Source organism: Acidovorax sp. SUPP2825 (assembly GCF_030158995.1).
Lineage (GTDB): Bacteria > Pseudomonadota > Gammaproteobacteria > Burkholderiales > Burkholderiaceae_C > Paracidovorax.
On the sequence record NZ_BQXK01000008.1, the window covers coordinates 57,672 to 112,671 of the forward strand.

A 55,000-nucleotide genomic window follows, 5' to 3' on the forward strand; every position below is an offset into this window, starting at 1 on the left:
CGATCCCGGCACGGCGCGCAGAACGTTTCTTCTGCGCGTGTCCGACTACGTGGGGGTCCTTTTGCTACCGCGCCTGTGCACCGAGCTGTGTTCCGTGGCGCCCGGCATCAGCCTGTCGGTGCAGTCATTCGAGATGCGCCAGCCGTCGGACCGCGTCGAATACGAAGGGGTGGAAATCAGGCTCTCGGTGTCGCGGGGGCACTCCGTTCTCTCGGCCTCGCGGCGCATCCTGGATGACCGCTGGATGGTGCTCATGAGAAAGGACCACCCTGCCGCCTCCACTCCGCTCACGCTGGAAAAGTACCTCGAACTGGGGCACCTCAAGGTGTCAGGGGTGGGCAGCAACATCCTGGACGAACTGCTGGCCGAACGCGGCCTGGCACGCCGGGTCATGGTGCAGGTGCCCACGTGGCAGGGCATGGTGCCGGTGATCGAATCCACCGACCTGATCGCAGCGATGCCGGCGCACTGGATGGACAGCGTGCTTTCCGGATCGAACTGCGTTGCCTTCCCCATGCCGTTGCCGGAGCTGGCGCTGTCCATCGACGCCGTCTGGCATCCCCGCAACGACCACGATCCGGGGCACAAGTGGTTCAGGGAACTGATCCACCGGATCTTCCAGGACGCCCACCGGAAATCCCACGTGCAGGACTGACGGCGCGCCGCGGCGCCCGGCAAAGCCCGTGCGTGGGTGAAGCGGCCGCGCTGGCCCGGGGACGACTCCCGCTCCCAGGCCCTCGCCCGGGCTCTGGGGCCTGCCTTCAGCGCTTGATGCCGAAGGCGCCGAGCATCTGCTCGGTCTGCTTTTGCATCTGCTCCTGCATCTGCGTGAAGATGGCCTGCGACTGGTCCACGTAGCTGCCCATGATGCCTTTGAACATGGGCGACTGCAGGTTCATGAACTGCGACCACATTTCGGGCGTGATGCCCTTGGACTGCTCGGCCATCTTGGCCTGGATGTCGGTGAACACCTGCACGTTCTTTTCCAGGTAGGCGCCCATGAAGCCCTGCATGGCGTGGCCGTAGAAACGGATGATGTTGGCCAGCACGGCCTCGGTGAACATGGGCGCGCCGCCGGCTTCCTCTTCCAGAATGATCTGCAGCAGGATGCTGCGCGTGAGGTCTTCGCTGGTCTTGGCATCGCGCACCACGACCTGCTCGCCCGCCATCACGAGTTGCTTGACCTCGGCCAGGGTGATGTAGGTGGAGGTGGAGGTGTCGTACAGCCGGCGGTTGGGGTACTTCTTGATGATCCTCTGCTGTGCGGTCGAGGGGGTTGGGGGGGACGTGGTTTCTGGCACAGCGGGCTCCTGGGGTGCGGGGCACCCATGATTTTGATCGTTTGCAGTGCAACCGATTTTAGGGAGCGCAGCAACGCGCCCCTTCGCAGGATTACCCTGATGCGGCTTTGCCGCCTTGATCCACGTCAATGCGAGGCGGCGCAGATCGCATAAGATTCGCCGCTGCACCATTTGCACCCCATCCTTGGAGGCCCCGTGTCCCCCCTTCGCCCTGCTCTGTTAGCGGCCCTGCTCCTGACAGCACAGGCACACGCGCAAACCGACGAACAATGGCTCACGATCCAGGGCTTTCCGGAAGACAAGACGGGTGACCTGGTGCAGATCAACCCCACGCAGATTCCCTGGCAGAACCAGTTCACCATGGAAGTGCGCGTATCGCGCAGCACCCAGCGCTCCAGCTACCGCAAGCACCCCTACCGCTCGTTCAAGGGCGTGGCCGTGATCGACTGCGGCACGCAAAAGGGGTGGTACCTGGCCCTGAACTACTACGCCGAGCCCGTGTGGCAAGGCCCCGTGACCGCGCGCGAGGAATTCAAGGAAGACGAGGCGCCGGTGTCCTTCGCCGGCATCCCCGGCGAGCCGGCGCGCAAGCTGATCACCGCGTCCTGCAAGAAGCGCTGAGCCGGCACGGTCAGCCCCGCTCAGGCCAGCCCGAACGCCGTGCGCAGCGCCCGTGCCGCATCCGCATGCGCCTGACGGGCTTCCGGGATCGCGCGGCCCATCTTGATGAACTCGTGCGTCACGCCGCGGTAGATCTCCAGATCGACCGCCACGCCAGCGGCACGCAGCTTGTCGGCATACGCCACGCCCTCGTCCACCAGCGGATCGCATTCGGCCAGCCCGATCCAGGCCGGCGCCACGCCGTCGACGTCGGGCGCGTTCAGCGGGGCGAAGCGCCAGTCGTCGCGGTCCGCGGGCCCGCGCACGTAGTGGCCGAAGAACCAGGTGATGGCGGGCTCCTCCAGCACCAGGCCGTGGGCGAACGCGGCGTGCGAGGGCGTGTCCTGGTGGGCGGTGCACCCGGGGTAGAACAGCAGCTGCAGCGCAAGCGGCAGGCCAGCATCGCGCGCCAGGATGGCATTGACGGCGGACAGCGTGCCGCCCGCGCTGTCGCCTCCGACGGCGATGCGCGCCGGGTCGGCACCCAGCGCTTGGGCCTGCGCCGCGAGCCAGGCCAGCGCATCCCACGCATCGTTGGAGGCCGTGGGAAACCGGTGCTCCGGTGCCAGCCGGTAGTCCAGCGACACCACCATGCAGCCCGCCAGGCGCGAAAGCTCCCGGCACAGCACGTCGTGCGTGGCCACGCTGCCGATGGTGAAGCCGCCGCCGTGCAGGTACAGCAGCACCGGCAGCGGCGCACCGCGCGTGGGGGCGTACAGGCGGGCCGGCAAGGCGTGGCCGTCGCGGGCGGGGATGTGCAGGTCTTCCACGCGTTCGAGGGCGGCCTTGGGCACTTCGAGCACGCCGGCGCCGGCCTCGTAGGCGGCGCGGGCCTCGGCCGGGGGCAGCGTGTGCAGGGGCGGCCTGCCGGCGCGCTCCATGCGGTCGATGACGCTGCGCATCTGCGGGGTGAGCCGGGCGGGGGATGGGGCGGAAGGTGTCACGGTCGCGGGCCACCCCGCGGGGCGGCAAAGAAGGGGCCAAAAGGACAAGTGCCCGATCATCCCGCAACTCGGCCTTGGCCCATGCCGGGCCGGGTTATTCACCCCCCGGCAGCGTTCCCGGCGCTCGCTCAACGGCAGCGCATCAACGGAACGTCACGCGCACCGGCGCTGCACCCGGCAACCCGTCGAACGTGGCGGTGACCTCCAGCCCCGGCCGCGGCGGCAGCAGCGCGGAGAACGACCCCAGGCTCACGAGATCGCCCGGCTGCAGGGTGATGTCCTCCTTGGCCAGCGCCTCGGCCAGCCAGACGACGGCGTTGAGCGGGTGGCCCAGGATGTCGCTGCCCCTGCCGCCGCCCAGCCGAGCGCCCTGGCCATCGGTGAGCGTCACCGCCATGTTCTGGAGCGCGTCCACCATCGCATAGCGCTCCGCGCGCAGGCGCGGCACGGCGATGGGGGCGCCAGCCACGCCCAGCCGCGCCCCCACGTTGATGGCTGCCACGCCGGCCCCGTTGAGTTGGGGCGGCGCCTGCACCAGCAGGTCGGGCAGCTCGATGAAGGGGATGACCTGATCGATGTGCTCCAGCACCTCCATCGGCGTGCGCGCATGGTTGATGGCGGCGCTCTTCACGCGCACCAGCATGTCGGCCTCGAACAGCGGGCGGGCGCCGAACGCCGCATCCACCACGGCGCCGTCGCGCAGCACCATGCCTTCGTACAGCTTGCCCCACACCGGCTTGTCGGTGCCGAAGCGCTTTTGCACCGCAGGGTTGGTCAGCCCCGCCTTGTAGCCCACCACCCGGCCCAGGCGGTGCGCCAGCAAGGCATTGAACTTGGCACGCGTGCAGGCGGCATCGGCATCGCTCAAGGCGGGCAGGTTGGCCGCAGGGGTCCTGCCCGAATAGTGGGCGGCCAGTTCGGCCACCTGGACGTCGCTCAGGCATTCGGCCTGGGCGGTTGTCGCACAGGCGACCGCCAGCACGGCGGCGATGAGGGTTTGCTGCATGGCCATGGAAGGCTCCCGGTTGTAGATTGGCTGGCCGGCATGCTAACCACAACCGCGCCCTGGGCGCATCCTCGCAATCCACCATGGCCTTCATCTACTACGTCACCCAGATCCAGTTCGAATTCGGCGCCATCCAGCTCCTGAAACAGGAGTGCGACCGCGTGGGCATCACGCGCCCGCTCGTGGTGACCGACCCCGGCGTGAAAGCCGCCGGCGTGCTGCAGCACGCGCTGGATGCACTGGCCGGCGTGCCCGTGGCCGTGTTCGACCAGACGCCCTCCAACCCCACCGAAGCGGCCGTGCGCGCCGCCGTGCAGGTGTACCGCGACCACGGTTGCGACGGCCTCATCGCAGTGGGCGGCGGCTCGGCCATCGACTGCGCCAAGGGCATCGCCATCGCGGCCACGCACGAAGGGCCGCTCACGTACTACGCCACCATCGAGGGCGGCTCGCCCCGCATCACCGAGCGCGCCGTGCCGCTGATCGCCGTGCCCACCACCGCCGGCACCGGCAGCGAGGTGGCGCGCGGCGCGATCATCATCGTGGACGACCACCGCAAGCTCGGCTTTCACTCGTGGCACCTGGTGCCCAAGACAGCCATCTGCGACCCGGGCCTGACCCTGGGCCTGCCGCCCGCGCTGACGGCCGCCACCGGCATGGACGCGATCGCGCACTGCATGGAGACCTTCATGTCCTCTGCCTTCAACCCACCGGCCGACGGCATCGCGCTGGAAGGTCTCACGCGCGGCTGGGCACACATCGAACGCGCCACGCGCGACGGCAGCGACCGCGAGGCCCGCCTGAACATGATGAGCGCGAGCATGCAAGGCGCGATGGCGTTCCAGAAAGGGCTGGGCTGCGTGCATTCGCTGAGCCACAGCCTGGGCGGCGTGAACCCGCGGCTGCACCACGGCACGCTGAACGCGGTGTTCCTGCCCGCCGTGGTGCGCTTCAACGCGAAGGACCCCGCCGTGCAGAAAGACCGGCGCCTGGAACGCATGGCCCACGCCATGGGGCTGGCGTCCGCGGGCGACATCCCCGAGGCCATCCGCGACATGAGCGCGCGGCTGGGGCTGCCCACGGGCCTGGCCGCGATGGGCGTGACCGAAGCGCTGTTCGGCGACGTGATCGAAGGCGCCATGGCCGACCACTGCCACAAGACCAACCCGCGCGAGGCCAGCGTGGACGACTACCGGGCGATGCTCGCCGAATCGATGTGAGCGTTGCGGCCGCGGCGGCCCGCCCTCAAAGCGGCAAGACCGCCGCCGGATCGGGCCTGCGCAGCCATTCGGCGAACTCGTCGGCCAACTGGCGGCTGGCCGACGTGGCCGCGCTCCAGGCGCGCACGCGGGCGGCCAGGTCGCTGCCGTAGTGCAGAAAATCGTTGCGATCGGGCAGCTTGGCGTTCGGCAGCGTGCGCACCCAGTCGGGGTGCGGCGACAGCACCACCATGCGGTCCAGCGCGGGCGTGGCGCGGTGGCGCCAGCGCAGGCCCTTGTCCAGCCAGCCGGGCACCACGCTCTGCTGGAAGTGCGGGTACAGCACCAAGGCGCCAGGGGGATCTGAACGTTTTTGGCCTCCAGCACAATCAACACTAGGGCATGTCGCTATATTTTTTATAGCATCCATCCGCTCGATGTCCGCCAGCGGCCGGTAGCGCAGATGCAGGTGGTAGTCGGTCAGGCCACCATCCCAGTAGGCACCGGCCGGCGCGCCCGGAATGTCGTGCACCGCCTGCAGCACGAAGGGGATGGAGCAGCTGGCCTGCAGCGCCGGCAGGAAGTTGGCCCCGGTCAGCGCCACCTGCCGCGTGGGGTAGTCGGCGGTGGCGAACGGCAGCGGCGCCATGGCGGCGCCGGGGGCATCGCCGGCCGGGCTGGAGAACACCACCCGCTCCAGCCACCACCCCAGCGCGCGGCGGTGCACCGCGTTGGCGGCGAACGCGCCCAGGTAGCCGAGCGGTGTGGCCAGCCGGCGTTCACGCGAGAGCAGGTGCCGCCCCCGCGACGTCACGATGTGCAGCCGCCAGCGCGGGTGCGCGAGCAACGGCCCCACCTGCGCACCGTAGAAGTCGCGCAGCCCCTGCCCGAACTGCGCGCTCACCTGCGCAGCCGTGGGGCGCTGGCGGCCGGGCGGCGGCGCGTAGTGCTGGTGGATGTAGGCGTGCTCCAGCCGCTCCAGCGCGGCCACGGGCGAGTCCAGGCAGGCAGAGGCCATGCGCCAGGCGCCGATCGAGGCGCCCACCAGATGCACCGGCTGGGTGGAGCCTTGCAGCCAGTGCCCGAACACGAAGCGGTCCAGCGGCCCGAGGACCAGCCCCTTGGGGCCGCCAGCCGCGGCCGGGATCACGCCGATGTCGGCGGGCTGCAGGCCGTGCCGGGCGATGTGCGCCCGCGCCAGCGGCCCCGCGTGGATGCGCAGCGCCTTCATCGGCCGGGGCACCGGCGCGCCGCGGCGTTCACACGTAGTCGCCCGGGTCGGGGCGCACGGTCCAGTCGATCGGGTCCTGCTGCAGCACCATGTCGATATCGAGTCCCAGCGCCAGTCCGACCTCGCCGGGAAAGGACACTGCCAACTCCTTCTCGCCCAGCGCCGCCTCGCGGGCCCGCACGCGCCAGGCGGCCAGGTGCAGCACGCCGGCGAGCGGCTCGTACACGCTGTTCTCGAACGGCGCGCTCTGGTACTGCAAGGCATCCACCACCACCTGCGGCAACTGCCAGCGGCGCGCCATGCCGGCACTCACCTGCGAATAGCAGTAGCCCAGCAGCCGCTGCTCCAGCTTGGAGCGGCGCGGATCGAAGGGGCCGACCAGCCGGTTGATGGCCTGCACGCGGTCCGGGTTGCCCAGGTGCAGCAGCAACTCGCCCACGCCGTGGAGCAGGCCCGCGGTGTATGCCGCGATCTGGTTGTGGTGCACGCTGCCGGCCAGCGACCGCGCCAGCTTGGCCGTGTGCAGGCTGTAGCGCCAGAACTGCTGCAGGTTGACGCCCGGCACCGACCGCGAGGTCGTGCCCAGCGGCGCGGACGCCACCAGCGTGCGCAGCTGCTGCACACCCAGCAGCGACAGCGCCTCGGGAATGCCGCTGATCTGCTGCTGGGCCTGGAACGTGGGGGAGTTGGCCTCTTCCAGCAGCCGCGCGGCCATGGCCGGGTCGGTGCCGAAGAGCTGGGTGACGCGGCGCAGGTTGGGCTCGGGCGCCGCCAGCTCGTTCATCAGCAGCGCCACCGCGCGGGGCACGCTCGGCAGCGCGACGGGAATCCCCAGCAGGGCGATGAGCTCCATGGAACGGCCGGAAGTAAGGGTCCGGCGATTATCCACGCAACTTTTACCGCTTATTACCTTGCAGCTTGGCGAAGGCCGAGGCCATGGCCGACGGGGGCGCGGGCTCGCTGCTGCGGCGCGGTGCCGCATGCTGGCCCCGCCCCGCCCCTTCGAACCGGTTGTCGCGGGGCGCACCCCGGTCGCCGCCGCTGCGCGGGGGCGCTGCATCGAGCTTCATGGACAGGCCGATGCGCTTGCGCTCCACGTCCACCTCCATGACCTTCACCTTCACGATGTCGCCGGTCTTGACCACCTCGCGCGCATCGTTGACGAACTTGTGGCTCAGCTGGCTCACGTGGACCAGGCCGTCCTGGTGCACGCCCAGGTCGATGAAGGCGCCGAACTGCGCCACGTTGCTCACTGTGCCCTCCAGGACCATGCCTTCCTTGAGGTCCTTGATGTCCTCCACGCCGTCGTTGAAGCGCGCCACCTTGAAGTCCGGGCGCGGGTCGCGGCCGGGCTTTTCCAGCTCGCCCAGGATGTCCTTGACCGTGATGACGCCGAACTTCTCGTTGGCGAACAGCTCGGGCTTGAGCGTCTTGAGCATGTCGGCGCGGCCCATGATCTCGGCCACCGGCTTGCCGGTCTTTTGCATGATCTGCTCGACCACGGGGTACGTCTCGGGGTGCACGCCCGTCATGTCCAGCGGGTTCTCGCCGCCGCGGATGCGCAGGAAGCCCGCGCTCTGCTCGAAGGTCTTGGCGCCCAGGCCCGACACCTCCATGAGCTGGCGGCGGCTCTTGAACGCGCCGTTGGCCTCGCGCCAGCGCACCACGGCCTTGGCCACGCTGCCCGACAGGCCCGACACGCGGCTGAGCAGGGGCACGCTGGCCGTGTTCAGGTCCACGCCCACCGAGTTCACGCAGTCCTCCACCACCGTGCCCAGGGTGCGGGCCAGCTCGCTCTGGTTCACGTCGTGCTGGTACTGGCCCACGCCGATGCTCTTGGGGTCGATCTTGACCAGCTCGGCCAGCGGGTCCTGCAAGCGCCGCGCGATGGAGGCGGCGCCGCGCAGGCTCACGTCCACGTCGGGCATTTCCTGCGAGGCGTATTCGCTGGCGGAATAGACGGAGGCGCCGGCCTCGCTCACCACCACCTTCTCGATGGCGCGCTCGGCCTTGGCGGCCAGCTTGATGAGGTCGGCGGCCAGCTTGTCGGTTTCGCGGCTGGCGGTGCCGTTGCCGATGGCGATCAGGTTCACGCCGTGCTTTTCGACCAGCTTGGCCAGCGTGTGCAGCGAGCCTTCCCAGTCGCGGCGCGGCTCGTGCGGGAACACGGTGGCGGTCTCCACCAGCTTGCCGGTCGCATCCACTACCGCCACCTTCACGCCGGTGCGGATGCCGGGGTCCAGCCCCATCACCACGCGCGGGCCGGCGGGCGCGGCCAGCAGCAGGTCGCGCAGGTTGTCGGCGAAGACCTTGATGGCGACCTTCTCGGCCTCGTCGCGCAGGCGGGCGAACAGGTCGCGCTCGGTGGAAAGGCTCAGCTTCACGCGCCAGGCCCAGCCCACGCATTTGCGCAGCAGGTCGTCGGCCGCGCGGCCGGCATGGCTCCAGCCCAGGTGCAGGGCGATCTTGCCCTCGGCGATGCTGGGCTTTCCGGGCTCTGGCTCGACGGGCAGGACCAGCTTGGCCTCCAGGATTTCGAGCGCCCGGCCGCGGAACACGGCCAGCGCGCGGTGCGAGGGCACGCGGCCGATGGGCTCGTCGTACTCGAAGTAGTCGCGGAATTTCGAGACCTCGGGATCGGCCTCATTCTTGCCCTCGACCTTCTTGCTGCGCAGCAGGCCCTCGGCCCACAGCCATTCGCGCAGCGACTGCACCAGCACGGCGTCTTCGGCCCAGCGCTCGGAAAGGATGTCGCGCACACCGTCGAGCACGGCCGGCACGGTGGAAAAGTCGGCACCCGGCTTGCCATCGTCCAGCACCTCGGGGGGGCGGGTGAACGCGGCGGCCTCGGCGGCCGGGTCCAGCGTGGGGTCGACGAAGAGCTTGTCGGCCAGCGGCTCGATGCCGAACTCGCGGGCGATCTGGCCCTTGGTGCGGCGCTTTTGCTTGAAGGGCAGGTAGAGGTCTTCCAGCTCCTGCTTGGTCGGTGCGCCCGCGATGGCGGCGCGCAGCGCATCGGTCAGCTTGCCCTGCTCGTCGATGGCCTTGAGCACCGCGGCGCGGCGGTCTTCCAGCTCGCGCAGGTACGACAGGCGGGCCTCCAGCTCGCGCAGCTGGATGTCGTCCAGCCCACCGGTCACTTCCTTGCGGTAGCGCGCGATGAAGGGCACCGTGGCGCCCCCATCCAGCAACTCGACGGCGGAGGCCACCTGCTGCTCGGTGACCCGGATTTCTGCGGCAATCTGCCGGATGATCTTCTGCATGCTGAAAACGCGCCCGAGGGCTCGGCTTTGGAAAAGCGGGCGAGTGTGCCACAGGCCTTCCCGGCCCTTGTTTCAGTCCGCACCGCCCCCCTGCCCCGTGCCTTGCGTGGCGGCCCGGCCGGCACCGGGCGACATTCCATCCCAGGGAAGACCTGTAGGCGCGGCAGCCCGGTGCGCTTGTACGATCCCCAGGCACTCCCATCGCCCGCCCAGGACCGGGTGGCGATGGCGACCACCGCTGCATGGAATGCCCCTTGCATCAGGAAAGCCCGGGCCTCCGCTTTCCGTGCCTGCAAGGCGCCTTCGCACCCAGCGATGCGCACGTTCCCGGTGCATGGCACGGCAACGCGGGCCGAAGTGGGGCTGCAGGGCCCCGCGACGGCCAGGCGATGCATGGCACGGCCTGCAGCGGCCCCGGCTGGTTTTCCCCTTGGTTGATCGACGATTGAAGGACTGACGATGGCACGAATTTCCCGCACTTCCCTTCGCACCCGGCTCGGCGCCACCGCCCTGGCGGTCCTGGGCGCCTGCGCCGGCCTGCCGGCAGCGGCCCAGCAGGCGGCCACCCCCATCAAGGTGGGCATCGCGCTGGACATCTCCGGCCCGTTCGCCGCTCTGGGGGCCGAGGCGCGGGACGGCTTCGCGCTGGGCATCAAGCAGCTGGGCGGCAAGCTGGGCGGCCAGCCCGTGCAGTTCGTGCAGACCGACATGGCCGGCAGCCCCGACCAGGCCAAGCAGCTGGTGGACCGCTTCGTGCAGCGCGAGAAGATCGACCTGTTCACCGGCCCCATCGCCTCCAACGTGGCGCTGGCCGTGGCGCCCACGCTGTTCGCCGCCAAGGTGCCCTACCTGTCGAACAACGCGGGCCCCAGCCAGCTGGCAGGCGCGCAGTGCAATCCCTACTTCTTCGGCACGGCCTACCAGAACGACCAGTACCACGAGGCCGCCGGCCAGTTCGCGGCCGACCGGGGCTTCAAGCGCATGGTGCTGATCGCCCCCAACTACCCCGCCGGCAAGGACGGGATCAACGGCTTCAAGCGCAAGTTCAAGGGCACGGTGGTGGACGAGATGTACACCAAGCTCGGCCAGATCGACTACGCAACCGAGCTGGCGCAATTGCGCGCCGCCAAGCCCGAGGCCGTGTACTTCTTCCTGCCCGGCGCCATGGGCATCAACTTCATCAAGCAGTTCGTGGGCGCGGGCCTGTCCAAGGACATCACGCTGGTGACCAGCGGCTTCTCGGCCGACGAAGACGTCATCAGCGCCGTGGGCGAACCCATGCTGGGGCTGTTCAACACCTCGCACTGGGCGCACGACCTGGACAACCCGGCCAACAAGGCCTTCGTGGCCGCGTTCCGCAAGGAGTACGGCGGGCGCTACCCGTCCATCTACGCCGCGCAGGCCTTCGACGTGATCACCGCCATGGACTCGGCCGTCAAGGCCGTGGGCGGCAAGGTGGCCGACCGCGATGCATTGATCAAGGCGCTGGCCAAGGCGCAGTTTCCTTCGGTGCGCGGCAACTTCCGCTACGCCAACAACCACTACCCGGTGCAGAACTTCTACCTGCGCACCATCGGCAAGGACGCCGAAGGCCGCGTGACCAACAAGACCATCAAGACGGTGCTGGAAAACTATGGGGATGCGTTCTCTGCCCAGTGCGGTATGAAATAAGCCCCCCCCCTGAGTCGCTTCGCGCCTTCCCCCCGGAGGGGGGACGCCGCCAGCGCGGCGGGGCGGCCCTTGCGCGGCGGCTACTGGCTTGGGGCCGCGCCCGTTTTGAAAGGCAGCGCGCGTCGCTTGCGGACATGGAACCCTGAAATGACATCGAACCCCTCCTCATCCACTGGGGCTGCGCCATGAATCCGATCCTCGTCTTCGAACAACTGCTCAACGGCGCGGGCTACGGGCTCATGCTTTTCCTGATCGCGGCGGGGCTCACCCTGGTCTTCGGGATCATGGACGTGATGAACCTCTCCCACGGCTCGCTGTTCATGGTGGGCGCCTATGTGGCGGCCACGGTGCATGTGCAGAGCGGCTCGTTCGCCGTGGCGGTGCTGGTGGCCGTGGCCGTGACCGTGGCGGTGGCGGCGCTGCTGGAGGTGACGCTGATGCGCCGCCTCTACGGGCGCGACCACCTGGCCCAGGTGCTGGCCACCTTCGGCGTGATCCTCGTGGCGGACGATGCCGTGAAGATGGTGTGGGGCCCCTCCCCCGTCATGGCGCCCACGCCGGCCTGGCTCTCGGGGCCGGTGGAACTGTTCGCCGGCCTGCCCTACCCGTCGTACCGCCTGGTGGTGCTGGGCGCGGGCGTGCTGGTGGCGGGTCTGCTGTACCTGCTGGTCAACCACAGCCGCGTGGGCATGCTGGTGCGCGCGGGTGCTTCGGACCGCTGGATGGCCGAGCTGATGGGTGTGCGCGTGCGGCGCGTGTTCTGCGGCATCTTCGTGCTGGGTGCCGCCCTGGCGGCCCTCGCGGGCGCCCTCATGGGGCCGCTGATGGCGGTGCAGGTCGGCATGGGCGAATCCATCCTGATCCCCGCGCTGGTGGTGATCGTCATCGGCGGCATCGGCTCGGTGCGCGGCGCCTTCGTGGCGGCCCTGCTGGTGGGCCTGGTGGACACCATCGGCCGCGCCTTCCTGCCGCTGCTGCTGCGCGCCACCCTGCCGCCCGCCGTAGCCGCCGACTTAGGGCCGCTGTGCGCCGAGGTGGCCATGTACGCCCTGATGGCGGCGGTTCTGAGCTTTCGCCCCGCGGGGCTGTTTTCTGCCAAGGCCTGAGCGACATGTCTGCTGCCTCCCTGACTTCCTCTTCCCCGCCTCAGCGCCCTGCCGCCCCGCGCTGGCGCGGCGCGCTGCTGCCGCTGGCCCTGCTGGCGGCGCTGGCGGTGTTTCCGCTGGTGGCATCGGCCCTGGGGCTGGATTTTTACATCGGCTTCGTGCGCCGGGTGCTGGTCGTGGCCCTGGCCGCCGCCAGCCTGAACTTCATCATGGGCTTTGGCGGCATTGTGGCGCTGGGGCATGCGGGCTTCATGGGCGTGGGCGCCTACACGGTGGTGGTGCTCAGCGACGCGGGCGCCACCTCGGCCTGGGTGGTGTGGGGCGCCGCCATGGTGCTGGCCGCGCTGGCGGCTGCGCTGGTGGGGGCCATCTCGCTGCGCACCCAGGGCGTGTACTTCATCATGATCACGCTGGCCTTCGCGCAGATGCTGTACTTCGTGTTCGTCTCGCTGCGCAGCTACGGCGGGGACGACGGCTACACCCTGCCCATGCGGCCCGTGCTCGGCCTGGGCCTGGACGCCATGCACGAGCCCACCCTGTACTGGGTGGTGCTGGCGCTGGTGGCGCTGGTGCTGTGGTGGCTGGACCGGGCCACGGCCTCGCGCTTCGGCGCGGCGCTGGCGGGCATCCGCGACAACGCGACGCGCATGCGCGCGCTGGGCTATCCGGTGTACCTGCTGCAGCTGGCCTCTTTCACCCTGGCCGGCGCGGTGGCAGGCCTGGCGGGCGCGCTGCTGGCCACGGGCAACAGCTTCGTGAGCCCGGCGATGATGCACTGGACGCAGTCGGCCACGCTGATCGTGATGGTCGTCATCGGCGGCCTGGGCCGGCGCTGGGGCGGGCCGCTGGGCGCGGCCGTGTGGCTGGCGCTGGAAGAGGCGCTCAAGCTCCACACCGACTACTGGCACATGCCGCTGGGCCTGCTGCTGATCGCCACCGCGCTGTACGCGCCCAGAGGCCTGGCCGCGCTGGCGGACCTGCGCGCAAGGAGCGCGCGATGAGCCTGTTCCAAGTGCAGGGCCTGGTCAAACGCTTCGGCGGCCTGCTGGCCACCGACCACGTGGACCTGACCGTGGCGCACGGCGAGGTCCACGCCCTCATCGGCCCCAACGGCGCGGGCAAGACCACCCTGGTCCACCAGATCTCGGGCCTGCTGGCGCCCGACGCAGGCCGCGTGCTGCTCGACGGTGACGACATCACCGCCCTGCCCATGCACCGCCGCGTGGCCAAAGGGCTGTCGCGCTGCTTTCAGGTGACGCGCATCTTCCCGGCCCAGACCGTGCGCGACAACCTGCTGCTGGCCGTGCAGGCGCACAGCGGATCGAGCTTTCGCTTTCTGCAGCCGCGCTCGCAGGCGCGCGGGCTGTACGAGGCCGCCGACCGGCTGGCCGAGCGCGTGGGGCTGCAGGGCCGCATGGACGGCATTGCCGGCGCCCTGCCCCATGGCGCCCAGCGCACGCTGGACGTGGCCCTCGCCCTGGCCTGCGCGCCCAAGCTGCTGCTGCTTGACGAACCCATGGCCGGCATGGGGCCGGAGGAATCGCAGCAGATGGTGCAGCTGATCGACAGCCTGCGCCGGGACATGGCCGTGCTGCTGATCGAGCACGACATGGAGGCCGTCTTCCGCCTGGCCGACCGCATCTCGGTGCTGGTGTACGGCCGGGTGCTCACGGCCGGCACGCCCCATGAGATCCGCAGCAACGCCGAAGTGCAGGCCGTGTACCTGGGCACCGAAACCCTGGAGGCCGCACCATGAGCACGCCCACGCCTTCGATGCACCATGGGTCCGCGCCCGTGGCCGAGCCCCTGCTGAGCTGCCAGGGCCTGGAGGCCGGCTACGGCGTGAGCCAGGTGCTGTTCGGCATCCACCTCGACATCGCCGCGGGCGAAGTGGTGTCCCTGCTGGGTCGCAACGGCATGGGCAAGAGCACCACCATCAAGACCCTGGTGGGCGCACTGCGCCCCACGGCCGGCGCCATCCGCTTCGCGGGCCAGGCCATCGGGGCGATGAAGAGCGACGCCATCGCCCGCCTGGGCCTGGCCATCGTGCCCGAGGGCCGCCACGTGTTCCCCAACCTCAGCGTGCGCGAACACCTGCTGGCCTTCGCCAGCAACCGCAGCGGCCTGGGCGAGCCCTGGGACCTGCAGCGCATCTACGGCGTGTTCCCGCGCCTGCAGGAACGCGAGCACCACCTGGGCCACCAGCTGTCGGGCGGCGAGCAGCAGATGCTGGCCATCGGCCGCGCGCTGTCCACCAACCCGCGCCTGCTGATCCTGGACGAAGCCACCGAAGGCCTGGCCCCGGTGATCCGCGAGGAAATCTGGCGGTGCCTGGCCACGCTCAAGTCCGCGGGACAGACCATCCTGGTGGTAGACAAGTACGTGCACCGCCTCATGGGCCTGGCCGATCGGCACGTGATCCTGGAACGCGGGCGCGTGGTGTGGCAGGGGGATTCCGAGGCGCTCAATGCGGATCGGGGGCTGTGGGCACGGTACCTGAGCGTGTAGGCGGGGCCAGTTGGCAGGTCTACACCGGCCGAAGGGCGGGTACCGCTTCGTGGCATTGGGGCGCACCTTCGGCACGGAGCCGGTGCAAGACGGCGAGACCGACGACCTCGACGGGACGCGGCCGGGGCTGGTGTACAGCGCGCAGTGAGCGCGGGGGGCATCCCTAAAATGCGCAGACCACCGCCACGCCACCACAACCAACGCCTGCGCCTTTAAGACCATGACGCCCTTCCCCTATCCGGTCCGCACCGAATGCCCGCCGGGCGCGTGCGTGTGCGACCGCGATGCGCTGCTGCAGGCGCCAAGCGGCGACTTGCGCGTGCTGCGCCTCACGCGGGAGGAGGAAAAGCGGCTCATCGACCGGCTGGAGAACCTGGGCAGCCTGGGCGAGCTTCGCCGCATGCAGGAACGACTGGAAGCGCAGCTCGGCATCCGCCTGAGCATCACCACCAGCCCCAACGAGGTCCGCAGCCTGCGCGGCATCGCCATCCTGGTGCTGGAGCAGCGAGGGCTGTGCCGCAAGACCCGGCAGGCCATTCCCGCCGCGATCAAGAAGAGCATGGACCGGCACCCCGACATCGCCTATGAGCTGCTGAACGAAGGGGGGCTGTTTTCGGGCGAATGACTGGTCGCGGCGTCCGGGGTGCCGCCGTTGCGGCGCCGAAACCAAAGGAAACAGCACGAGTACTGGAAGAACACGCCATCGCGCCCCACCTCGATACCGTGCAGGGCCCGCACTTCCTGCCTTTCATCCGCTTTCTGCGCGCCCGCTCATCGACTCCCTGCCCTCCATGCAAGACGATCTTTTCGGCGACCTGCCCGTTCCCCCCGAGCCGCCCGCTGCGGCGCCCGCCAGACGCCCTGCCCCATCAGCAGAGCCCACCGAGGCCAAGGCCCCTGCCGTGCGCCGCAGCGGCACGGTGCAACCGGCGGCCTGGGACGACGACCTGCGCGCACTGGCCGCGCGGCTGCCGTCCCGCTTGCGCATGGGCACCTCGTCGTGGACCTACCCTGGCTGGAAGGGCTTGCTGTGGGAAGGCGAGCATTCGGAGCAGACGCTTTCCAAAAACGGCCTGCCGGTGTATGCCCAGCACCCGCTGATGCGCACGGTGAGCATCGACCGCAGCTTCTACCGGCCGCTCACGGTGAGCCAGTACGAGCGCTACGCCTCGCAGGTGCCGCATGACTTTCGCTTCGTGGTCAAGGCGCCCAGCCTGGTGACCGATGCGCTGGTGCGCGGCGAGGACGGGCGCGGGCGCCAGGCCAACCCGGCGTTCCTGGATGCCGCGCTGGCCACGCAGGAATTCGTGGCGCCCGCGCTCGAAGGCCTGGGCGCCAAGGTGGGTGCGCTGGTGTTCCAGTTGAGTCCCCTGCCGCTGGCGCAGCTCGACCGGCTACCGCAGGTGCTGGAGCGCCTGCGCACGATGCTGCTCGCGCAGCCGCCACTGGCGCCCACCGCGCCGGACGGTGTGCTGGCCGTGGAAGTGCGCGACCCCGAGTGGCTGTCGCCCGAGTTCATGCCGCACTTTGCCGCCGTACTGCGCGAAGCCGGCGCCACCTACTGCGTGGGGCTGCACGCCAAGATGCCGCCGCTGGCGGAGCAACTGCACCTGCTGCGCCGGCTGTGGCCCGGACCGCTGGTGTGCCGCTGGAACCTGAACCCGGTGCACGGCGCCTATGGGTACGAAGACGCCGAAAAGCTCTACGCCCCCTATGACCGCATCCTGCACCCGGCCCCCGAGGTGCACGACGTGCTGGCGCGCACGATCGCGGGGGTGACCGGGGCGGGCCAGAACGCCTTCGTCACGGTCAGCAACCATGCCGAAGGGTGCGCGCCCCTCACCCTGCGCACGCTGGCGGAGCGGGTGGCGCCCCTGCAATAGCGCGACGGCTCAAGCGACCGACCATGCCCCAAAGGGAATGCTATTAATTTAATAGCACAACGCCCTAGTATCAATTGCGCTGGCGGCCTAAAAGGCCAAAACCCGATTCAGGCATGCACCGTGGCGCCGTGCCGCAGCCGCATCACGCTGCACACGCCCGCCAACGCTGCGCAGCCAGCCGCCGCCATCAGCGCCACCGATTCGCCCTGCCCGTCGTGCTGGCCCCAGACCGCGAAGATGCCCGCCAGCAGCACGGCGCCCAGGGTCTGCCCGGTCAGGCGCGCGGTGCCCAGCATGCCGCTGGCCGCGCCCGAACAGTGCAACGGCGCCGAGGCGACGATGGTGTGGTTGTTGGGCGACTGGAACAGCCCAAAGCCCGCCCCGCACAAAAGCATGCGCCACGCCACGTCTAACACGCCCGGTTGAGGCGGCAGCACAGCCAGCGCGACCAGCCCGCAGGCGAACACCGCCATGCCGACACCGCCCAGCAGGCCGTCCGCGAAGCGGCCGATGAGCCGTCCCGCGAACGGCGCCACCACCACGATGGCCAGCGGCCAGGCGGTGATGAGCAGGCCCGCCTCGAAATGCGACCGGCCCTGCGCCTCCAGCAGCAGGAACGGAAGCGACAGAAAGGCCAGCATCTGCGCGCAGAAGGCCCCGACCGACGCGCCCATCGACAGCGCGAACACGGGGATGCGCAGCAGGTCCACCGGAAACAGCGGCACAGCCACGCGCCGCTGCCGCCGCAGGTACACCCAGCCCACCGCGACGCCGGCCAGCAGCAGCGCCCAGCCCAGCGGGGCCGCCGCACGCGAGGCCTCGCCCCGCACGCCGAGCTGCTCGCCACCGATGAAGATCAGCGCGAACATCAGGATGTTGAGCGTGACGTCCAGCACCGTCAGCCGCGCGCCGGTGTGCGTGCTGGGCGGATTGAACGGCAGCGCGCGCCGCCCTAGCCACAGCGTGAACAGGCCCAGCGGCAGGTTCAGCGCGAACAGCCAGGGCCACGATGCGAACGACAAGATGGCCACGACCAGCGAGTTGATGGCCATGCCCCGGCCCAAATGCGCGCGCGGATAGGTCAGGCGCACCAGCGCGGCATTCACGCTCATGATGCCTGCCGCACCCAGCCCCTGCACCGCGCGCGCCACCACCAGCGCGGGGAGTGATGTGGCCAGCATGGCCCCGAGCGACGACACGGCGAACAGCGCCATGCCCAGCAGGTACACGCGCCGGTAGCCGATGCGCTCGCCCAGCGAGGCGAGCGGCAGCAGCATGACCAGCGTGGCGATCTGGTAGGCGTTGACGACCCAGATGGCCTGCGCCGCGCCCGCGTTCAGTTCGCGAGCGATGCCGGGCAGCGCGAGGTTGACGATGCTGCCGTCCAGCACCGCCACGGTCAGCCCGAGGATGATGACCAGCATGGCCCGCGCGCGGTCGCGCGGAGGCAGCCCGTCGGAGGCGGTGGGCGCGCCCTGCCCCATGGCGGCGGCGCCCGGACCGGGGCTCAAGCCCGCGCCTCCACCGGCCCGGCAGCATGCGGGCCCGCCAGCGTGATCCAGGTCAGCGCCACGCCCACCAGCGCGCCTGCGGCCATGCCGATCACCATGGGCAAGGGCTGTCCGTTGGCGAACAGGCCCACGATGCCCATGGCCGCCGCACCCGTCAGCATCTGCAGCGTGCCCAGCAAGGCCGAGGCGGTGCCGGCGATGGCGCCATGCTGCTCCAGCGCCAGCACCGAGGTGGTGGGAATCACCAGCCCCATGAAGGCGCTGGACACGAAATACAGCGCGATCAGCACCGCCAGCTGATCACCGCCCAGCAGGTAGTAGGCCAGCAACAGCACCATGACCATGCCGGCCGCGCTGGCCGCCACCTTGACGAGCGGCACCAGGCCGAACCGTTGGCCGAGCAGGCCGGTGAACTGGGACGAGCCGATGAAGGCCGCCGCGTTCAGCGAGAACGCCAGGCTGTACTGCGTGGGCGTGAGCCCGTAGTGGTTGATGAGCACGAACGGCGAGCCCGCCAGGTACACGAAGAAGCCCGACATGGCACAGCCGCCGATGAAGACCAGGCCCAGGTAATGGCGATCGCGCAGCAGCATGCCGTAGGCCCGCAGGGCGCCGCCCAGGCTGCTTTCCACCCGGTCGGCGGCAGGACGCGTCTCGCGCAGCGCGCCATAGACGAGCGCCAGCCCCGCGATGGCGGCCACCGCCACCACCCAGAACACGCCGCGCCAGCCGGTGAGTGCGATGACCCCGCTGCCCGCGAGCGGCGCGAGGATGGGCGAAACACTGAACACCAGCATCAGCAGCGCCATCAGGCGCGCGGCATCGGTGCCGGTGTGCAGATCGCGCACCACGGCGCGCGGAATGGCCATCCCCGCGGCGGCGCCCAGGCCCTGCAGGAAGCGCAGCGCCACCAGCGTCTCGATCTCGGTCGCCAGGGCGCAGCCCACGCTCGCCGCGGTGAACAGCAGCAGCCCGAAATACAGCGGCGGCTTGCGCCCCACCATGTCGGACACCGGGCCGTAGAACAGCTGCCCCGCCCCCAGCGCCAGGAAGAACGCGGTCAGGCTCCACTGCACGGCGCCGACCTGCGCGCCCAGGCTGCGCCCGATGTCGGGAAGCGCCGGCAGGTACATGTCGATGGCAAAGGGGCCGATGGCCGAAAGAAGGCCCAGAACGAGGGCGGCGCGAAGGAAGGGCGAAGGAAACATGGGCCCGATTGTCGCCAACGGCGGCATCCGCCGCTGGGGCGCCCGATTGGCCGGCGGCCGGGCGCGGTCTTGCCCCGGAGCACCCGGCCTATTTGAGGTAGGAGCGCAGCGCCGAGGCCACCGCCGCCACGTCCTGCGCGCGCTGCTGCGCGGGAGCTGCGGGGTCACCCAGGTGCTGAACGATGTGCCCTTCCAGCACCTGCGCCATCAGGCCGTTCACCGCGCCGCGAACGGCCGCGATCTGCTGCAGCACCGCCATGCAGTCGGCCTCCTGTTCCAGCGCCCGCTCGAGGGCCGCCGCCTGGCCCTGGATGCGCCGCACGCGGGCCAGCAGCTTCTTTTTTCCGTGGATGGTATGGGCCATGACCGGATTGTACGAAGGGCTGAAAATATACTGGGGTACAGTATCTTTCACCATGACTTTCATGACCCAAAACCCTTCCGCCAACGCCCCCCTCGCAGCCGGCTGGCAGCACCCCCATGTCTTCAGCCAGGGCAATCCCCTGGCCGAGCGCAACACCCGCTGGGCGGTGGCGCTGACGGTCGCCATGATGGTGGCGGAGATCGTCGGCGGCTGGGCCTTCGGCTCGATGGCTCTGCTGGCGGACGGCTGGCACATGGGCTCGCATGCCCTGGCGCTCGGGCTGTCCGCCGTGGCTTATGCCGCGGCCCGGCGCCACGCGAGCGACGGCCGCTTCGCCTTCGGCACCTGGAAGATCGAGGTGCTGGGCGGCTACACCAGCGCCATCCTGCTGCTGCTCGTGGCGGGGCTCATGGTCTACCAGTCGGTGCAGCGGCTCCTCGCCCCGGCGCCCATCCAGTATGAGCAGGCCGTCTTCACGGCCGCACTGGGACTGGCGGTCAACCTGGCGTGCGCCTGGCTGCTGCGGGGCGGGCATGCCCACCACGCACACCACTCGCACCACGAACACCCTGCGCATGAAGGCCACGGCCACAGCCATGGGATGACGCCAGCCGATCTGAACCTGCGGTCGGCCTACCTGCACGTGGTGGCCGACGCTGCCACGTCGGTGCTGGCCATCGCTGCGCTGTGCGGGGGGCTGCTGTGGGGCGCCGACTGGCTCGACCCGGCCGTGGGCCTGCTGGGCGCGGCCCTGGTCGCGGGCTGGGCCTGGGGGCTGCTGCGCGATACCGGGCGGGTGCTGCTGGACGCGGAAATGGACGCGCCCGTGGTGCAGGAAATCCGCGATGCGATCGCCGCCAGCCCCATTCCCGCCAGCGTGTGCGACCTTCACGTGTGGCGCGTAGGCACGGGCCTGTACGCCTGCATCCTGTCGCTGTCCACGGCCCATCCGTCCGTGGCGCCCGACTTCTTCAAGCGCCTGCTGAGCGTGCACGAGGAACTGGTGCACGTCTCCGTCGAGGTAAACCGGGCAGACACCTCCGGCCGGCCCCACTGACCCGGCTGCGCACCAACGCGGGCATTCGCGACGGCACCGCCCACGCTCAAAGGTACTTGAGCCAGGCGATGTCGCGCCGCCGCGCCTTGAAGGCCCCAAAGGCCTTCACCGCTGGGTACAGCGCCACGGCCAGGACGGCCGTGCACAGCCAGACGGCCCACATGGCGTCGAACCCGAAATACGTGCCCTGGGTCTTGCCCCACACGGCCACCGCCGCGAGGTAAAGCAGCTTGAGCACGTACAGGTGCAGCAGGTAAAAGAACATGGGCGCGGCACCGAACCCCGCCAGCACCCGCAGCCCGGCCCCGGGCCGCGCTCGCTCGAACGCCCGCAGCACCAGCAGGCCGATGCCCAGCGTGAGCGCGATGAACAGCAGCGAAGGCGGGTATTTGGTCACGTTGAAAAACGACATCGCGGTGGCCAGGGCCGTGTCGCCCGGCACCCAGGGCTTGTCGCCGTACACGTTCCACCAGCGCAACACGACAAACCCGGCCAGCAGCCCCGTGCCCCAGGCCAGCAGGCGGCGCTGCCGCGCGCCCGCATCTGCGGACGCCAGGAACCAGGGGCCGGCCGCATAGCCCAGCGCGATCACGCCGATCCAGGGCAGCAGCGGATAGGAAGTGCGCAGGCGCAGCGATTCGCCCACTTCGATCCAGCCGCGGTCGTGCAGCACCGCCCAGGGAATGTGCAGCGCATGGCCGACCGGAAAATGCAGCCCGTCGAGCAGGTTGTGCCCGGCCACGATCACCACGCCCAGGGCGATCAACACGGTGCGCGGCAGCCACAGCAGCGCCGCCAGGGCCAGCATGCTCAGGCCGATCACCCAGATCACCTGCAGGTACACCACCTGGGGCGGCCACTGGAAGGTCCAGGCAAAGTTCACCAGCGTGAGTTCCAGCGCGACCAGGAAGAACCCACGCTGGAGCAGGAACACCGAGGCCGCCCCCCGGCCTCCGCCCTGCCGCGAACCATACAGGCAGGCGGACAGCCCCGTGAGAAACACGAACACCGGCGCGCACACGTGGGCCAGCAGCCGGCTTGCGAACAGGTCGGGCGAGGTGGCCGCGACGGCCATGGGGTCGCTGACCTGGTGGTGCAGGAAAAAAGTTTCGCGCACGTGGTCCAGCAGCATGAACAGGATGACGAGCCCGCGCAGCGCGTCGATGGACTGCAACCGCGCGGAGGCGGGGCCAGCGTTGGGGGAAGGCAGGGAGCGGTCGATGGGCATGGAAGGGGTGGTGCGATGCCGGCATGGCCCTGGACTGCAAAGCGGTGGCGCTGTGGCGGCAGAAGCGATCCTTTGACGGCAAGTGGGCGAAAAGGCGCGATTGTGCCCGTTCGGGACAGGCCCGCTGCAATGCGCCTTCCCTCGGGTCCAAAACAAAGGTGCGTTCTGTGGGCTCATCTAAGGGGTCCATCCGGCGGCAGTGCGATGCGCACCCGGATCGACAACATGTAAAGCCCTTTTTCAGACCAGGCCATCCGCTGGCATTGCAGCATTCTTATGAAGAGCCACTATTGATTGGTCCGGGACGGGTGGACAGATCCCACGCAGCGAAGCCGCCTCTCGCCACCAAAAACCAAAGAAAAAGCCCTCGCAAGCATTGCTTGCGAGGGCTTCCATTTGGCGGAGTGGACGGGACTCGAACCCGCGACCCCCGGCGTGACAGGCCGGTATTCTAACCAACTGAACTACCACTCCTGGTAGGCAGCGTTTGCTTGTGAAAAGACACAAGCCAAGTGCTACAAACTTGGCGACCCTACGGGGATTCGAACCCCGGTACTCACCGTGAAAGGGTGATGTCCTAGGCCTCTAGACGATAGGGTCAAAACCTGGGAACTAACCGTTCTCTAATTCTCAGTGGTGGAGGTAAACGGGATCGAACCGATGACCTCTTGCATGCCATGCAAGCGCTCTCCCAGCTGAGCTATACCCCCACTTTCTTCGGCATTCACCAAAGAAAAACCCTTGCACATCCAAGACCTGCAAGGGCTTTGACTGGCGGAGTGGACGGGACTCGAACCCGCGACCCCCGGCGTGACAGGCCGGTATTCTAACCAACTGAACTACCACTCCTGGCAGGCAGCGTTTGCTTGTGAAAAGACACAAGCCAAGTGCTACAAACTTGGCGACCCTACGGGGATTCGAACCCCGGTACTCACCGTGAAAGGGTGATGTCCTAGGCCTCTAGACGATAGGGTCAAAACCTGGGAACTAACCGTTCTCTAAATCTCAGTGGTGGAGGTAAACGGGATCGAACCGATGACCTCTTGCATGCCATGCAAGCGCTCTCCCAGCTGAGCTATACCCCCACTGAATGACCACATTCACACTGTGACTGTCATCATTTCCTGAGCCTTGAATTATAGACAGGTTTTTAAGGCTTCAGCAATCTCGCTGCGATTTTTTCGCGGCCTACGAGTTCGAGCACCGCATCGACCGATGGCGTGTGGGCCGTTCCCACAGTCAGCACGCGCACCGGCATGGCCAGTTGCGGCATCTTGAGCGAATGGGCGGCCAGCACTTCCTTGAAGGCGGCAGCGATCGCCGCCTTGTCCCACGCGCAGGTGGCCAGGGCCTGCGCCAACGCGCCGATGGCCGGCCACACGGCTTCGGTCACGTGCTTCGCGTACTCCTCGGAATTGGGCGCCACATCGCCGTAGAAGACGAAAGCCCAGTCCGCCAATGCCAAGGTCGTGTCGCAACGGTCCTTGAAAAGCGCGCAGATGCGCGGCAGGCGGCCATCGGCCAGCTCTGCCGCAGAAATACCCCGCCGTTCCAGCCGCGGCGCCACGAGGGCGGCCAGGGCTTCGTCCGGCATGGCTTTGAGATGCTGCGCGTTCACCCACCGCAGCTTGGCTTCGTCGAACTGGGCGGCGCTGCGCCCCAGATGGTCGAGATTGAACCACTGCAAGAACTGCTCGCGGCTGAATATCTCGTCGTCGCCGTGGCTCCAGCCCAGGCGGGCCAGGTAGTTCACCATGGCTTCGGGCAGATAGCCTTCGTCCCGGTACTGGGTCACAGGCTTGGCGCCATTGCGCTTGCTCATCTTCTCGCCCTGCTCGTTGAGCACGGTGGGCAGGTGGGCGTACACAGGCGGCTGCTTTCCGAGGGCCTCGAAGATGTTGATCTGACGGGGGGTGTTGTTGACGTGGTCGTCCCCACGGATCACGTGCGTGATCGCCATGTCGATGTCATCGACCACCACGCAGAAGTTGTACGTGGGCGTGCCATCGGGCCGCGCGATCACCAGATCATCGAGCTCGTCGTTGCGGATCTCGATGCGGCCCTTGACCTTGTCGTCCCAGACGACGGAGCCGCCCAGCGGGTTGCGAAAACGCAGCACCGGCTGCACGCCGTCAGGCACGGCCGGCAGGGTCTTGCCGGGCTCGGGACGCCACGTGCCGTCGTAGCGCGGCTTTTCCTTGGCCTGCATCTGCCGTTCGCGCAACGCGTCGAGTTCCGGCACGCTCATGTAGCAGGGATAGACATGGCCGGCGTCCTGCAACTGGGCCAGCACTTCCTTGTACCGGTCCATGCGCTGCATCTGGTAGAACGGGCCTTCGTCGGGCTGCATGCCGAGCCACTCCATGCCTTCCAGAATCACGTCCACGGCGGCCTGGCTGGACCGCTCCAGGTCGGTGTCCTCGATGCGCAGGATGAAGTCGCCACCCGTTGCGCGGGCGAACGCCCAGGGGTACAGGGCGGAGCGAATGTTCCCCAGATGGATGAACCCTGTGGGCGAGGGAGCGAAACGCGTGCGAACGCGCTGGGTCAGGTTGGCTTCGGTCATTGCAGGGTATCCAGGCCGCGCGCGAGGTCGGCTTTCAAATCTTCGATGTGTTCCAGCCCGACCGCCACGCGGATCAGGCCTTGCCCCAGGCCGGCAGCCTGGCGCTGCTCTTCGGTCAGGCGGCCATGCGAGGTGCTGGCGGGATGGGTGATGGTGGTCTTGGTGTCGCCGAGATTGGCCGTGATGCTGCACACCCGCGTGCTGTCGATCACATGGAACGCCTGCGCACGGGCCGAGGCCGGATCGCCCTCTTTCACCTTGACGTCGAACGACAGCACGGCGCCGCCGAGGCCGGATTGCTGGCGCATGGCCAGCGCATGCTGGGGATGGGACGCCAGCCCCGGGTAGTACACGCGCGCCACACGCGGATGCGATTCGAGCCAGTCGGCCAGCTGCAGCGCGTTGGCGCTCTGCGCCTTCATGCGGATGGACAAGGTTTCCATGCCCTTCAGAACCACCCATGCATTGAAGGGCGACAGGTTCATGCCCGCGCTGCGGATCATGGGCGCTAGCTTGTCGTCGATGAGCGCGCGGGGTCCGCACACGGCCCCCGCCATCACCCGGCCCTGTCCGTCGAGGAACTTGGTGCCCGAGTGCAGGACCAGATCCGCACCCCATTTGGCGGGCTGCTGCAAGGCGGGAGAGGCGAAGCAGTTGTCTACGGCAAGCAGCACGCCGGCTTCATGGGCGATGTCGGCCAGCGCCTGGATATCGCACAGATCGGTCAGCGGATTGGTGGGGGTTTCCGCAAACATGAGCCGCGTTTCCGGGCGCAGCGCGGCCTTCCATGCGGCCGCATCGGTCTGCGGCACGAACGTGGTCTGCACGCCGAAACGCGATAGCTCTCCGCCGATGAGCTTGATGGTCGAGCCGAACATCGACCTGGAGCAGATCACATGGTCGCCGGTCTTGAGCAGTGCCAGGCACATGAGCAGGATGGCAGACATGCCGGTGGCGGTGCCGATCGCGGATTCGGTGCCTTCCAGGGCGGCCAGGCGCCGCTCGAAGCTCGTGACCGTGGGATTGCCGGTCCGGGTGTAGGTGTAGCCCTCTTCCTCGCCGGCAAACCGGCGCGCCGCCGTCGCCGCGTCGGGCTGCACGAAGCTGCTGCTCAGGTACAGCGCCTCGGAATGCTCGCCATACACGCTGCGGGGAATGGCTTCGCGCACCGCCAGCGTGTCGGGGTGCAGGCCTTCGGGAAGGGTTCGGGCATTCAAGGGGGAGTTCATGGCGTGAAGATCCAAGCGAATAGCGGTCAGGCGTCCTGCGCATTGGGCAGGGCCAGGCGGGAGGTGTCTTCCTCCTGCGGCTCCTCCGCGCCCACACGCCCTTCGTTCAGCCGCGCGATGTCCTGCGCGGTGATGTCGCCCGTGACGTACACACCGTCGAAGCACGACGCGTCGAAGCCTTCGATGCGCCCGTTCAGTGCGCCCACTGCCTTCTTCATGCCGTTGACGTCCTGATAGATCAAGGCATCGCAGCCGATGGACTGCCGCACTTCTTCGACCGTGCGGCCATGGGCCACCAGTTCATTGCTCGTAGGCATGTCGATGCCGTACACGTTGGGATAGCGTACCGGCGGCGCGGCGCTGGCCAGGTAGACCTTGCGGGCGCCCGCGTCGCGCGCCATCTGCACGATCTCGCGCGAGGTGGTGCCACGCACGATGGAGTCGTCCACCAGCAGCACGTTGCGGCCCTTGAACTCGCTGGCGATGACGTTCAACTTTTGCCGCACGGACTTCTTGCGAACGCCCTGCCCCGGCATGATGAAGGTGCGCCCCACATAGCGGTTCTTCACGAAGCCCTCGCGGTACGGAATGCCCAGCAGATGCGCCAGTTGCGTGGCGCTCGGGCGGCTCGATTCCGGAATGGGAATGATCACGTCGATCTCGCTGGGCGGCACCGTGGAGACCACGCGCTTGGCCAATGCCTCGCCCAGGTTCAGGCGGGCCTGGTACACAGAGATGCCATCCAGCACCGAATCCGGACGCGCCAGATAGACGAACTCGAAGATGCAGGGGTTGAGCTGCGGCGCATCGGCGCACTGCTGCGCATGCACCGTGCCGTCGTCGGTGATGAACACGGCCTCGCCCGGCTGGATATCGCGCTCGAACACGTGGTTGGTGCCTTCCAGAGCCACCGATTCGCTGCCGACCATCACGGTGCCTTCCGGGCTGCGGCCCATGCACAGCGGGCGGATGCCGTGGGGATCGCGGAAGGCGACCAGCCCGTGGCCGGCGATCAGCGCGATCACGGCGTAGGAGCCCTTGACGCGGCGGTGCACGGCACGCACGGCCGCGAACACGTCTTCGGTCTGCAGCGGCACACCGCGGGTGGCGCGCTCCAGCTCATGCGCGAACACGTTGAGCAGCACTTCGGAGTCGCTCTCGGTGTTGGTGTGGCGGTGGTCGGTCGAAAACAATTCGGCGCGCAGCGATTGCGCATTGGTCAGGTTGCCGTTGTGCACCAGCACCAGGCCGAAGGGGGCGTTCACGTAGAACGGCTGGGCCTCTTCCTCGCTGTAGGCATTGCCCGCCGTGGGGTAGCGCACCTGACCCAGGCCGACCGTGCCCGGCAACGCACGCATGTTGCGCGTGCGAAACACGTCGCGCACCATGCCCTTGGCCTTGTGCATGAAGAACTTGCGCCCCTGCTGGGTGACGATGCCCGCCGCATCCTGGCCCCGGTGCTGCAGGAGCAGCAGAGCGTCATAGACCAGTTGGTTGACAGGAGCCGTGCTGACCACGCCGACGATTCCACACATATTCGCGTTCCATCCAAAGGCGGGCGATCCCGCAATAAAAAATCAGTGCAGCGCCACCGGGGTGGCGCCGCGTCCCTGTCATGAAGGCAGATGCCTTCCCAGCGCTGGCGGCAAAGCCGGCTTCAAAACTTCCAGCACACCCGTCAATATGGGGGCGGCCTGCGACTCTTTCCACCACAGCCCCTCCTGCAAGGGGGTCCACAGCACCACGAGCGATGCCGCCAGCAGCAGCACCATGCCCCGCAGAGCCCCGAACGCGGCCCCGAGCGTGCGGTCCACAGGGCGCAGCCCCACCGCCTCGATCAATTTTTTGGCCAGCCAGGCCAGGAATCCACAGGCAAACAGCGTGCCGATGAACGCCAGCGCAAAGCCCGCCGCATGCCGCACGGACTCGGCCGAATCGGAAATCGGCAGCCACCGCCCCACGTCCTCGGCCCACCACTGGGCCATGAAAAAGGCCATGACCCAGCCTGCCAGCGACAACACTTCATAAATCAGCCCGCGCCAGGCCCCCAGCACCAGGGACCCCAGCAGCACCGCCAAGAAAATCCAGTCCAGCGATGCCATGCACGCACGCGAGCCGCTGGCCGGCTAAAGCGCCAGGACCGAAGCCGACAGGCCCAGGCCCTTCACACGCGCAGCCGCCTTGTCCGCTTCGGCGCGGGAGGCATAGGGGCCGACCCGCACACGGGTGCGTTTACCGTCCTTGGTGTCTACCACCTGGGTGTAGGTCTTCAGGCCGGCGCGCTCCAGCGACTGGCGCACTTCGCGGGCCTTGTCGGCATCTGCGAAGGCGCCCACCTGCACGATCAGCCGGCCCTCTTCGCTTTTGGAGGCGGCCGCAGCCGGAGCCGGGGTATCGCGCCCTTCGAGCAAGGCCCGCGCACGCGCCGCGTCTTCCGAGCGCTGCGGTTTGGCCTCGGGCTTGGGTTCGGGTTTGGGTTCCGGTTTCGCTTCGTGGACCTGAGGCTTGGACTCCGGCCGGGGGGCCGGCTTGGGCTCGGCCCGCACCTCAGGCTTGGACGCCGCCGCAGGCGCGGGCGCAGGGGCGTGCACCGGAGCAGACGCCGCCGGCTTGGGCGCGTTGCGGCTGGACGGCACGACCTCTTCGCCTTCGGCCAGGCCCCCGGCCGACGCCATGGCCGGCGCCGACGCTGCCGGACGGGCCGGCGCAGCCTCGGGCACCACCAGGGGAGCCACCTTGTTGCGATCGGGAATGTCGATGGGAATATCGACCGGGATGGGGCGCGGCTGGGTGTCGAACAGGATGGGGAAACCCACCACCCCCAGCAACACCAGCACCGCTGCGCCGATCAGCCGGTGCCGTGCGCGCCGACGCATGGCCTCGATGCTCTCGGCCTGGGCATTGCGCGAACGCTTGCCCGCGGGTTTATCGGGTTGCTCCTTGCTGCCGGGCCACCGAAACTTGAAAAATGCCATGGAGTGCAGAATCGTGCGGACCTTATGCGCCCAGATGCTTGGCCTGCAGGCGAGGCGTCCCGTTGGTCAGAACGCCGCCCACCGTGTAGAACGAGCCAAAGACCACGATTCTATCAGCCGGCTCCGCGGCATTGACGGCCGCCTGCAGTGCCTGCTGGGGGTCCGCGTGCAGGCGGGTGGGCACGGTGCGGCGCCCCCCGGCCACGATCTGCAGAGCATTCCATTTCTGCTGCAGGCCCGCAGCGCTCTCGGCGCGTGGCGTGGGCAGATCGGTGAAATACCAGCGGTCCACCAGCGGGCCGATCTTGGCCAGCATGGGGCCGAGGTCCTTGTCGGCCATGGCGCCCAGCACGGCATGCGTGGTGGGGAAGAACCCCATCGCGTCCAGGTTGGCGGTCAGCGCCGCCACCGAATGGGGGTTGTGCGCCACATCCAGCACCAGGGTCGGCTGGCCGGGAACGATCTGGAAGCGCCCCGGCAGCTCCACCATGGCCAGCCCGTTGCGCACCGCCTGGGCGGTGACCGGAAGCCGATCGCGCAGGGCCTCGAGCGCTGCCAGGGCGCCAGAGGCATTGACGAGCTGGTTGGCGCCCCGCAAGGAGGGGTAGGCCATGCCGGCGTAGCGGCGGCCCCGCCCGGCCCAGCTCCACTGCTGCTTGTCGCCCGAAAAGTTGAAGTCATGGCCGAAGCGCCACAGGTCGGCGCCGATTTCCAGCGCATGGTCGAGCACGCTCTGCGGCGCCATGGGATCGCTCACCACCACCGGGCGGCCCGTGCGCATGATGCCGGCCTTCTCGCGCCCGATGGTTTCGCGGTCGGGCCCCAGGAATTCGGTGTGGTCGATGTCGATGCTGGTGATGACGGCGCAGTCCGTGTCGATCACGTTGGTGGCATCGAGCCGCCCACCCAGGCCGACCTCGAGGATGGCCACATCCAGCCGCGCCAGGCTCATGAGCCGCAGGATCGCCAGGGTGGTGAACTCGAAGTACGACAGCGAGATGTCCTCGCCGTCCAGGGTCCTGGCGTTTTCCACGGCGGCGAAGTGCGCGATCAAATCCGATGCGGCGACGATCTCGCCGTGGATGCGGCACCGCTCCTCGAAGTGCACCAGGTGCGGCGACGTGTACACCCCGGTGCGGTAGCCCGACTGCAGCGCCACCGCTTCGAGCATGGCGCAGGTGGAGCCCTTGCCGTTGGTGCCGGCCACGGTGATGACTGGGCAGTCGAACCGCAGATCCATGCGCCGGGCCACGGCACGCACGCGGTCCAGGCCCATGTCGATGTTCTTCGGGTGCAGGCGCTCGCAATGGCCGAGCCAGCCTTCCAGGGTGTCGAAATTGGTGTGCATACGGGGCCGGATTGTCGCCGAGCGCGGCTTGCACGATGATCGGCGCCATGAGTACCCCCACCCGTACCCCCGCCCGTACCCCCGCCCACGCCGCCGCCCGCCCGGACACCACCGTGCTCTACGGCATTCCCAACTGCGACACCGTCAAGAAGGCCCGCGCCTGGCTTACCGCCCAGGGCGTTGCGCACCAGTTCCACGACTTCAAGAAGCAGGGCGTGCCGGCCGATCGCCTGCCGCACTGGGCCGATGCGGTGGGCTGGGAAAAGCTGCTGAACCGCCAGGGAACGACCTGGCGCAAACTGGATGCGGACACCCAGGCCGCCGTACACGACGCGGGCAGCGCCGCCGAGGTGATGAAGGCGCAGCCCAGCGTGATCAAGCGCCCGGTCGTGGAATGGGCGGACGGCCGCATCACCGTGGGTTTCAACGAAGCCGATTGGAACGAAGCCGCCACCGCGCGCTCCAAGGCCTGAAACGGCACAAATCTTTACCCAGATTTACGGCCCCCGGCTGCAGGCTTGACACGGCGACCCTAAACTTTTTCTCAGCCTGATGCGTTGTACACCGACCGAAAGGAGCTTCTCCATGAAGAAAATCATCTTGTTGACCGCGCTGGCTGCCGTTGCAGCCGGTGCCAGCGCCCAGGAACAGGGCCGCGTCCTCTCCGCCACCCCCATCACCGAGCAGGTGGCCATTCCCCAGCAGGTGTGCGGTAACGAAACCATCTACGGCGAATCCCGGCCGACCGGCGCTGGGGCGGTGCTGGGTGCCATCGCCGGCGGGGCCACCGGCAACGCGATCGGCAAAGGCAGCGGACGCGCCGCCGCCACCGCCATCGGGCTGATCGGCGGGGCCGTGCTGGGCAACAACATCGAGGGCACCCGGCCCGAGTACCAGAACGTGCAGCGCTGCTCCACCCAGACGTACTACGAGAACCGCACCATGGGCTACAACGTGCTCTACGAGTACGCGGGCCGCCAGTACACCACCCGCACGCAGCACGACCCGGGCGCCTGGATTCCCGTGAGCGTGCAGCCCATCGCCAGCGCGCCGCCGGCCCCCGCCTACTCCGGCGGCTACGCCCAGCCCGGCGTGGTGGTCTCCACCTACCCTGGCCCGCCCGCCTACGTGACGCCCCCGTCCACCACGGTCATCGAATACCACGACAGCTACGGCCGCCCCTACTACCCACCCCGCCCGCGCGATCCCTACTGGCGCTGAAGGGACCACCGGCCGGACGGCCAACGCATCCAGCAGGGAGCCTTCGGGCTCCCTTTTTCGTGGGGCGCGCCTTCGGCCCGGCGTTTTCAGGGCGCCGCCTCGCACGGGGAACGGGGGCCGGCCGCAGCGTTCAACCTAGAATCTTCGGTTTTCCCCCTTCCTCTTCCTTTCAAGCGCATCCATGACCACCGAAACCATCGACGGCGTGTCCGTCACCACCCAAGCCAACGTGTATTTCGACGGCAAATGCGTGAGCCACAACATCACGTTTCCGGACGGCACGAAGAAATCGGTGGGCGTGATCCTGCCCGCCACGCTGACCTTCAACACCGGCGCGCCCGAGATCATGGAATGCGTGGGCGGCGCGTGCGAGTACAAGCTCGACGGCACCGACGCCTGGGTGAAGTCCAGCGCGGGCGAGAAATTCAGCGTGCCCGGCCAGTCGAAGTTCGAGATCCGCGTCGCCAGCGCCTACCACTACATCTGCCACTTCGGCTGAACCGAAAGGCACTGCACATGGCCACCATCCTCCAGAATCTGCCCCTGAACCAGAAGGTCGGCATCGCCTTCTCCGGCGGTCTCGACACCAGCGCCGCGCTGCGCTGGATGAAGAACAAGGGCGCCCTGCCCTACGCCTACACGGCCAACCTGGGCCAGCCCGACGAGCCGGACTACGACGCCATCCCCGCCAAGGCGATGGAATACGGCGCCGAAAAGGCCCGCCTGGTGGACTGCCGCACGCAGCTCGCCCATGAAGGCATCGCCGCGCTGCAGGCCGGCGCATTCCACATCAGCACGGCCGGCATCACCTACTTCAACACCACGCCGCTGGGCCGCGCCGTCACCGGCACCATGCTGGTGGCGGCCATGAAGGAAGACGACGTCCACATCTGGGGCGACGGCTCGACCTTCAAGGGCAACGACATCGAGCGCTTTTACCGCTACGGCCTGCTCACCAACCCCTCGCTCAAGATCTACAAGCCCTGGCTGGACCAGCTGTTCATCGACGAGCTGGGCGGCCGCGCCGAAATGTCGGCCTTCATGACGAAGGAAGGCTTCGGCTACAAGATGAGCGCCGAAAAGGCCTACAGCACCGACAGCAACATGCTGGGCGCAACGCACGAAGCCAAGGACCTGGAGTTCCTGAACAGCGGCATCCGCATCGTGAACCCCATCATGGGGGTGGCGTTCTGGAAGGACGATGTCCAGGTCAAGTCCGAGGAAGTGTCCGTGCGCTTCGAGGAAGGCCAGCCCGTCGCCCTGAACGGCGTCGAGTACAACGATCCCGTGGCGCTGATCCTGGAAGCCAACCGCATCGGCGGCCGCCACGGCCTGGGGATGAGCGACCAGATCGAGAACCGCATCATCGAAGCCAAGAGCCGCGGCATCTACGAAGCCCCGGGCCTGGCGCTGCTGCACATCGCCTACGAGCGCCTGGTGACCGGCATCCACAACGAAGACACCATCGAGCAGTACCGCATGAACGGCCTGAAGCTGGGCCGCCTGCTGTACCAGGGCCGCTGGTTCGACCCGCAGGCCATCATGCTGCGCGAGACCGCCCAGCGCTGGGTGGCGCGCGCCGTGACCGGCACGGTGGCGCTGGAGCTGCGCCGCGGCAACGACTACTCGCTGCTCAACACCGAATCGCCCAACCTGACCTACGCGCCCGAGCGCCTGTCGATGGAAAAGGTGGAAGACGCGCCGTTCAGCCCCGCCGACCGCATCGGCCAGCTGACCATGCGCAACCTGGACATCATCGACACGCGCCACAAGCTGGGCGTCTACGCCCAGTCCGGCCTGCTGTCGCTGGGCGGCAATGCCGCGCTGGCGCAGCTGGGCGACGGCAGCGAGAAAAAGTAACGCCAGGCATCGAAAGGCCTCCAGCGCCACTGCGACATTCGCTGGCAGCTATGAAAAAAAGAGCAACCGCCCCGCCACCCGGCCGGGCGGTTTTCTTTTTTTGGCAGGCAGCGCGGATTCCCGTCACAAACCGGCCCGGCCACCCGTCTTGAAGGCATGAACGCCGACATTCCCCTCGCCCCGGACCCGCACACCGCCACGTTCCTGCAGCACCGCCCGCGCCTCATGGGCGTGGCCTACCGCATGCTGGGCAGCCGCGCCGATGCGCAGGACGTGCTGCAGGACGCCTGGCTGCGCTGGCAGTCCACGCCGGCCGAGCGCGTGCAGACGGCCGAAGCCTGGCTGGTGACCACCGTCACCCGCCTGTGCGTGGACCGGCTGCGCGCCACCCGCACCGAGCGCGAGGCCTACAGCGGCCCGTGGCTGCCCGAGCCCTGGCTGGACCGCGACGCCACCGCGCCGGCGGCCGATGCGCGCGCCGAGCTGGCGTCCGATCTGTCCATCGCGCTGCTGGTGGTGCTGGAGCGCCTGTCGCCCGACGAGCGTGCCGCCTTCCTGCTGCACGACGTGTTCGACAGCGACTACGCCGAGATCGCCACCGTGCTGGACCGCAGCGAGGCGGCCTGCCGCCAGCTGGTGCACCGCGCCCGCACCCAGGTGCGCCGCGAGAAGGTGCGCTTTTCGGCCACGCCGGACGCCGCGCGGGCCCTGCTGCACCGCTTCATGGACGCGATGCGCGCCCAGGACCACGGCGCCCTGCTCGCCCTCTTCGCGCCGGACGCCACCTGGACGCCCGATGCGGGCGGCAAGGTCCAGGCGGCCACCAAGGTGGTGCGCGGCCCCCGGGCCCTGGCCCGGCTGGCGGCGGGCCTGTGGCGCGTGTACCTGCGCCACCTCGCCGTGCAGGAAGTGCAGATCAACGGCACGCCGGGCCTGGTGCTGCGCGAGGGCGGCACGCCGCGCGTGGCGCTGGCCTTGCAGACCGACGGCACGCACATCCACGGCATCTACGCCGTGCTGAACCCGGACAAGCTGCGCGGGCTGTAGGCCCCGCCGCCGCCGGGTCCCGTTTTCCCGCTCCGTTCCCGATGGCATGGCACCCGCGCCGGGTGCGGGCCGCGCCATGGGCCACGGTTTCCCACCCGCTCCTTCCTTCAACCACCCACCGCCACGAAAGGCATCCCATGTCCCACGCCCGCATCGACCTCATGACAAACCACCCCGCCACCGCGAACGCCATGATGGCGCTGGAGAACCAGCTGCGCGCCGGCGCGCTGCCCCTTGCCCTCAAGGAACTGGTGAAGATGCGCGTGTCGCAGATCAACGGCTGCGCGTTCTGCATCGACCTGCACGTGGGCGTGGCCCGCCGGCATGGCGAGACCGACCGGCGCCTGCACCTGCTGGCGGCCTGGCGCGAGGCCGGCCTGTTCGATGCCCGCGAACGCGCGGCGCTGGCCTGGGCCGAATCGCTGACCCGCCTGGCCGCCACGCAGGACGTGCCGGACGCGGTCTATGACCTGGTGGCGGCGCAGTTCTCGGAGGCGGAGATCGTCGAGCTGTCGCTGGCCGTCGTCGCCATCAACGGCTGGAACCGGTTCCAGGTCGCCTTCCGCGCGCCACCGGCGGGCGGCGCCGGCGCCTGAGCGCCCCGTTCGGGCCACCGCACGGAAAATCAGAGCCAAATCGGCCTGATGCCCTAGTCAAACATGCCATCGATGCTATTAATAGCATAGCAATTTCTCCGCAACGGCCTCGCAGCCGCTTCGCGGCAGAACCGGCCGCATGCGCCGGGCCTAGACCACCACCGGCTCCGGCTCCAGCCGGATGCCGAAGCGCTCGTACACGCTGGTCTGGATGGCCTTGGCCAGCGTCATCACCTCGCCGCCGGTCACGCTGTCGGCGCCTCGGCCGCGGTTGACCAGCACCAGCGCCTGCTTTTCGTACACGCCGGCCTTGCCCACGCTCTTGCCCTTCCAGCCGCAGGCATCGATCAGCCAGCCCGCCGCCAGCTTGATGGTGCCGTCGGGCATGGGGTAGTGCACGATGCGCGGCTCGCGGGCGATGATGTCCGAGCACTGGTCGGGCGTGACGGTGGGGTTCTTGAAGAAGCTGCCGGCATTGCCCACCACGGCCGGGTCGGGCAGCTTGGCGCGGCGCACCTCGCACACCCATTCGAAGATCTGCTGCGCCGTGGGCTCGGCCACGCCGGCCTCGGCCCGCTTGCGCTCCAGGTCGAGGTAGCCCAACTCGGGCTTCCAGGGCTTGGGCAGGCGAAAGCGCACGTGCGTGATGGCCGCGCGCCCCGCCAGGCCCATGCCGCGCGGCGCACTGCCCTCGGCGGCGCCCGCGGGGGCGGCGGGGGCCTGGTGCTTGAAGACGGAATCGCGGTAGCCGAACGCGCACTGGGCGGCATCGAGCGTGAACGGCTGGCCCGTCGCCAGGTCGATGGCATCCAGGGAATCGAAGCGGTCCTGCAGCTCGACGCCGTAGGCGCCGATGTTCTGCACGGGCGCCGCGCCCACGGTGCCGGGGATGAGGGCCAGGTTTTCCAGGCCGGGAAAGCCGTGCGCCAGGGTCCAGGCGACGGCGTCGTGCCAGGACTCGCCGGCACCGGCCTCCACGATGAAGGCCTGGGGGGTTTCCTGCATCAGCCGCAGGCCCTTGATCTCCATCTTGAGGACCACGGGCTTGACGTCGCCGGTGAGGACGATGTTGCTGCCGCCGCCCAGCACGAAGACGGGCGAGCCCGCCAGCTGCGGGTCGGACACCAGGGCGCGCACGTCCTCGACCGCGCGGGCGCGCACCAGCGTGTGGGCGCGGGCCACGATGCCGAAGGTATTGCAGTGCTGCAGGGGAGCGTTTTTCTCGACTAACATCGACCGGATTGTCGCACCCGGCCCCTTTTCGCGGCCGGGTTCTCCCCCAGTTCCCGAGAGTGATGCCATGCCTTCTTTTGACACCGTTTGTGAAGCCAACCTCGTAGAAGTGAAGAACGCGGTCGAAAACACCGCCAAGGAAATCGGCACGCGCTTCGACTTCAAGGGCACGTCCGCCGCCATCGAGATCAAGGACAAGGAGATCACGCTGTTCGGCGATGCCGACTTCCAGCTCACCCAGGTGGAAGACATCCTGCGCAACAAGCTCACCAAGCGCAACGTGGACGTGCGCTTTCTCGACATGGAAAAGCCGCAGAAGGTCGGCGGCGACAAGGTCAAGCAGGTCGTGAAGGTGCGCAACGGCATCGAGAGCGAGCTGGCCAAGAAGATCCAGAAGCTCCTCAAGGAAAGCAAGCTCAAGGTGCAGGCCGCCATCCAGGAAGAGAAAGTGCGCGTGACCGGCGCCAAGCGCGACGACCTGCAGGCCGCCATGGCGCTGCTGCGCAAGGAAGTGGTGGACATTCCGCTGTCGTTCGACAACTTCCGCGACTGACACCGATCTCCCCGCCGCCTGCCGCATCACCGCCTTCACCCCCAGGCTGCCCCCCCATGCTCCTGCGCGCCCTCCCCCTCGCTGCCGCCCTGGTGCTCGCGCCATGGCAGGCGCACGCCCAGGCGGTGGCGCTGTCCGGCATCCTGGGCGGCAAGGCGCTGCTGGTGGTCAACGGCGGCGCGCCGCGCGGCGTGGGCCCGGGTGAAAGCCACCAGGGCGTGAAGGTGGTCTCGGTCGGCCGAGACGAGGCAGTGGTCGAACTGGCCGGCGCGCGGCGCACGTTGATCCTGGGCGAGGCCCCGGTCAGCGTGGGCAGCCGCGCCGCCGCCGGCACGGGCCGGCGCGTGGTGCTCACCGCCGACAGCCGCGGGCATTTCGTGAACAGCGGCACCATCAACGGCCGGCCGATGCAGTACCTGGTGGACACCGGCGCCAGCACCGTGGCCATCGGCCAGCCGGAGGCGGACCGCATGGGCCTGGCCTACCGCAGCGGGCAGCCCGTGGTGCTGGGCACGGCCAACGGCACGGCCCAGGGCTGGCGGATCAAGCTCGATTCGGTGCGCATCGGCGACGTCGAGGTGCTCGGCGTGGACGCCGTCGTCACGCCCCAGGCCATGCCCTTCGTGCTGCTGGGCAACAGTTTCTTGAACGAGTTCCAGATGAGCCGCATCAACGACCAGATGGTGCTGGAAAAGCGCCAGTAGCCTGCGCCCCATGCCCCACAGCCCCCCCAGCGCCGGCGAGCCGTCCGACAGCGAATACGAAGACCTGCTCGGACTGTGGTCGGACCTGGAATCCGCCCTGGCGGTGATCCTGTCGCGGCCCCTGCAGGTGCACGACTTTCCCGCCAAGGTGCGCCAGTGCGACCGGTGGCTTCAGGAACTGGTGGCGCACGACATCGACGCGGCGCTGTACCTGATGTTCCAGCTGGCCTCCACCTCCACCGTGGGCTACAGCACCTCGCACGCCCTGGTGTGCGGCACGCTGTGCCACATCCTCGCGCACGAGCTGCAGCTGCCCTCCCTGGAGCGCGACAGCCTGGTGCGGGCCGCGATCACCATGAACATCGGCATGACCGCGCTGCAGGACGAGCTGGCCAGCCAGCGCGAGCGGCCCAGCCCCGCGCAGCAGGAGGCCATCGAGGCCCACCCGCTGCGCAGCATGACCCTGCTGGAGCAGTTGGACGTGAAGGACCCGCTGTGGCTGGACGTCGTGGGCCAGCACCATGCGCCGCTGGCCGAGACGCAGCCGCTGGCGGGCATGCCCGCCGAGGACCGGCTCAGCCGCATCCTGGGCACGATCGACCGCTACGCCGCGATGATCAGCCCGCGCAAGTCGCGTGCGGGCCGCAGCGCCACGGACTCGGTGCGCGCCATCGTGGGCCAGGACGTGGACCGGCGCGATGAAGTCACCTATGCGCTCGTGCGCGCCGTCGGGCTGTGCCCGCCCGGCACCTTCGTGCGGCTGGACAACGGCGAGACCGCCCTGGTGCTGCGCCGCAGCGAGAAGGTCAACGCCCCCCTGGTGGCCAGCCTGCTCGACCGCGACGGTGAGCACCTGGCCCAGCCCCGGCTGCACCAGACGGCCAGCGGCCGGCCACGCATCCAGTCGGCGCTGGCCCGACCCGCGGTGAAGGTGGAGATCAACCACCGCACGCTGGTGCGCCTGGGCCACTACGCGGCCCAGCACAGCAGCGGGCTGATGGGGTTGGTGAGCACGGCCGGCCGGCCCTGACCGGGCGGCTCCCCCCCCGCCTGGCTCCGTTCCCTTCGATTCAGGGCTTTTTCTTCTTCTGGCCCAGCCGGGATTCGGTGCCGGCCATGAGGCGGCGGATGTTTTCGCGGTGCCGCCACACCAGCAGCGCCGACATGGCGGCGATGGCCACGCCGATGGTCGCCTCGGTGTACCAGAGCACGCCGCCGAACATCACGTAGTACAGCGGCGCGAACACCGCCGCCGCGAGCGACGCGCCCGAAGAGTAGCGAAAGAAGAACGCGATGATGACCCAGGTCAGCAGCGTGGCCAGCCCCAGCCATGGGCTGATGCCGACCAGCACGCCCAGCGCCGTGGCCACGCCCTTGCCGCCCTCGAAGCGGAAGAACACGGGCCACAGATGCCCGAGGAATGCCGCCAGGCCCACCAGCGCCACCGTGCCGTCCTCCAGGCCATAGGGCTTGCCGAAGGCCTGCACCAGCACCACGGGCAGCCAGCCCTTGACCGCATCGAGCAGCAGCGTGATCACGGCCGCGGCCTTGGAGCCGGAGCGCAACACGTTGGTGGCGCCGGGGTTCTTGCTGCCATAGGTGCGGGGATCGTTCAGGCCCATGGTGCGGCTCACGATGACGGCGAACGACAGCGAGCCCAGCAGGTAGGCGGCCACGGTGGCCAGGAGGCAATAGACGGTGGTCAAGGTAGGAATTCCTTCAGGATGCGGGCGTCACGAGAGGCCGGTGGCGGGCGCCACGGGGGACCGGTGGCCGGTGCCCCGAAGGCGCGGCCCCGGTTCGGCGGGGCGGCCTATTCTGCCAGCGCGCACTGCACCGGTTTGGCACCGAGCTGCTGCACGCACACCTGCGGATCGATCTGCACCAGAAAGCCCCGGCGGCCGCCGTTGATGGCGATGCGCGGCAGCGCGAGGATGCTTTCCTCGATGTACACCGGCATGTCGCGCCGCGTGCCGAACGGCGAGGTGCCGCCCACCAGGTACCCGCTGTGGCGGTTGGCCACCTCGGGCTGGCAGGGCTCGATCGACTTGGCGCCGATCTGGCGGGCCAGGTTCTTGGTGGACACCTTGCGGTCGCCATGCATGAGCACGATGAGGGGTTTCGCATCCTGGTCCTGCATCACCAGCGTCTTGACGACGACGTGCTCGTCCAGCCCCAGGCTGGCCGCGCTGTGCGCGGTGCCGCCGTGCTCCACGTAGTCGTAGGGGTGCTCGGTGAAGGGCACGCCCTGGCGCCGCAGCCACTGGGTGGCCGGGGTCTCGCTCACATGGGCGGCCTTGGCGGCCTTCTTGCTCACAGTGCCGGGTCTCGCAGTTCCCAGCGGACCGCGTCGATGGCCGCGAGCAGCTCGGGCGAGAGCACCGTGCCCCAGGCATCGAGGTCTTCGTCCAGCTGGGCCAGCGAGGTCACGCCGATGATGGTGCTGGCGACCTGCCACTTGGTGTAGCAGAACGCCAGCGCCATCTGCGTGGGCGTGAGGCCGTGCTCGCGCGCCAGCGCGTTGTAGCGGCGCGAGGCCTCCAGCGCCTCGGGCCGGCCCCAGCGCTGCTTGCGCACCGATTCGTAGCTGGCGATGCGTGCGCCCTTCGGCGCACCGGCGCCGGTCGTGCCGCTGGCGTCGTACTTGCCCGTCAGCAGCCCGAAGCCCAGGGGCGAATACGCCAGCAGCGACACGCCCAGGCGGTGGCAGGACTCGTCCATGCCGTTTTCCCAGGTGCGGTTGATGAGGCAGTACGGGTTCTGCACCGTGGCCACGCGCGGCAGGCCGTGCTGCTCGGCCAGCCGCACGAACTCGTGCACGCCGTAAGGCGTTTCGTTGGACAGGCCGATGGCGCGCACCTTGCCGGCCTGCACCAGCCCGGCCAGCGCCTGCAGCTGGTCGTGGATGGGCGTGGCCGAGGTTTCCTTGGCGGGGTCGTAGTACACCGTGCCGAACGCGGGCACGTGGCGCTCGGGCCAGTGGATCTGGTAGAGGTCGATCACGTCGGTCTGCAGGCGGCGCAGGCTGGCGTCGCACGAGGCCACGATGTCGGCCGGGGTCATTCCCTTGCCTTCGCGCACCCAGGGCATGCCGCGCGAGGGGCCCGCCACCTTGGTGGCCAGCACCGTCTTTTCGCGGGCGCCGGGGCGGCTGGCGAACCAGCGGCCGATGATGGTCTCGGTGGCGCCATAGGTCTCGGCGCGCGCCGGCACGGCGTACATCTCGGCGGTGTCGATGAAGTTCACGCCCCGCTCCAGCGAGCGGTCGAGAATGGCATGGGCCGTGGCTTCGTCCACCTGTTCGCCGAACGTCATGGTGCCCAGGCAGATGGGCGTGACCTGGAGCGCGCTGGCGCCCAATGGGATTTTTTGCATGGAGAGAAGACCTACAAGCTGCGGATGGGCTGGGCAGAATAATGGATTTTTCCCGTTCCCGCAGCGAGCGCACCGCATGCCCGAAGGCCCCCGCAGTCAGGGCCCCGAACGAGTGGCCGCCCGCTTGTCCCAGCCTTGACTGACGCCGCCGCGCCCTGCACGAATAATCGCCCGATGTACCAGCCCGCCCGCGCCTCCCAGAGCGAATTCGTCCCCGTCCGCACCCTGCAGTACCACGTTCGCCGCTGGAACGCCGAGGCATCGCCCGCCTCCGCTTCCCCGTCTTCCCCTTCACGGCCCCCGCTGGTGCTGATGCACGGCTGGATGGACGTGGGCGCGTCCTACCAGTTCGTGGTGGACGCGCTGTCGCAAGCGTTCTTCGCCGGCCGCACGGTCATCGCGCCCGACTGGCGGGGCTTCGGCCTGAGCCGCCTGCCCGCGCCCTGCGATCACTACGTGTTCGCCGACTACCTGGCCGACCTGGATCACCTGCTGGACCACTACGCGCCCGGCCAGCCGGTCGATCTGGTGGGCCACAGCATGGGCGGCAACGTGTGCATGGCCTATGCCGGCGTGCGGCCCGCGCGCATCCGCCGGCTGGTGAACCTGGAAGGCTTCGGCCTGCCGGCCACCACGCCCGACCAGGCCCCCCGTCGCTACGCGCAGTGGATGGACGAGATCCGGGCGCTGGAGCGCGGCGAGAAATCGCTCAAGGCCTACGACAGCGCCGACGGCGTGGCCCAGCGCCTCATCAAGACCAATCCGCGCCTGTCCGCCGACAAGGCCGCCTGGCTGGCCCGCCAGTGGGCCGCGCCCGACGCGCAGGGCCGCTGGCGCATCCTGGGCGATGCGGCGCACAAGATCACCAGCTCGCAGATCTACCGCGTGGAGGAAGCGCTGGCCCTGTACGACGGCATCACCGCGCCCACCCTCGCGGTGGAGGCCAGCGACGACAGCATGGGCCTGTGGTGGAAGGACCGCTACGACCTGCCTGAATACCACGCCCGCCTGCGCCACGTGCGCGATTGCCGCACCGCCGTGGTCCAGGACGCCGGGCACATGCTGCACCACGACCAGCCCGGCGCGGTGGCGGCGCTGATCGAGTCGTTCCTGAGCACCCCTGAATAAAACAGGCCGCCAGCACATATTCCACTAGGGCGTTTTGCTATCATTTTTGAAATGACGGCCCGTTTTTCGCCCCGGCGAAGGGGCCGGCCGGCAGCGCCCTGCGCCCCGTGGAAGGGCATTGGGGGCGTGCGGCGCATCGCGTGAGAAAATCGCCGGTTATTCCACCGAACACTCAGGACACGCACCATGGACGCAGAACGCATCAACCTCATCGGCAACACCCTCTCCGACCTGACCGTGCGCACGCAAGAGTTACGGAGGTATCTTTGACTTCGATGCCAAATTCGAACGCCTGCGCACGGTAAACGCCTCGCTGGAAGACCCCACGGTCTGGAACGATCCCAAGAAGGCCCAGGAGCTGGGCAAGGAAAAGAAGAGCCTGGACGGCGTGGTGCTCACGCTGGAGCGGCTCACGCGCGAGCTGGCCGACAACACCGAGCTCTTCGACATGAGCAAGGAAGAAGGCGACGACGACGGCCTGATGACCATCGAGGCCGAGACCGCCAAGCTCAAGCCCGAGATCGAGATGCTCGAGTTCCGCCGCATGTTCAGCAACGAGGCCGATCCGCTCAACTGCTTCGTGGACATCCAGGCCGGCGCCGGCGGCACCGAGGCCTGCGACTGGGCGGGCATGCTGCTGCGCCAGTACCTCAAGTACGCCGAACGCAAGGGCTTCAAGACCACGGTGGAAGACGAAACCCCGGGCGACGTGGCCGGCATCAAGAGCGCCACGATCAAGATCGAGGGCGAATACGCCTATGGCCTGCTGCGCACCGAGACCGGCGTGCACCGGCTGGTGCGCAAGAGCCCGTTCGACTCGTCCGGCGGGCGCCACACCAGCTTCGCCAGCCTGTTCGTCTATCCGGAGATCGACGACTCGATCCAGATCGACATCAACCCGGCCGACGTGCGCACCGACACCTTCCGCGCCAGCGGCGCCGGCGGCCAGCACATCAACAAGACCGATTCGGCCGTGCGTTTGACGCACATTCCAACCGGCATCGTCGTTCAGTGCCAGGATGGCCGCAGCCAGCACAGCAACCGCGACGTGGCATGGCAGCGCCTGCGCTCGCGCCTGTACGACTTCGAGATGCGCAAGCGTCAGGAAGAGCAGCAAAAGCTGGAAGACACCAAGACCGATGTCGGCTGGGGCCACCAGATCCGCAGCTACGTGCTGGACAACAGCCGCATCAAGGACCTGCGCACCAACGTCGAAATCTCCGCCACCCAGAAGGTGCTGGACGGCGATCTCGACGCCTTCATCGAAGCCTCCCTCAAGCAGGGCGTGTAACGCGCCCGGAAAGCCCCAAGCCATGATGAGAGAAGGACACGCCACGGCCATCCACCGTGCCGACTACACCGCCCCCGCGTTCTGGATCGACAAGGTGGACCTCACGTTCGACCTGGACCCGGCCAAGACCCGGGTGCTCAACAAGATGCGGCTGCGCCGCAACGCGGACGTGCCCGCGGGCGCGCTGCGGCTCGATGGCGACGAGCTGAACCTGGCGCGCGTGCTGGTCAACGGCGCGGGCACCTCGTTCAAGATGGAAGGCGGCCAGCTGGTGCTGGAGAACCTGCCGGAGGGCCACGAGCCCTTCGACCTGGAGATCTTCACCACCTGCGCGCCCGAGAAGAACACGCAGCTGTCGGGCCTGTACGTGAGCCAGGGCACCTTCTTCACCCAGTGCGAGGCCGAGGGCTTTCGGCGCATCACCTACTTCCTGGACCGGCCGGACGTGATGGCCAGCTTCACCGTGCTGCTGCGCGCCGACAAGGCCGCCTACCCGGTGCTGCTGTCCAACGGCAACCTGATCGACCACGGCCCGCTGGACGACGGCCCCAACGGCGCGCGCCATTTCGCCAAGTGGCAGGACCCGCACAAGAAGCCCTGCTACCTGTTCGCGCTGGTGGCCGGCAAGCTCGTGGCGCGCGAGCAGCGCATCCGCTCGCGCTCCGGCGCCGACCACCTGCTGCAGGTGTACGTGCGCCCGGGCGACCTGGAAAAGACCGAGCACGCCATGAACTCCCTCATGGCCAGCGTGGCCTGGGACGAGGCGCGCTTCGGCCTGCCGCTGGATCTGGAGCGCTTCATGATCGTCGCCACCAGCGACTTCAACATGGGCGCGATGGAGAACAAGGGCCTGAACATCTTCAACACGAAGTACGTGCTGGCCAGCCAGGCCACGGCGACCGATGTGGATTTCGGCAACATCGAAAGCGTGGTGGGCCACGAGTACTTCCACAACTGGACCGGCAACCGCGTCACCTGCCGCGACTGGTTCCAGCTGTCGCTCAAGGAAGGCCTCACAGTCTTTCGGGACCAGGAGTTCAGCCAGGACCTGTCGGGCAGCCCTTCGGCCCGCGCCGTCAAGCGCATCGAGGACGTGCGCGTGCTGCGCACCGCGCAGTTCCCGGAGGACGCCGGCCCCATGGCGCACCCGGTGCGGCCCGACAGCTACGTCGAGATCAACAACTTCTACACCGTCACCATCTACGAAAAGGGTGCCGAGGTCGTGCGCATGATGCACACGCTGGTGGGCCGCGAAGGCTTCGCGCGCGGCATGAAGCTGTACTTCGAGCGCCACGACGGCCAGGCCGTCACCTGCGACGATTTCGCGCAGGCCATCGCCGACGCCAACCCGGACAGCGACCTGGCCCGCCTGCTGCCGCAGTTCAAGCGCTGGTATTCGCAGGCCGGCACGCCGCGCGTGCAGGCCACGGGCGTGTACGACGCCGCCGTGCGCACCTACACGCTCACGCTGTCGCAAAGCCTCGCGCCCACGCCCGGCCAGCCGCTCAAGGAGCCCGCCGTGATCCCGGTGGCCCTGGGCCTGCTGGGCGCGGACGGCAGCGCGCTGCCGCTGCAACTGGAGGGTGAGGCCGCCGCGGGCGGCGCGGACCGCACCGTGGTGCTGACCGAGGCCACCCATGCGTTCACCTTCGTGAACGTGGGCTCCCAGCCCGTGCCGTCGCTGCTGCGCGGGTTCAGCGCCCCGGTGGTGCTGGACATCGACTACAGCGATGCCGAGCTGCTCGCCTTGCTGGCGCACGACACCGACGCCTTCAACCGCTGGGAGGCCGGCCAGCGCCTGGCCCTGCGCATCGCTATTAAAACCATAGCAGACGAGGCAATCAATCCGCCGGCAGGCGCGCCCATCGAGCAAACCATCGTGCCCGACAGCTTCGTGGAGGCCATGCGCGGCGTGCTGCGCCACCCCGCGCTGGACGCGGCCTTCAAGGAGCTGGTGCTCAGCCTGCCCTCCGAGGGCTACATCGCCGAGCACCTGGACGTGGTGGACCCGCAGCGCGTGCACGCCGTGCGCGAAGCAATGCGCGCGCAGCTCGCCGTCGCGCTGCAGCCGGAGTGGGAAGCCATCTGGGCGCAGCACCACGACACGGGCGCCTACCGCCCCGATGCGATCTCGGCCGGCCGCCGCGCGCTGTCCGGCCTGGCGCTTTCCATGCTGTGCCTGGCGGCCCGCACCACGGGCGACAGCGTGTGGCCGGGCAAGGCGTACCAGCGATTCAAGGACGCCGGCAACATGACCGACCGCTTCAACGCCCTCACGGCGCTGGTGTACAGCGGCCATGCCCTGGCCGAGCCGGCGCTGGCGCGCTTTCACGCCCTGTTCAAGGACGAGGCCCTGGTGCTGGACAAATGGTTCTCGCTGCAGGCGGGCGCGCCCGACCGCGGCGGGCAGGTGCTGGCCGCCGTGCAGCAGCTCATGAAGCACGCGGACTTCAGCCTCAAGAACCCGAACCGCGCGCGCAGCGTGATCTTCAGCTACTGCAGCGCCAACCCCGGGGGCTTTCACCGCCTGGACGGCGCGGGCTACCAGTTCTGGGCCGACCGCGTGCTGGAGCTGGACACGCTCAACCCGCAGGTGGCGGCGCGGCTGGCCCGGGCGCTCGACCGCTGGAAGAAGCTGGCCGACCCCTACCGCGGCGCGGCGCGCGACGCCATCGCCCGCGTGGCGGCCAAGCCCGACCTGTCCAACGACGTGCGCGAGGTGGTCACCCGCGCGCTGGCCGACTGATCACGTCCAAAAAATTAGGAAACCCCCTCCATGGCAAAAACCATCAGCCTCACCCGCTACCTCGTCGAACAGCAGCGGGTGGACGGCCTCATCCCCTCGCAGTTGCGCCTGTTGCTCGAAGTGGTCGCCCGTGCCTGCAAGAGCATCAGCCACGCCGTGAACAAGGGCGCGCTGGGCGGCGTGCTGGGCACGGCCGCCAGCGAGAACGTGCAGGGCGAGATCCAGAAGAAGCTGGACATCATCGCCAACGAAGTGCTCATCGAAGCCAACGAATGGGGCGGCCACCTCGCGGCCATGGCGTCCGAAGAGATGGACAGCATCTACGTGGTGCCCAACCGCTATCCGCAGGGCGAGTACCTGCTGCTGTTCGATCCGCTCGACGGCTCTTCCAACATCGACGTGAACGTGAGCATCGGCACCATCTTCAGCGTGCTGAAAAAGCCCGAAGGCCACCCCGGCGTCATGACCGAGGACTTCCTGCAGGCCGGAACCCAGCAGGTGGCCGCGGGCTACTGCATCTACGGCCCCCAGACCACGCTGGTGCTCACCGTGGGCGACGGCGTCGCCATGTTCACGCTGGACCGCGAGCAGGGCTCGTTCGTGCTGGTGGAAGAGAACGTGCGCATTCCCGAGGACACCAAGGAATTCGCCATCAACATGAGCAACATGCGCCACTGGGACACCCCGGTCAAGCGCTACATCGACGAATGCCTGGCCGGCACCGAGGGCCCGCGCGGCAAGGACTTCAACATGCGCTGGATCGCCAGCATGGTGGCCGACGTGCACCGCATCCTCACGCGCGGCGGCGTGTTCCTGTACCCCTGGGACAAGCGCGAACCCAACAAGCCCGGCAAGCTGCGCCTGATGTACGAGGCCAATCCCATGAGCTGGCTCGTCGAGCAGGCCGGCGGCGCCGCCACCAACGGCAAGCAGCGCATCCTGGACATCCAGCCCACGCAGTTGCACGAGCGCGTCAGCGTGGTGCTGGGCTCAAAAAATGAAGTGGAACGCGTGACACGCTACCATTCCGATATATAATTCGAGTCTTCGCCGGTGTAGCTCAGTCGGTAGAGCAGCTCATTCGTAATGAGAAGGTCGGGTGTTCGATTCATCTCTCCGGCACCAAATGGAAACCCCTGATTCGCAAGAGTCAGGGGTTTTTCTTTTGGGGCCTGTATTGCATGTGCCGGCGCTGCACAGCATCCCGGCATCAAGCGGCTGAACGGCGGCAACCAACGCGCGTTGCCAGCACCATCCGCAGCCAATCCAATGATCGATGGGCCCCGCGGCCCTGCCCCAGCGGCGTGTCCGCCGAAGGCGAACCCGCGCAGGTCCGTGGCTTGGCGTCCTACGGCAGGGGGTAGACCACCCGTGCAGCATGGCCTTCCCCACACACACCATCGACAAGGAAATCCCATGACCACCCGTGCACCCCGAGACGCCTGCTCCCTGCTCGATGCGGACCATCGCGCCGTCAAGAAAATGTTCAAGGAATACGAATCGCTGATGGAGTCCCGCTCCAAGGCGGCCGCCACCCAGCGGTTCGAGCTGGCGCGCCAGATCTGCCGCGAGTTGGCCGTGCATGCGCAGATCGAAGAAGAAATCTTCTACCCCGCCCTGCGCGATGCCATCAAGGACACCGACCTCCTCGCCGAAGCCGAAGTGGAGCACGCCAGCGCCAAGGACCTGATCGCTCAGATCGAGGCCGCCAGCGCCGCCGATGAAATGTTCGATGCCAAGGTGACCGTGCTGGGCGAGTACATCGACCACCACGTGAAGGAAGAGCGCAACGAGATCTTTCCGAAGGCACGTGCCGCCCGCAAGCTCGACCTCGTGGCCATGCGCGAAGCGCTCGAAGCCCGCAAAGAAGAGCTGATGGCGGGTGAAGAAGCGATGGCCTGACGCCCCCGGCGGGCCGCTCTCCCTCAGGGCGGCTGTGCCGCGACCCGCGGGGTCGGCGTTGCGAGGCGCTCACCGCCCTCTCTCTCTGGCCGCCGCCCTGACCAGCGTCTGCCCGCATCGCTGAAAGCCTGCGGGCCAAGCCGTCAGGTGCGGCCCGTCTCCGCAGACGCAGCGCTCGCATGCAGGCAGATCGCGGCCGCCGCACCCACATTCAACGATTCTTCCCCGCCCGGCTGGGCAATGCGGATCAGGCGGCTCGCGCGCTCCTGCAGCGCTGGCGACACGCCCTGCCCTTCATGCCCCATGACCCACCCACAAGGCCAGGGCAGTTGCGCCCGGTGCAGGAATTCGCCGCCGTGCGAACTGGTCGCCAGCAGGGGCAGGCCGAGCGCATCGACGTCCGTCGCATCGAGCCCCTCCACCAGCCGCAGGCCAAAGTGGGCCCCCATGCCGGCCCGCAGTACCTTGGCACTCCACAGCGCCGCCGTGCCCTTGATGGCCGCGATCTGTCCGAAACCGAATGCCGACGCGCTGCGCAGGATGGACCCCACGTTGCCGGCGTCCTGCAGGCGGTCGAGCACCACGGTGGACACGCCCGGCACCAACGCCGCGGCCGCCGGCATCTCCAGCACGAAGCCCATGCGCGCCGGCGATTCGAGGCCGCTCACGTCCGCCCAGAGGGGGTCGGCGATTACTATGTTTTTGATAGCAGCATGCCGGTAATTTTCTTGCGCTGCAGGCCAAAAAGACTCCGCATACACGGCCACCGCCGGCTGCAGTCCCCGGGCCAGCGCCGCACGGCACAGGTGGTCGCCTTCCAGCCACACACGGCCCTGCTTGCGGTAGGCGCTGCTGTCCTGCGCCAGGCGCCGCAGGTCCTTGACGAACGCGTTGTCGCGCGACTGAACGAAGGTGACGTTGTCCGAGGTCATGCCGGCTGCCATTCCGCCCGCACCAGGCCCTGCGGCGCCGGCAACGCGTGCGACCCATTCACCGTAGGCACCGCAGGCATTGGGAGTACCGCCGCGTTGCCCCGGACGAGGGCCGCAGCCACGGGCGAAAACGAGCGGCGGTGGTGCGGGCAAGCGCCATGCTGCTGCAGCGCCGCCATGTGTTCGGCCGTCCCATATCCCTTGTGGCCGGCAAAGCCGTATTGGGGATATTCCAGGTGCAATTGCGCGCACCAGCGGTCGCGCGTGACCTTGGCCAGGATCGACGCCGCAGAAATGGCCTGCACCAGCGCATCGCCCTTGACGATGGCGTCCGCGGGCACTTCCAGCACGGGCAGCCGGTTGCCGTCCACCAGCACGCGCACGGGCTTCAGGCGCAGCCCCTGCACCGCGCGCTGCATGGCCAGCATGGTCGCCTGCAGGATGTTGATGGTGTCGATCTCCTGCACGCTGGCCTCGGCCACCGCGCAGCACAGGGCCTTGGCGCGGATCTCGTCGTACAGCGCTTCGCGGCGCGCGGCGGTCAATGTCTTGGAATCGGCCAGCCCGGCGATCGGATTCTGATCGTCGAGGATCACGGCGGCAGCCACCACCGGGCCGGCCAGCGGACCGCGCCCGGCTTCGTCCACCCCGGCCACCAGGCCTGGGGGATGCCACGGCAGGGCCGCCTGCTCAGGCGGCAAGGATTTTCTGGATCGCATCGGCAGCCAATCGGGGGGTGTCGCGGCGCAGGGTTTCGTGCAGCGCGGTGAAGCGCTGCTCCAGCACCGCCAGCGTGTCGGGGGATTGCGTGGGCGCGTCGAGCCACTGCGTGACGGCCGCGGCCAGCGCCTCGGGGGTGGCGGCGTCCTGGATCAGCTCGGGCACGACGAATTCGCCGCAAAGGATGTTGGGCAGCCCCACCCAAGGCTGCAGCTGCTTGCGCCGCATGAGGCGCCAGCTGATGGGGTGCATGTGGTAGCCGATCACCATGGGCCGCTTGAACAGGGCTGCCTCGAGGGTCGCCGTGCCGCTGGCGATCAGCGTACAGTCGCAGGCCGCCAGCACGGTGTGCGACTGGCCTTCGACGACCTGCACCGCCTCGGCCATGCCGCATTCGCGCACCACCTGCTCGATGCGTGCACGCAGCGCCGGCACGGCCGGAATGACCATGCGCAACGCGGGGCGCGCCTGGCGCAGCAAGGCCGCCGCCCGCAGGAACGGCGCGGCGATGTAGTCCACCTCGGCCGAACGGCTGCCCGGCAGGATGGCCAGCACCTCGTCGCCAGGGGCCATACCCAGCCGGGCCCGCGCCGCCTCGCGGTCCGGCTGCATGGGAATCACATTGGCCAGCGGATGGCCGACGTAAGTGGCGGCAATGCCGTGGCGGGCCAGGAGCGCAGGCTCGAACGGGAAGATGCACAGCACGTGGTCGGCGCTGCGCTTGATTTTCTCGATGCGTTCGGCACGCCAGGCCCAGATCGAAGGGCACACGAAGTGCACCGTCTTGATGCCGCCCGCGCGCAGGTCGAATTCGAGCCCCAGGTTGAAGTCGGGCGCATCCACACCGATGAAGACCTGCGGCGGGTCCGCGAGCAGCCGCCGCCTCAATTGCTTGCGGATCTGCACGATGCCCCAGAGCCGGCGCAGCAGCTCGACGCTGTAGCCGTGCACGGCCAGGCGCTCGCTGGGCCACCATGCGGTGAAGCCCCGCCGCTGCATCTGCGGCCCGCCAATGCCCTGCCCGGCCACGCCCGGCCACTGCGCCTGCAGGCCGTCGAGCAGCAGGCCCGCCAGCAGATCGCCGGAGGTTTCGCCTGCCACCATCGAGATGCGCGGTGCCGGTTGGAGGGAGGGCGCCATCGCGGTCAGCGCGCGATGCCGCGCGAAGAGTTGGCGATGAAATCCAGCAGCAGCGCGATGTCGGGCGCGGCCTCGCCGTGGACCGCAGGCAGTTCGGCGATCGCCTGCCGCGCCGCGTCCAGCGTGAGGCCCTGGCGATACAGCAGGCGGTGCGCCTGCTTGATCGCGGCGAGCCGGTCGGCTGAGAACCCGCGCCGGCGCAGGCCTTCGAGGTTCAACCCGCGCACGGACAGCGGATTGCCGTCCACCATCATGAAGGGGGGCACGTCCTGCGAGATGTGGCTGGCGAACCCGGCCATGACGTGCGCGCCCACCTTGGTGAACTGGTGCACGCCCGTGAGGCCGCCGATGATGGCGTGGTCACCCACGTGCACATGGCCGGCCAGCGTGGCGTTGTTGGCCAGAACGGTGTGGTGACCGACCACGCAGTCGTGGGCGATGTGCACATAGGCCATGACCCAGTTGTCGTTGCCGATCGTGGTCACGCCCCGGTCCTGCGCCGTGCCGGTGTTGAACGTGCAGAACTCGCGGATCGTGTTGCGGTCGCCGATGCGCAGCTCGGTGGGCTCGCCGGCGTACTTCTTGTCCTGCGGCGCGGCGCCCAGGGAGGCGAACTGGAAGATCCGGTTGTCTTCGCCGATCGTGGTGCGCCCTTCGATGACGCAGTGCGCGCCCACCGAGGTGCGCGCACCGATCGTCACGTGCGGGCCGATCACGGCATAGGGGCCAATGGCCGCGGAGGCGTCGATCCGCGCTGCGGGGTCGACGATGGCTGTGGAGTGGATGCTGCTGGTCACGTGCCGCCCTGCCCTCGCAGCGTCAGCCCACGGTGCGCATGGTGCACATGATCTCGGCCTCGCAGGCCACGCTGTCGCCCACGCGTGCCAGGCCCTTGAACTTGTAGATGCCGCCCTTGACGCGGTCCAGATCCACTTCCAGGATGAGCTGGTCGCCCGGCTCCACGGGGCGCTTGAAGCGCGCGCCGTCGATGCCGACGAAATAGAACACCTTGTCGTCGCCGGGCGCCTCGCCCATCATGTCGAACGACAGCAGGCCCGCGGCCTGCGCCAGGGCCTCGAGCATGAGCACGCCGGGCATCACGGGCCGGCTCGGGAAATGCCCCGTGAAGAAAGGCTCGTTGATCGTGACGTTCTTGAGCGCCTGGATGCGCTTGCCCCTTTCGAGTTCGACCACGCGGTCCACCAGCAGAAACGGATAGCGGTGCGGCAAGAGCTTGAGAATTTGGTGGATATCCATCATTGGAAGATGCGGTCTAACCGTCTTTTCGAGTTTGTTCGAGGGCCTTGATCCGTTCGCGCAGGCTGTGAAGCTGCTTGAGCGTGGCCGCGTTTTTTTCCCACTTCGCATTTTCGTCGATGGGGAACATGCCGGTGTATTGACCCGGCCGGGTCAGCGATCGCGTGACCACCGTGGCCGCCGACACGTGCACGTGGTCGGCCAGTTCGAGATGCCCCAGCACGATGCCTCCGCCCCCCACCGTGCAATGCGCGCCGATGGTCGCGCTGCCCGCCACCCCCACGCACCCCGCCATGGCGGAATGCCGGCCGATGCGCACGTTGTGGCCGATCTGGATGAGGTTGTCGAGCTTCACGCCATCTTCGATGACCGTGTTTTCCAGTGCGCCGCGGTCGATGCAGGTGTTGGCGCCGATCTCGACGTCATTGCCGATGTGCACGGCCCCCAGCTGCTCGATCTTGACCCATTCGCCGCCCTGCGGCGCGAAGCCGAAGCCGTCGGCCCCGATCACCACGCCGGCATGCACGATGCAGCGCTCACCGATGTGGCAGTCCTCGCCCAACGTCACCCGCGATTTGAGCACTGTGCCCGCGCCCACGCGCGCACCGCGCTCCACCACGCACAGCGGGCCGATGACGGCCGTGGGATGCACCGTGGCGTCGGGGTCCACCACCGCGCTGGGATGGATGCCCTGCGGCACCGCCACGGCGTGCGCGCGCTTCCACAGCTGCGTGGCACGCGCGAAATACACGTACGGCTCGTCCGCGACGATGCACGCCCCCCGGGCCAGCCCGGCCTCGCGCATCGATGGCGCCACAATGACACAGGCCGCCCGGGAGGCGGCCAGTTGCTGCTGGTAGCGCGGATGGCTTAAAAAAGCCAGGTCACCGGGACCTGCAGACTCCAGGGGAGCGATGCGGCGGATTTCTCCGTCCCTCTCGCCCCCCTCCAGCGTGCCGCCCAGCGCATCAACGATCTGCCCCAGAGAGAGGCTCACGCCGCGCGCCCCGTCAGCCGACGGCCATCACTTGGCGGGCGTGGCAGCAGCGGCATTCAGTGCCTTGATCACTTTGTCGGTGATGTCGTGCTTGGGGTTGATGTAGACGGCTTCCTGAAGGATCACGTCGTACTTCTCGGCCTCGGCGACCTGCTTGACGACCTTGTTGGCGCGCTCGAGCACTTGGCCCAGCTCTTCGTTCTTGCGGGCGCCCAGGTCTTCCTGGAACTCGCGGCGCTTGCGCTGGAAGTCGCGGTCCTGGTCGACCAGCTGGCGCTGGCGGGCCGTGCGCTGGCTCTCGGCCATCGTGGGCGCTTCGCGCTCGAACTTCTCGGTGGCGGACTTCAGGCTGTTGCCCTGCTCCACGAGGTCCTTCTCACGACGGGAGAACTCCTGCTCCAGCTTGGCCTGGGCCGCCTTGGCGGTGCTGGCCTCGCGGAAGATGCGGTCGGTGTTGACGAAGCCGGCCTTGAACTCCTGCGCCTGTGCAGGCACGGCTGCACCGAGCGTGCCCAGCAAGAGAACGAGGGGAATATGGCGGGAGAGAGATTTCATTAGAAAGACGTTCCGATCTGGAATTGCAGTTTCTGGATTCTATCGCCGGCGAACTTGCGCACCGGTTGCGCAAAAGCGAGGCGAAGCGGACCGAGCGGAGAAATCCAGCTCAGGCCCAGGCCGGCAGAGACACGCATGTCGCTGAGGGTGACCTTTTCATCTTCGCCGTACACGTTGCCCGCATCCACGAAAGTGAACACGCGCAGCGTGCGGTCGTTGCCCGCACCTGGGAACGGTGCGATCAACTCGGCATTGAGCGTGACCTTCTTCGGTCCGCCCAGCGACGCACCCGTCACGTCGCGAGGACCCAGCGTGCCCTGGTCGAAACCGCGCACGGAGCCCAGGCCGCCCGAGTAGTAGTTCTTGAACACCGGGAACGGCCGACCGTTCATACCCTTGCCCCAGCCGAACTCGCTGTTGAAGGCCATGGTGAACTTCTTGTTCAGCGGCACATATTGCTGGAACTGGTAGTTGCCACGCACGTAGCGCGCATCGCCGGCCACCGACCATTCGGTGTTCAGGCGCTGGTAGCGGCCCGAATTGGGCGCCAAAGCGCTGTCGCGGTCATCGCGCGACCAGCCGATCGTGAGCGGAATCGCGGTGCTGCTGGAGCCATAGGTCGTGGCATACGACAGGTACGCGGCGGGAATGTTGGTGCCCAGCTTGATCCGCGTCTGTTCGAGGCCGCCTCCGAAGAACACGGTATCGGTTTCGCTGAAGGGGATGCCGAAGCGCACGCTGGTACCGGCGGTGATCAACTCGTAGTTGCCGCCCTGGTCCTCGTACGGCTTGTCGGTGCGGTAGTACAGATCGAGCGTGCGCGAGATGCCGTCCCGCGTGAAGTACGGGTTGGTGGTGCTGAACACCAGCGTGCGGCGGTACTTGCTGGTGTTGACGTCCACCCCGAGGTAGTTGCCCGAACCGAACACGTTCTCCTGCTTGATGCTGAACGACAGCGAGACCTTTTCCGCACTCGAGAAGCCCGCGCCCAGCTGCAGCGACCCGGTGGGCTTTTCGGCCACGTTCACCACCAGGTCCACCTGGTCGGCGGAGCCCGGCACTTCCTGCGTTTCCACATTGACTTCGGTGAAGAAACCCAGGCGGTCTACGCGGTCACGGGACAGCTTGATCTTGTCGCCGTCGTACCAGGAGGCTTCGTACTGGCGGAACTCGCGGCGGATCACTTCGTCGCGCGTGCGGTTGTTGCCGCTCACGTTGATGCGGCGCACGTAGGCACGGCGGGCCGGCTCGGCGCGCAGGACCAGGGCCACGCGGTTGTTCTCGCGGTCCACTTCGGGCACCGCTTCGACGCGCGCGAACGCGAAGCCGAAATTGCCGAAGTAGTCGGTGAATGCCTTGGTGGTTTCGGCCACCTTGTCGGCGTTGTAAGGCTCGCCGGGCTGGATGGTGATCAGCGACTTGAACTCGTCGTCGCGGTCCAGGTAATTGCCTTCGATCTTCACGCCGGAGACCACGTAGCGCTGG

General features: G+C 68.4%; 54 protein-coding genes and 7 tRNA genes (2 of these 61 only partly in view). 27 read left to right on the forward strand and 34 right to left on the reverse strand.

Annotated features, from left to right (window positions below; genetic code table 11):
- On the forward strand, positions 1-655 hold the 3' portion of the coding sequence (locus tag AVAK2825_RS11955) for a LysR family transcriptional regulator (RefSeq protein WP_284398588.1). It extends 311 nt beyond the left edge of the window; only the last 655 of its 966 coding nucleotides appear in the window; its start codon lies beyond the left edge, outside the window; it ends in the stop codon at positions 653-655.
- Between the two features lie 106 nt (positions 656-761).
- Here the strand turns inward: AVAK2825_RS11955 and phaR are convergent, their stop codons facing one another.
- Positions 762-1,301, reverse strand: a complete 540-nt coding sequence (gene phaR, locus AVAK2825_RS11960; RefSeq protein ID WP_272568591.1) for a polyhydroxyalkanoate synthesis repressor PhaR — start codon at positions 1,299-1,301, stop codon at positions 762-764.
- Between the two features lie 195 nt (positions 1,302-1,496).
- Here phaR and AVAK2825_RS11965 point away from each other — a divergent pair, with 195 nt between their 5' ends.
- Positions 1,497-1,922, forward strand: a complete 426-nt coding sequence (locus AVAK2825_RS11965; RefSeq protein ID WP_284398593.1) for a surface-adhesin E family protein — start codon at positions 1,497-1,499, stop codon at positions 1,920-1,922.
- Between the two features lie 20 nt (positions 1,923-1,942).
- Here AVAK2825_RS11965 and AVAK2825_RS11970 read toward each other — a convergent pair whose 3' ends face one another.
- Together AVAK2825_RS11970 and AVAK2825_RS11975 are read right to left on the reverse strand one after the other, a co-directional pair.
- Positions 1,943-2,863 (reverse strand): alpha/beta hydrolase, encoded by a 921-nt coding sequence (locus tag AVAK2825_RS11970; RefSeq protein ID WP_284399033.1) that lies wholly within the window; start codon positions 2,861-2,863, stop codon positions 1,943-1,945.
- Positions 2,864-3,047: 184 nt separating this feature from the next.
- Positions 3,048-3,917, reverse strand: coding sequence for a 2-keto-4-pentenoate hydratase (locus tag AVAK2825_RS11975; RefSeq protein WP_284398595.1), 870 nt, complete (start codon positions 3,915-3,917; stop codon positions 3,048-3,050).
- Between the two features lie 77 nt (positions 3,918-3,994).
- On the opposite strand from AVAK2825_RS11975, the gene gbd reads away from it, so the two are divergent.
- Complete coding sequence (gene gbd, locus AVAK2825_RS11980; RefSeq protein WP_284398598.1) at positions 3,995-5,131, forward strand: 4-hydroxybutyrate dehydrogenase; 1,137 nt, start codon at positions 3,995-3,997, stop codon at positions 5,129-5,131.
- A 25-nt stretch (positions 5,132-5,156) separates the two neighbouring features.
- Here the strand turns inward: gbd and AVAK2825_RS11985 are convergent, their stop codons facing one another.
- Genes AVAK2825_RS11985 through AVAK2825_RS11995 form a run of 3 tightly spaced genes read right to left on the reverse strand, consistent with a single transcriptional unit; the run spans position 5,157 to position 9,604 of the window.
- Positions 5,157-6,341, reverse strand: coding sequence for a phospholipase (locus AVAK2825_RS11985; RefSeq protein WP_284398608.1), 1,185 nt, complete (start codon positions 6,339-6,341; stop codon positions 5,157-5,159).
- A gap of 28 nt (positions 6,342-6,369) precedes the next feature.
- Positions 6,370-7,194 (reverse strand): HDOD domain-containing protein, encoded by an 825-nt coding sequence (locus AVAK2825_RS11990; protein ID WP_272568586.1) that lies wholly within the window; start codon positions 7,192-7,194, stop codon positions 6,370-6,372.
- A gap of 43 nt (positions 7,195-7,237) precedes the next feature.
- Positions 7,238-9,604: a Tex family protein gene (locus AVAK2825_RS11995; protein ID WP_284398621.1), complete on the reverse strand. Its 2,367-nt coding sequence runs from the start codon at positions 9,602-9,604 to the stop codon at positions 7,238-7,240.
- 459 nt (positions 9,605-10,063) lie between these two features.
- On the opposite strand from AVAK2825_RS11995, the gene AVAK2825_RS12000 reads away from it, so the two are divergent.
- From AVAK2825_RS12000 to AVAK2825_RS12035, 8 genes are all read left to right on the forward strand, one after another.
- On the forward strand, positions 10,064-11,275 hold the full coding sequence (locus tag AVAK2825_RS12000; RefSeq protein WP_284398626.1) for an ABC transporter substrate-binding protein: 1,212 nt from the start codon (positions 10,064-10,066) through the stop codon (positions 11,273-11,275).
- Between the two features lie 185 nt (positions 11,276-11,460).
- Positions 11,461-12,381, forward strand: coding sequence for a branched-chain amino acid ABC transporter permease (locus AVAK2825_RS12005; RefSeq protein ID WP_284398629.1), 921 nt, complete (start codon positions 11,461-11,463; stop codon positions 12,379-12,381).
- Between the two features lie 5 nt (positions 12,382-12,386).
- Complete coding sequence (locus AVAK2825_RS12010; RefSeq protein WP_284398632.1) at positions 12,387-13,382, forward strand: branched-chain amino acid ABC transporter permease; 996 nt, start codon at positions 12,387-12,389, stop codon at positions 13,380-13,382.
- Complete coding sequence (locus AVAK2825_RS12015; RefSeq protein WP_284398634.1) at positions 13,379-14,137, forward strand: ABC transporter ATP-binding protein; 759 nt, start codon at positions 13,379-13,381, stop codon at positions 14,135-14,137. Before AVAK2825_RS12010 ends, AVAK2825_RS12015 begins: the two co-directional genes overlap by 4 nt.
- A gap of 17 nt (positions 14,138-14,154) precedes the next feature.
- Positions 14,155-14,889, forward strand: a complete 735-nt coding sequence (locus AVAK2825_RS12020; RefSeq protein ID WP_502870532.1) for an ABC transporter ATP-binding protein — start codon at positions 14,155-14,157, stop codon at positions 14,887-14,889.
- 10 nt (positions 14,890-14,899) lie between these two features.
- A complete protein-coding gene (locus AVAK2825_RS12025; protein WP_284398639.1) occupies positions 14,900-15,037 on the forward strand; it encodes a hypothetical protein in 138 nt (45 codons plus the stop codon).
- Positions 15,038-15,109: 72 nt separating this feature from the next.
- Positions 15,110-15,514 carry a hypothetical protein gene (locus AVAK2825_RS12030; RefSeq protein WP_284398642.1) on the forward strand — a complete coding sequence of 135 codons (405 nt, stop codon included), beginning with the start codon at positions 15,110-15,112 and terminating at the stop codon, positions 15,512-15,514.
- 166 nt (positions 15,515-15,680) lie between these two features.
- Positions 15,681-16,772 carry a DUF72 domain-containing protein gene (locus tag AVAK2825_RS12035; RefSeq protein ID WP_284398644.1) on the forward strand — a complete coding sequence of 364 codons (1,092 nt, stop codon included), beginning with the start codon at positions 15,681-15,683 and terminating at the stop codon, positions 16,770-16,772.
- Positions 16,773-16,879: 107 nt separating this feature from the next.
- Here the strand turns inward: AVAK2825_RS12035 and AVAK2825_RS12040 are convergent, their stop codons facing one another.
- The 3 genes from AVAK2825_RS12040 to AVAK2825_RS12050 form a co-directional block, all read right to left on the reverse strand.
- The gene (locus tag AVAK2825_RS12040) at positions 16,880-18,256 is read right to left on the reverse strand and encodes an MFS transporter (RefSeq protein ID WP_284399036.1); all 1,377 of its coding nucleotides are present in this window, start codon (positions 18,254-18,256) and stop codon (positions 16,880-16,882) included.
- A 23-nt stretch (positions 18,257-18,279) separates the two neighbouring features.
- Complete coding sequence (locus AVAK2825_RS12045; RefSeq protein WP_284398647.1) at positions 18,280-19,491, reverse strand: multidrug effflux MFS transporter; 1,212 nt, start codon at positions 19,489-19,491, stop codon at positions 18,280-18,282.
- An 88-nt stretch (positions 19,492-19,579) separates the two neighbouring features.
- On the reverse strand, positions 19,580-19,855 hold the full coding sequence (locus AVAK2825_RS12050; RefSeq protein ID WP_284398650.1) for a metal/formaldehyde-sensitive transcriptional repressor: 276 nt from the start codon (positions 19,853-19,855) through the stop codon (positions 19,580-19,582).
- Positions 19,856-19,916: 61 nt separating this feature from the next.
- Here AVAK2825_RS12050 and dmeF point away from each other — a divergent pair, with 61 nt between their 5' ends.
- Positions 19,917-20,912 (forward strand): CDF family Co(II)/Ni(II) efflux transporter DmeF, encoded by a 996-nt coding sequence (gene dmeF / locus AVAK2825_RS12055; protein WP_284398653.1) that lies wholly within the window; start codon positions 19,917-19,919, stop codon positions 20,910-20,912.
- Positions 20,913-20,958: 46 nt separating this feature from the next.
- On the opposite strand, the gene AVAK2825_RS12060 is transcribed toward dmeF, so the two are convergent.
- The 13 genes from AVAK2825_RS12060 to folC all read right to left on the reverse strand — a co-directional run bounded on the left by AVAK2825_RS12060 (position 20,959) and on the right by folC (position 30,258).
- The gene (locus tag AVAK2825_RS12060) at positions 20,959-22,140 is read right to left on the reverse strand and encodes an acetyltransferase domain-containing protein (RefSeq protein WP_284398656.1); all 1,182 of its coding nucleotides are present in this window, start codon (positions 22,138-22,140) and stop codon (positions 20,959-20,961) included.
- Positions 22,141-22,537: 397 nt separating this feature from the next.
- Positions 22,538-22,614, reverse strand: a tRNA-Asp gene (locus AVAK2825_RS12065).
- Positions 22,615-22,664: 50 nt separating this feature from the next.
- Positions 22,665-22,740 (reverse strand) — tRNA-Glu (locus tag AVAK2825_RS12070).
- Between the two features lie 34 nt (positions 22,741-22,774).
- Positions 22,775-22,850 (reverse strand) — tRNA-Ala (locus AVAK2825_RS12075).
- 62 nt (positions 22,851-22,912) lie between these two features.
- Positions 22,913-22,989: transfer RNA gene (locus AVAK2825_RS12080), tRNA-Asp, on the reverse strand.
- A gap of 50 nt (positions 22,990-23,039) precedes the next feature.
- Positions 23,040-23,115 (reverse strand) — tRNA-Glu (locus AVAK2825_RS12085).
- Between the two features lie 34 nt (positions 23,116-23,149).
- A tRNA-Ala gene (locus AVAK2825_RS12090) sits at positions 23,150-23,225 on the reverse strand.
- Between the two features lie 65 nt (positions 23,226-23,290).
- Entirely contained in the window at positions 23,291-24,706 is a 1,416-nt protein-coding gene (gene gltX, locus AVAK2825_RS12095) for a glutamate--tRNA ligase (RefSeq protein WP_284398659.1), read from the reverse strand.
- Positions 24,703-25,935, reverse strand: a complete 1,233-nt coding sequence (locus AVAK2825_RS12100; RefSeq protein ID WP_284398662.1) for an O-succinylhomoserine sulfhydrylase — start codon at positions 25,933-25,935, stop codon at positions 24,703-24,705. Before AVAK2825_RS12100 ends, gltX begins: the two co-directional genes overlap by 4 nt.
- A gap of 26 nt (positions 25,936-25,961) precedes the next feature.
- Positions 25,962-27,470 carry an amidophosphoribosyltransferase gene (gene purF, locus AVAK2825_RS12105; RefSeq protein ID WP_284398665.1) on the reverse strand — a complete coding sequence of 503 codons (1,509 nt, stop codon included), beginning with the start codon at positions 27,468-27,470 and terminating at the stop codon, positions 25,962-25,964.
- A gap of 78 nt (positions 27,471-27,548) precedes the next feature.
- A complete protein-coding gene (locus AVAK2825_RS12110) occupies positions 27,549-28,037 on the reverse strand; it encodes a CvpA family protein (protein ID WP_272568564.1) in 489 nt (162 codons plus the stop codon).
- 24 nt (positions 28,038-28,061) lie between these two features.
- Positions 28,062-28,910, reverse strand: coding sequence for an SPOR domain-containing protein (locus tag AVAK2825_RS12115; RefSeq protein WP_284398669.1), 849 nt, complete (start codon positions 28,908-28,910; stop codon positions 28,062-28,064).
- A gap of 22 nt (positions 28,911-28,932) precedes the next feature.
- Positions 28,933-30,258 carry a bifunctional tetrahydrofolate synthase/dihydrofolate synthase gene (folC, locus tag AVAK2825_RS12120; protein WP_284398671.1) on the reverse strand — a complete coding sequence of 442 codons (1,326 nt, stop codon included), beginning with the start codon at positions 30,256-30,258 and terminating at the stop codon, positions 28,933-28,935.
- 47 nt (positions 30,259-30,305) lie between these two features.
- Here folC and AVAK2825_RS12125 point away from each other — a divergent pair, with 47 nt between their 5' ends.
- From AVAK2825_RS12125 to AVAK2825_RS12150, 6 genes are all read left to right on the forward strand, one after another.
- The gene (locus tag AVAK2825_RS12125) at positions 30,306-30,731 is read left to right on the forward strand and encodes an ArsC family reductase (RefSeq protein WP_284398672.1); all 426 of its coding nucleotides are present in this window, start codon (positions 30,306-30,308) and stop codon (positions 30,729-30,731) included.
- A gap of 112 nt (positions 30,732-30,843) precedes the next feature.
- Positions 30,844-31,479, forward strand: a complete 636-nt coding sequence (locus tag AVAK2825_RS12130; protein ID WP_272568547.1) for a glycine zipper 2TM domain-containing protein — start codon at positions 30,844-30,846, stop codon at positions 31,477-31,479.
- A 181-nt stretch (positions 31,480-31,660) separates the two neighbouring features.
- A complete protein-coding gene (ppnP, locus tag AVAK2825_RS12135; protein WP_284398681.1) occupies positions 31,661-31,978 on the forward strand; it encodes a pyrimidine/purine nucleoside phosphorylase in 318 nt (105 codons plus the stop codon).
- 17 nt (positions 31,979-31,995) lie between these two features.
- Positions 31,996-33,339, forward strand: a complete 1,344-nt coding sequence (gene argG / locus AVAK2825_RS12140) for an argininosuccinate synthase (RefSeq protein WP_284398684.1) — start codon at positions 31,996-31,998, stop codon at positions 33,337-33,339.
- Between the two features lie 156 nt (positions 33,340-33,495).
- On the forward strand, positions 33,496-34,386 hold the full coding sequence (gene sigJ, locus AVAK2825_RS12145; RefSeq protein WP_284398689.1) for an RNA polymerase sigma factor SigJ: 891 nt from the start codon (positions 33,496-33,498) through the stop codon (positions 34,384-34,386).
- A 137-nt stretch (positions 34,387-34,523) separates the two neighbouring features.
- Positions 34,524-34,982 (forward strand): carboxymuconolactone decarboxylase family protein, encoded by a 459-nt coding sequence (locus AVAK2825_RS12150; protein WP_284398691.1) that lies wholly within the window; start codon positions 34,524-34,526, stop codon positions 34,980-34,982.
- Between the two features lie 150 nt (positions 34,983-35,132).
- Here the strand turns inward: AVAK2825_RS12150 and murB are convergent, their stop codons facing one another.
- Positions 35,133-36,215 (reverse strand): UDP-N-acetylmuramate dehydrogenase, encoded by a 1,083-nt coding sequence (gene murB / locus AVAK2825_RS12155; RefSeq protein ID WP_284398694.1) that lies wholly within the window; start codon positions 36,213-36,215, stop codon positions 35,133-35,135.
- A gap of 67 nt (positions 36,216-36,282) precedes the next feature.
- Between murB and AVAK2825_RS12160 the strand changes: the two genes are divergently transcribed.
- The 3 genes from AVAK2825_RS12160 to AVAK2825_RS12170 are packed head-to-tail and all read left to right on the forward strand — an operon-like array spanning position 36,283 to position 38,502.
- Positions 36,283-36,768, forward strand: a complete 486-nt coding sequence (locus tag AVAK2825_RS12160) for a YajQ family cyclic di-GMP-binding protein (protein ID WP_272568536.1) — start codon at positions 36,283-36,285, stop codon at positions 36,766-36,768.
- Between the two features lie 56 nt (positions 36,769-36,824).
- Entirely contained in the window at positions 36,825-37,472 is a 648-nt protein-coding gene (locus AVAK2825_RS12165) for a retropepsin-like aspartic protease family protein (protein ID WP_284398699.1), read from the forward strand.
- A gap of 10 nt (positions 37,473-37,482) precedes the next feature.
- Positions 37,483-38,502 (forward strand): HD-GYP domain-containing protein, encoded by a 1,020-nt coding sequence (locus AVAK2825_RS12170; RefSeq protein WP_284398701.1) that lies wholly within the window; start codon positions 37,483-37,485, stop codon positions 38,500-38,502.
- Positions 38,503-38,542: 40 nt separating this feature from the next.
- Here AVAK2825_RS12170 and plsY read toward each other — a convergent pair whose 3' ends face one another.
- The 3 genes from plsY to AVAK2825_RS12185 form a co-directional block, all read right to left on the reverse strand.
- On the reverse strand, positions 38,543-39,178 hold the full coding sequence (plsY, locus tag AVAK2825_RS12175; RefSeq protein ID WP_284398703.1) for a glycerol-3-phosphate 1-O-acyltransferase PlsY: 636 nt from the start codon (positions 39,176-39,178) through the stop codon (positions 38,543-38,545).
- 107 nt (positions 39,179-39,285) lie between these two features.
- On the reverse strand, positions 39,286-39,789 hold the full coding sequence (locus tag AVAK2825_RS12180) for an aminoacyl-tRNA deacylase (RefSeq protein ID WP_284398706.1): 504 nt from the start codon (positions 39,787-39,789) through the stop codon (positions 39,286-39,288).
- Entirely contained in the window at positions 39,786-40,847 is a 1,062-nt protein-coding gene (locus AVAK2825_RS12185) for an aldo/keto reductase (protein ID WP_284398709.1), read from the reverse strand. The genes AVAK2825_RS12180 and AVAK2825_RS12185 overlap by 4 nt, the downstream gene beginning before the upstream one ends.
- Positions 40,848-41,021: 174 nt before the next feature.
- On the opposite strand from AVAK2825_RS12185, the gene AVAK2825_RS12190 reads away from it, so the two are divergent.
- The 6 genes from AVAK2825_RS12190 to AVAK2825_RS12215 all read left to right on the forward strand — a co-directional run bounded on the left by AVAK2825_RS12190 (position 41,022) and on the right by AVAK2825_RS12215 (position 47,914).
- The gene (locus AVAK2825_RS12190; RefSeq protein ID WP_284398712.1) at positions 41,022-41,975 is read left to right on the forward strand and encodes an alpha/beta fold hydrolase; all 954 of its coding nucleotides are present in this window, start codon (positions 41,022-41,024) and stop codon (positions 41,973-41,975) included.
- A gap of 186 nt (positions 41,976-42,161) precedes the next feature.
- Positions 42,162-43,266, forward strand: a protein-coding gene (prfB, locus tag AVAK2825_RS12195) for a peptide chain release factor 2 (protein ID WP_272552141.1) whose coding sequence is annotated in 2 segments (ribosomal slippage) — positions 42,162-42,242 and positions 42,244-43,266 — 1,104 coding nt in all. Because the reading frame shifts where the segments join, the coding sequence is not laid out codon by codon here.
- Between the two features lie 25 nt (positions 43,267-43,291).
- Complete coding sequence (gene pepN, locus AVAK2825_RS12200) at positions 43,292-46,012, forward strand: aminopeptidase N (RefSeq protein ID WP_284399040.1); 2,721 nt, start codon at positions 43,292-43,294, stop codon at positions 46,010-46,012.
- A 30-nt stretch (positions 46,013-46,042) separates the two neighbouring features.
- Positions 46,043-47,050, forward strand: coding sequence for a class 1 fructose-bisphosphatase (locus AVAK2825_RS12205; RefSeq protein WP_272568522.1), 1,008 nt, complete (start codon positions 46,043-46,045; stop codon positions 47,048-47,050).
- Between the two features lie 11 nt (positions 47,051-47,061).
- A tRNA-Thr gene (locus tag AVAK2825_RS12210) sits at positions 47,062-47,137 on the forward strand.
- Between the two features lie 291 nt (positions 47,138-47,428).
- Positions 47,429-47,914 carry a hemerythrin domain-containing protein gene (locus AVAK2825_RS12215; protein WP_284398720.1) on the forward strand — a complete coding sequence of 162 codons (486 nt, stop codon included), beginning with the start codon at positions 47,429-47,431 and terminating at the stop codon, positions 47,912-47,914.
- 143 nt (positions 47,915-48,057) lie between these two features.
- On the opposite strand, the gene AVAK2825_RS12220 is transcribed toward AVAK2825_RS12215, so the two are convergent.
- The 8 genes in view from AVAK2825_RS12220 to bamA are tightly spaced (at most 27 nt apart) and all read right to left on the reverse strand, a layout consistent with a single transcriptional unit that may run on beyond the window.
- A complete protein-coding gene (locus AVAK2825_RS12220) occupies positions 48,058-48,846 on the reverse strand; it encodes a TrmH family RNA methyltransferase (protein ID WP_284398723.1) in 789 nt (262 codons plus the stop codon).
- On the reverse strand, positions 48,843-49,565 hold the full coding sequence (gene rnhB / locus AVAK2825_RS12225; RefSeq protein WP_284398724.1) for a ribonuclease HII: 723 nt from the start codon (positions 49,563-49,565) through the stop codon (positions 48,843-48,845). Before rnhB ends, AVAK2825_RS12220 begins: the two co-directional genes overlap by 4 nt.
- Entirely contained in the window at positions 49,537-50,706 is a 1,170-nt protein-coding gene (gene lpxB / locus AVAK2825_RS12230) for a lipid-A-disaccharide synthase (RefSeq protein ID WP_284398725.1), read from the reverse strand. Before lpxB ends, rnhB begins: the two co-directional genes overlap by 29 nt.
- Positions 50,707-50,711: 5 nt before the next feature.
- Positions 50,712-51,503 carry an acyl-ACP--UDP-N-acetylglucosamine O-acyltransferase gene (lpxA, locus tag AVAK2825_RS12235; protein ID WP_284398728.1) on the reverse strand — a complete coding sequence of 264 codons (792 nt, stop codon included), beginning with the start codon at positions 51,501-51,503 and terminating at the stop codon, positions 50,712-50,714.
- Between the two features lie 22 nt (positions 51,504-51,525).
- Positions 51,526-51,966, reverse strand: a complete 441-nt coding sequence (fabZ, locus tag AVAK2825_RS12240) for a 3-hydroxyacyl-ACP dehydratase FabZ (RefSeq protein WP_284398731.1) — start codon at positions 51,964-51,966, stop codon at positions 51,526-51,528.
- 13 nt (positions 51,967-51,979) lie between these two features.
- The gene (gene lpxD / locus AVAK2825_RS12245) at positions 51,980-52,960 is read right to left on the reverse strand and encodes a UDP-3-O-(3-hydroxymyristoyl)glucosamine N-acyltransferase (RefSeq protein WP_284398733.1); all 981 of its coding nucleotides are present in this window, start codon (positions 52,958-52,960) and stop codon (positions 51,980-51,982) included.
- A 27-nt stretch (positions 52,961-52,987) separates the two neighbouring features.
- Positions 52,988-53,515, reverse strand: a complete 528-nt coding sequence (locus AVAK2825_RS12250) for an OmpH/Skp family outer membrane protein (RefSeq protein ID WP_272568495.1) — start codon at positions 53,513-53,515, stop codon at positions 52,988-52,990.
- Positions 53,515-55,000: the 3' portion of an outer membrane protein assembly factor BamA gene (gene bamA / locus AVAK2825_RS12255; protein ID WP_272568493.1), read on the reverse strand. 812 nt of this gene lie beyond the right edge of the window; 1,486 of the gene's 2,298 nt are visible here — the last part of the coding sequence; its start codon lies off the right edge, out of view; it ends in the stop codon at positions 53,515-53,517. Before bamA ends, AVAK2825_RS12250 begins: the two co-directional genes overlap by 1 nt.

What these genes read in the sequence shown, in the direction of transcription:
- AVAK2825_RS11970 (WP_284399033.1), bottom strand. Translation starts at nt 2,863, where the DNA reads ATGCGCAGCGTCATCGACCGCATGGAGCGCGCCGGCAGGCCGCCCCTG.
- AVAK2825_RS11975 (WP_284398595.1), bottom strand. Translation starts at nt 3,917, where the DNA reads ATGGCCATGCAGCAAACCCTCATCGCCGCCGTGCTGGCGGTCGCCTGT.
- gbd (WP_284398598.1), top strand. Translation starts at nt 3,995, where the DNA reads ATGGCCTTCATCTACTACGTCACCCAGATCCAGTTCGAATTCGGCGCC.
- AVAK2825_RS11985 (WP_284398608.1), bottom strand. Translation starts at nt 6,341, where the DNA reads ATGAAGGCGCTGCGCATCCACGCGGGGCCGCTGGCGCGGGCGCACATC.
- AVAK2825_RS11990 (WP_272568586.1), bottom strand. Translation starts at nt 7,194, where the DNA reads ATGGAGCTCATCGCCCTGCTGGGGATTCCCGTCGCGCTGCCGAGCGTG.
- AVAK2825_RS11995 (WP_284398621.1), bottom strand. Translation starts at nt 9,604, where the DNA reads ATGCAGAAGATCATCCGGCAGATTGCCGCAGAAATCCGGGTCACCGAG.
- AVAK2825_RS12000 (WP_284398626.1), top strand. Translation starts at nt 10,064, where the DNA reads ATGGCACGAATTTCCCGCACTTCCCTTCGCACCCGGCTCGGCGCCACC.
- AVAK2825_RS12005 (WP_284398629.1), top strand. Translation starts at nt 11,461, where the DNA reads ATGAATCCGATCCTCGTCTTCGAACAACTGCTCAACGGCGCGGGCTAC.
- AVAK2825_RS12010 (WP_284398632.1), top strand. Translation starts at nt 12,387, where the DNA reads ATGTCTGCTGCCTCCCTGACTTCCTCTTCCCCGCCTCAGCGCCCTGCC.
- AVAK2825_RS12015 (WP_284398634.1), top strand. Translation starts at nt 13,379, where the DNA reads ATGAGCCTGTTCCAAGTGCAGGGCCTGGTCAAACGCTTCGGCGGCCTG.
- AVAK2825_RS12020 (WP_502870532.1), top strand. Translation starts at nt 14,155, where the DNA reads ATGCACCATGGGTCCGCGCCCGTGGCCGAGCCCCTGCTGAGCTGCCAG.
- AVAK2825_RS12030 (WP_284398642.1), top strand. Translation starts at nt 15,110, where the DNA reads ATGACGCCCTTCCCCTATCCGGTCCGCACCGAATGCCCGCCGGGCGCG.
- AVAK2825_RS12035 (WP_284398644.1), top strand. Translation starts at nt 15,681, where the DNA reads ATGCAAGACGATCTTTTCGGCGACCTGCCCGTTCCCCCCGAGCCGCCC.
- AVAK2825_RS12040 (WP_284399036.1), bottom strand. Translation starts at nt 18,256, where the DNA reads ATGGGGCAGGGCGCGCCCACCGCCTCCGACGGGCTGCCTCCGCGCGAC.
- AVAK2825_RS12045 (WP_284398647.1), bottom strand. Translation starts at nt 19,491, where the DNA reads ATGTTTCCTTCGCCCTTCCTTCGCGCCGCCCTCGTTCTGGGCCTTCTT.
- AVAK2825_RS12050 (WP_284398650.1), bottom strand. Translation starts at nt 19,855, where the DNA reads ATGGCCCATACCATCCACGGAAAAAAGAAGCTGCTGGCCCGCGTGCGG.
- dmeF (WP_284398653.1), top strand. Translation starts at nt 19,917, where the DNA reads ATGACCCAAAACCCTTCCGCCAACGCCCCCCTCGCAGCCGGCTGGCAG.
- AVAK2825_RS12060 (WP_284398656.1), bottom strand. Translation starts at nt 22,140, where the DNA reads ATGCCCATCGACCGCTCCCTGCCTTCCCCCAACGCTGGCCCCGCCTCC.
- gltX (WP_284398659.1), bottom strand. Translation starts at nt 24,706, where the DNA reads ATGACCGAAGCCAACCTGACCCAGCGCGTTCGCACGCGTTTCGCTCCC.
- AVAK2825_RS12100 (WP_284398662.1), bottom strand. Translation starts at nt 25,935, where the DNA reads ATGAACTCCCCCTTGAATGCCCGAACCCTTCCCGAAGGCCTGCACCCC.
- purF (WP_284398665.1), bottom strand. Translation starts at nt 27,470, where the DNA reads ATGTGTGGAATCGTCGGCGTGGTCAGCACGGCTCCTGTCAACCAACTG.
- AVAK2825_RS12110 (WP_272568564.1), bottom strand. Translation starts at nt 28,037, where the DNA reads ATGGCATCGCTGGACTGGATTTTCTTGGCGGTGCTGCTGGGGTCCCTG.
- AVAK2825_RS12115 (WP_284398669.1), bottom strand. Translation starts at nt 28,910, where the DNA reads ATGGCATTTTTCAAGTTTCGGTGGCCCGGCAGCAAGGAGCAACCCGAT.
- folC (WP_284398671.1), bottom strand. Translation starts at nt 30,258, where the DNA reads ATGCACACCAATTTCGACACCCTGGAAGGCTGGCTCGGCCATTGCGAG.
- AVAK2825_RS12125 (WP_284398672.1), top strand. Translation starts at nt 30,306, where the DNA reads ATGAGTACCCCCACCCGTACCCCCGCCCGTACCCCCGCCCACGCCGCC.
- AVAK2825_RS12130 (WP_272568547.1), top strand. Translation starts at nt 30,844, where the DNA reads ATGAAGAAAATCATCTTGTTGACCGCGCTGGCTGCCGTTGCAGCCGGT.
- ppnP (WP_284398681.1), top strand. Translation starts at nt 31,661, where the DNA reads ATGACCACCGAAACCATCGACGGCGTGTCCGTCACCACCCAAGCCAAC.
- argG (WP_284398684.1), top strand. Translation starts at nt 31,996, where the DNA reads ATGGCCACCATCCTCCAGAATCTGCCCCTGAACCAGAAGGTCGGCATC.
- sigJ (WP_284398689.1), top strand. Translation starts at nt 33,496, where the DNA reads ATGAACGCCGACATTCCCCTCGCCCCGGACCCGCACACCGCCACGTTC.
- AVAK2825_RS12150 (WP_284398691.1), top strand. Translation starts at nt 34,524, where the DNA reads ATGTCCCACGCCCGCATCGACCTCATGACAAACCACCCCGCCACCGCG.
- murB (WP_284398694.1), bottom strand. Translation starts at nt 36,215, where the DNA reads ATGTTAGTCGAGAAAAACGCTCCCCTGCAGCACTGCAATACCTTCGGC.
- AVAK2825_RS12160 (WP_272568536.1), top strand. Translation starts at nt 36,283, where the DNA reads ATGCCTTCTTTTGACACCGTTTGTGAAGCCAACCTCGTAGAAGTGAAG.
- AVAK2825_RS12165 (WP_284398699.1), top strand. Translation starts at nt 36,825, where the DNA reads ATGCTCCTGCGCGCCCTCCCCCTCGCTGCCGCCCTGGTGCTCGCGCCA.
- AVAK2825_RS12170 (WP_284398701.1), top strand. Translation starts at nt 37,483, where the DNA reads ATGCCCCACAGCCCCCCCAGCGCCGGCGAGCCGTCCGACAGCGAATAC.
- AVAK2825_RS12185 (WP_284398709.1), bottom strand. Translation starts at nt 40,847, where the DNA reads ATGCAAAAAATCCCATTGGGCGCCAGCGCGCTCCAGGTCACGCCCATC.
- AVAK2825_RS12190 (WP_284398712.1), top strand. Translation starts at nt 41,022, where the DNA reads ATGTACCAGCCCGCCCGCGCCTCCCAGAGCGAATTCGTCCCCGTCCGC.
- pepN (WP_284399040.1), top strand. Translation starts at nt 43,292, where the DNA reads ATGAGAGAAGGACACGCCACGGCCATCCACCGTGCCGACTACACCGCC.
- AVAK2825_RS12205 (WP_272568522.1), top strand. Translation starts at nt 46,043, where the DNA reads ATGGCAAAAACCATCAGCCTCACCCGCTACCTCGTCGAACAGCAGCGG.
- AVAK2825_RS12215 (WP_284398720.1), top strand. Translation starts at nt 47,429, where the DNA reads ATGACCACCCGTGCACCCCGAGACGCCTGCTCCCTGCTCGATGCGGAC.
- AVAK2825_RS12220 (WP_284398723.1), bottom strand. Translation starts at nt 48,846, where the DNA reads ATGACCTCGGACAACGTCACCTTCGTTCAGTCGCGCGACAACGCGTTC.
- rnhB (WP_284398724.1), bottom strand. Translation starts at nt 49,565, where the DNA reads ATGCGATCCAGAAAATCCTTGCCGCCTGAGCAGGCGGCCCTGCCGTGG.
- lpxB (WP_284398725.1), bottom strand. Translation starts at nt 50,706, where the DNA reads ATGGCGCCCTCCCTCCAACCGGCACCGCGCATCTCGATGGTGGCAGGC.
- fabZ (WP_284398731.1), bottom strand. Translation starts at nt 51,966, where the DNA reads ATGATGGATATCCACCAAATTCTCAAGCTCTTGCCGCACCGCTATCCG.
- AVAK2825_RS12250 (WP_272568495.1), bottom strand. Translation starts at nt 53,515, where the DNA reads ATGAAATCTCTCTCCCGCCATATTCCCCTCGTTCTCTTGCTGGGCACG.